This is a genomic window from Faecalibacter bovis, assembly GCF_017948305.1.
GTDB classification, from domain to species: Bacteria; Bacteroidota; Bacteroidia; order Flavobacteriales; family Weeksellaceae; genus Empedobacter; species Empedobacter bovis.
Genome location: NZ_CP072842.1, coordinates 1,625,172 through 1,682,842, shown reverse-complemented (window position 1 = coordinate 1,682,842; position 57,671 = coordinate 1,625,172). Strand labels below are relative to the sequence as shown.

Sequence of the window (57,671 nt, the reverse complement as noted above, 5' to 3'; positions counted from 1 at the left end):
AATATCAAATTGATGTTTTTGAGGATGGTGATAATATCACAGAATTTAAAAATATTATAAAAGAAGAGGTACGAAAATCTTTTATACTTATACTCATTAATTTAATATATATTATAATTACGTTGATTACATTAATAAGAAAATGGTAGGGTACTGTTCTAAACGTGTTGTTGTTTTATAAACCACTCATTACAAACACTTTATATTTAAAATAAAACTATTAATAATACAGTAAATGGAGCCATAGGAGGCACAGCTGAAGCTGTAAAAAGAAAAGTTGATAAAGCAAATGGAAAATAAATCATCTTTTGTTAATAGAATCAAAGCCAATTTTGTCTTAATATTGTTTATATGTTTTATTATTTTTCTTCTTTTAAGAAATAATAAAAATAATAATGAATTACAGGAAAACGGAAAACAAGCAAAGGCTTATCTTTATAAGGTTAAAGGAGTTGGTTCAAAAGGAACTATTAGAGGATTCTATAGATTTGAAATAAATAATAATTATTATGAAGGATTTTATGATAATGAAAATTTAAAAGAACACTATAGTATTGATATAATATATCTTCCTGATAATCCTGAACGTAATCAAGCAAAACAATTTGTAGAAGATTACTAAATTGAAACACATTAATAATGGATATACGATATAAGCAAAATAATTTTAAATTATCATTATTTTTTATAATTTTTATTATTTTATTTTCTTGTTGTGCAGTAGCGATACAAAATCCTGATAAATATATTACTGTTTTAACGCCATCGACAATAATAGTTATTTTAGTAAGCATATCTGGTTTAATTGTATCTCCCTATCTTTGTTATTTTCTATTGAAATGGATCGTTCAAAGTAAATATGGACTTAGAATTAGTGAAGAAGGAATATATAATAACTCATATTTTTTAAAAAATCAATTTATACCTTGGAAAGAGATTATTGATATATCTAACCAAAATAAACCTGATGAAAAACGAATAAAAATATTAGTAAAAAAACCACTAAATTATTTAGAAGGTAGTGATGTTTTAACAAAATTTTTTATGAAAATGCAAATAAAATCTAGTGGCACACCTATCTATATAAATCCATATTTTTTAAAAGCATCCAAAGAGGAATTATTTGAAACATTAATAAAAGAATGGGAAAAACGCAAATGAAAGGGTACTGTTCCAAATATGTTGTGTAAAAACAACATATTAATTCACAATAAAGTAAAAGGCAAACGTTAGTTTGCCTTTTGTTATTTTATCAGTTTTAATAAAGCTTTTATTTCTTTATCGGAGATAGAATCTTGCTCGCTTTTATCGTAAAGAGAAAGTAGCTAAAAATAGGAGATACAAAATATAGTTCCGGAGCCTCACTCTCCGCTAAAAGCCTTGAAGTTTTTACTTCGAGGCTTTTTTTTTGGAATCAAATAACCTCTATTACCTTTCAATCATAAATTTAAAATAAACCGTTACCGAAATTGATTTAATTATTTATATTTATTTCATCGTAAAATGTTGATAAATTAATACTAAAACCTGAGTGTTTGAAAATTGATGATTAATATTTTCAGTAGATGTTATTTAACCAAAAAAATTAATATCTTTTGTCTATAAATATTAACCATGCAAAAAAATTGTAAACGTTGCCAAAAGGATTTCGAATGTCAAACTGAAAACATATTATCATGCGATTGTAATGAAATAAATTTAAGTAACGAAACAAAAGAATACCTATCCAAAACTACCTATGATTGTTTATGTTTAGATTGTTTGAAAGAAATTGAATCTTATAACGATTTAAAAAATACCTATCCATTTCCACAACATCCATCCCAATATAAAGAAGGTGTACACTATTACATTGAAGGACAATATTGGGTTTTTACAAATTTTTACCATTATTTAAAAGGGAATTGTTGCAAAAATAATTGCAGACATTGCGCCTATGGATACAAATAATTATTTAGAATTTATAAAAATAACAACAAATTAAAAATTTCGCACGGTTATTGTGAATGGATAGAAAAATAAACTGAAAATGAAAAAATTATTATTCGCTTCTATCTTAGCTTTAGCTGTAGGACAAGTTAATGCACAAGATTATAACAATGCTTTAGGTGTTGTAGTTGACTTAGGTGATGGAGAAACATTATTTGGTCCACAATACAAGCACTCTTTCGACGGTAAAAACGCAGGTAATGTACAAGTTATGTTCGGTGACAACATCACAGTAGTTGGAGCTGATTATACTTACAATCAAGGTTTTTCTGGAACTAATGGATTAGGATGGTATGTTGGTGTAGGACCACAATTATCTTTCGTTGATTACGGTAATAATGACAAAACATATTTCGCAATTCGTCCACAAGTTGGTTTAGAATACAAAATTCCATCTGCTCCTTTAGCAATGCATTTTGATTGGAAACCTTGGTGGAATTTAACTAACGATTCTAATTTCGAAGCGGGACGTTTCTCTTTAGGATTTAAATATGTTTTTAATTAATATTAATTAAATTTCAAATAAAAAAAGCACCTCTTAGAGGTGCTTTTTGTTTTATATCGTTTTAACTTTTTTATGTTTAAAAAATCCATAAACTCCAAATCCAATTGCCGATGCTAATAAAGCGTATTGGTAATTAGAGATTGGAACTGTTGGTTCTTCATCTGTATCTGTAGGTGGTGGTGTTGGATTCTCAGATAATGGATTCTCAGTAGATTCACTCCAAATCGGATTGTTTTGAGCAAAATCTACGTTATTTAAATCGTTAGAATACAAATTTATACTTGATAAAAGGATTACTATTTGAAATAATTTCATATTAATTTACGATTATTTTTTGTGTTAATTGTTTATCATCATTTCTAACCTTGATTACATAAATCCCTTTAGGAACATTAGAAATTCTTTTGTTATAAATAAATCTATCTTTTAAAAAAAGCTTACCTTCAACTGTAAACATATCAAATTCGAAGATTTTATTTGAATTTGATGTTAATATTATATCTCTATTTTTTGTATAAATATTAACTTCTTTTTCATAAACCAATTCTTCTGAACTCAATACTGATTTAAAAACAATTTCAAATCTTGTGTCATTATAGCCTTGTTCTGAAAAGAATTCGTAATTAGCGATCTCTGTTAAATCAATTAATTGTTGAGTCAAGTTATCTTTTAAATAAATGTTTTCCTCTTGAAATATTCCTTGGACTTTAGAAAGTTTTATATTATAAAATCCATCAGTGGGAATTTCATAACTCAACTTAATACTTTTATCATTTTTATAGTTAGATAATGACTGAATCAAATAATCTTGATTATTAATTTTAGAAAATATTCCGTCTGAGGATTGACCTGAAAAGGATTTTGAATCATATCTACGATCAAAATCATCTGTTGTTAAATCAGAAAAGCCTATCAATGTATTACCTATGATCTGGTTATCTTTTGAAAGTGAAATCCAGAACTTGTCATAAACTCTAAGATCTGTACCATTTCTGTAATAAATTGGAGTTTCTGTAAAATCACTTAATTCATCCTCATCAAAACGATAAAAGTAATTCATAAAGTTTATTACAACTTTATCCATTGATTCATCCAAAGTTTTAGCAAAGAAACCTTGACCAACATCTAACAAAAATGAATTTGATTCTAAATTTGGATCCGAAGAACCTGATAAATTAAAGGTAACATATTGTGATTCTTCGTTTATATACTCTCCTAAATAATTATCAACTGGCACTTGATGTTTATATATAGATACATTATCGATATATTCTTCATTTAAATATAAAAATGCGTAAAGAGAAATTGGAGAAGGATAAGGATTACCTATTAAATGTTGATTATTACTATCTCTATATTTGTCTAAAATTACATTAATAGTTCCATTATTAGGCACCCCCTTAAACTCACCTCTAAAAACCTGAGGTGTTCCAGTTCCATTATTATAACCTGAGAAATAATGTGGAGCATAAATACCATAACCAATTCCCTCTTCGAATATTGAGCTTGAATTTAATCCTTCATTAACCCATAAGTCGGTTAAAGTTTGATATTTGAAGAAACGATTTTCTCTTGTACCTGGTGAAAAAGAAAAAAGGTTTTGATTTTTTACAGGACTACTCCAAGTATTTGTAGAATATCTATACATTGGAGTACTTTTACGTACAAATGTTACTTCTCCGACATTAGATGCATTATCATCTATTTGAATTAAGTATGAATTTTCTAGGAAAGTGATATTTGCCCCTTCCTCTACAATTATCTCATTTAATAGATTAATTTTATTTCCTGAATTTATAATAATATTAGAACCAGACTTAATCAATAATGATTTAGCTTGTAAATTTTTATTCCAAATAAATTGGCCATCGAAAACTGCATCTACAAAATAATCTGGTTCTTCTAATGACCAACTTATACCGTTGAAAGTTGTTTTATTATCTATAGGAGCATCTGTATAAATTGAGATTTCATCTATATTAAACCCATTCGTATTCCCATCAGACTCTATTGAAAATTTTGTAATATTCTTACTACCTAATTCTACTTCAACATCATAGTTTAAAAATTCTTCTGAATTAAAGACATTTAAATTTTTTGATTCTGAAATACCATCTGAATAAGTCAATACTAAGCGAGGTGAACTTTGATATCCATCTTTTCCTTTTATTTTTAATCGAAATCTCCAATAATATTTATTAGAATCGTTACCAGATCCATAAAGATTTAAAGGTTTTGAATCAAGTTTTGCACCTGTTGTTTGAGTCGGATTAAAATACAATGCTCCATCCATTTTGTAAACCCTTCTAATAGTTGGTGATTCAGCAAACAAAGTTGATTGTGACAAATCTACTTTTCGCAAAGTCACAATTGATTCTGAACCTATTATATAATTCAGATCATCAAATAAGAATGGTTCATTAGGATACCTATCATCATTTAAAATTAATTCATTAGAAGTACTATCCTGTGAATAAAGAGATGTTGTACTAAGAGTTAATAATAATGTGAAGAGAATAAAATTTCTAATCATAAGTGGCATTTAATAAATTAAGTAGCCCAAAAATAGAAAAACTATTCGGTATTTAAGCGTTTTTAAATGTTTTTTAAATGTGTATTTTTATTTATCTTACACAACAACTGTTATTTAGTAAAGCTATTTTTCTTCAATCTTTTTATGTAGTGATAATGTTGCGAAAGGAATAAATGCAAACATGATGTAGAAGATAAAGTCTTCGTCGTCCCATTTATAAAATTTTCTTGTCACAAAAAGCAAAATTAAATAGGCCGAAAACCAAAATCCATGAAAAATCCCAGCGAAAGGCATTTGTAGAACATAACCGAATTGATATTTAATTGGCATCGCAACTAAAAATAAAATTGCACAACTTATAGCTTCCCAAGTACATGAGATTCTAAACCATTTTTTTAATTGTTCTTCCGAGATATTTTTCATGATGCAAATTTACACTCTTCTAGTTCTAGAAAATCTAACATTTGTCAATATTATTAGAAGTTTTAGTATTATATATAAAAATGATAATCAATATATACTTTATCAATAATATTTATTAATTTTGTTGATAATCAAATACAATTTTAATGCACGCTAACAACTTTTTATCAAAAAAATTAAATTTAGACTTACCATTGTGGACAATATTGTGTCCAATTATAGCTATTGTTACTTTATTTACAATTTCAAGCGACAGTATATTTGTATCAATTTTATTAGGCGTATCATTAATTACTGCAGTATTATCAGCAGTTCATCATGCCGAAGTAGTTGCACATAAGGTAGGAGAACCTTTTGGTACAATAATTTTAGCATTAGCCATTACTGTAATTGAGGTTTCATTAATCGTATCTCTTATGATTTCTGAAACAGGAAGCACTCCATCCGTATTAGCAAGAGATACCGTGTTTGCAGCGATTATGATCATTCTGACCGGAATTATTGGTATTTGTTTATGGGTTGGAAGTTTTAGGTATCGTGAACAAAATTTTATAAAACAAGGTGTTTCAACTGCTTTAATTACACTGATTGCCATTTCGGTATTAACTTTAATTCTACCTAATTTTACAACTTCTGAAAGAGTTGGAGTATATTCTGAAAGTCAATTAATATTCGTTGCTATCATTTCATTAATATTATACGGAGGTTTCATATCATTACAAACTATTCGCCACCGCGATTATTTTTTACCTCAACAATGTAAAGATGGTACAGCATCAGAATTACACGTAGCGCCACCAAACACACAAACAACAATTTCATCTTTAATATTATTAGTTGTTGCTTTAATTGCTGTTGTTTTATTATCTAAAAAACTATCTCCAACAATAGAGGAATTAGTTTTTAATCTAGGAGCACCAAAATCGTTAGTCGGAATTATTATCGCAACTGTAATTTTATTACCTGAAGGTTTAGCTGCTTTTAAAGCTGCACGACAAGACCGTTTACAAACAAGTCTTAATTTAGCTTTAGGTTCTGCATTAGCATCCATAGGACTAACTATTCCGGCTGTAGCAATTGTATGTTATTTCACAGGCATGCAAGTAACTTTAGGTATCGATGCTAAATCAGTTTTATTATTAGTATTATCATTATTCACAGTGTTTTTATCACTAATTTCTGGTCGTACAAATATTCAGCAAGGTATCGTGTTATTGGTTTTATTTGCCACTTATCTTTTCACGACAATTGTTCCATAAATCGTAGCAAAATAGCATTATTATAAATTAAAAAAGCCGCTTCTTAAGAAGCGGCTTTTTTAATTTATATCGTTTTATTTTTTTGGTAAAGAGATTAGATTTGAATCTAATTTTGCGTCTTTTTCTAAAAATATTTTTCCTCTTAAAATACTTTGAATTGTATTTACTAATTCTTTCTCGAAAGAATCTCTTAACTGAGATTGGTGATAAATCAATGAAACTTCTCTTGTCGGAACTGGAGTTTCAAAACTCTTCACATTTTTCTTTAAGTTATCAGGTAAATCCTCAGCAACTAAAGATGGTAATAAAGTCATACCATATCCGTCGTTTGCTAATTTTATTAATGCCTCAAAGCTTCCACTTTCTAATTTAATTGGTCGTAATTTCATTTTAGTTGAATCACATAATGCCAATACATTGTTACGGAAACAGTGTCCTTCTTGTAAGATTAATAAATCTGATGAATCTAAATCAGATTCTAAAATTCTTTCTTGTTCATGTAAACGATGTGCCGAAGGTACATAAGCCACTAACGGTTCGTAGTATAATGGTTTTTCAACAATTTGGTCTTCATATAATGGTGATACAACTATCCCAAAATCTAAAGAACCATCTTTAATTCCTTTAACAATCTTATCCGTTTGTAACTCTTTAATAATTAAGTTAGACTTAGGATTATTTTTTTGAAAAGTTTTATAAAACAACGGCACCAATGAAGGTAAAATCGTAGGAATTACTCCAATAACAAAATCACCTTCTAATAAACCTTTTTCTTCGTTTACTAAATGCTTCATACGATTGGCTTCCATCAAGATGATTTTAGCCTGAGAAACAATCTTCTCTCCTATTTGTGTGATTTTGATAGGGTGTGATGTACGATCAAAAATCTCGATATTTAACTCTTTCTCCAACTTCTGAATTTGCATACTTAACGTTGGTTGAGTAACAAATGATTTTTCAGCTGCAATTGTAAAATTCTTGTGCTCTGCAACCGCCAATACATATTGTAATTGTACTAATGTCATAATAATAAATAAAATTACCCTATAAAATTTTGTGATAAAGATAATACATATAATATAAATTAGTTATAATTATATCATAAAAAGTTATAATAAAAAAAGCTCGGAAATAACTCCGAGCCAACAACTTATTTGATTAAGCTTTATTGTACAGATTTTTGTAATTCTGAAACAAAATCTTGTAATTTTTTAGCATCTTCTGCTGTTAATTTCTGTGTAATTCCTTGTAATTCTTTCTGAAAATCAACTGCTTTACCTGTTAATTCAGTTAATTTAGCTTGATCTCCTGTTGCAGCAACAGCTTTTAACTCTCCTACGTAATCAGAGAATTTTTGAGCATAAGCAGCAGCTTCAGGACTAGTAAAAGTTGGTAAAGCACTTGCTACTGCAGCTGTAGTTTCTTGTGCAGCTACAACAGCATCATTTGCTGTTTCTTGAATAGCTGTTTGTGTATCGTTTACATTATCAACTACTTTTTCTTTTTCAGATTTACAAGACGTTAATGCTACCACACCTAAAATAGTAGCTGTTAAAAATATTTTCTTCATCGTTGGTTTGTTTATTTTATTAAATATAATAGTTTTAATTTATTAAATATAAAATAAATACATTTTCTAATTGTTAATTTTAGAAAATTGTACTTCGTAAAGATTTGAATAATAACCTTTTTGAGCCAATAAAGACTCATGAGTACCTTTCTCAACAATCATTCCATTATCCATTACAATAATTTGATCCGCCTTCTGAATCGTAGCTAATCGATGGGCAATAATTATAGAAGTTCTTCCTTCCGTTAGTTTTTCTGTAGCTCGCTGAATCATTTCTTCAGAATTTGTATCAATCGAAGAAGTAGCTTCATCTAAAACTAAAATTTCAGGATTATAAATATACGCGCGTAAGAATGAAATTAATTGACGTTGTCCTACTGATAATGTGCTTCCACGCTCCGAAACTTCAGAATAATATCCTTTTGGTAAAGATTCGATAAAATCGTGAATTCCGATTACTTTCGCCGCAGATTTAACCTCATCAAGTGTAATTTTATCATTACCTAAAACGATATTATCAAAAATTGTGGTATTAAATAAGAACACATCTTGTAAAACAACCGCTACGTGCTTGCGAAGATTTACTAAATCCATATCATAAATATCAATTCCATCGATTTTAATCGAACCTGAATCTATATCATAAAAACGACTTAATAAATTAATAATTGTTGATTTTCCAGCACCTGTTGATCCTACTATTGCAATAGTTTCTCCTGGTTTTGTTGTTAAGTTAATTCCTTTTAAAACTGGATTATTCGGAACATAAGAAAATACAACATTTTCAAATTCTATGATTCCTTTTACTTTTTCTAACTTCTTAGTTCCTTTATCTGGCAAAGTCTCATCTGCATCTAAAATATTAAATACACGATCTGCTCCAACTAAACCACGCTGAATAGAATTAAATCGTTCGGCAATTGCACGCATTGGCGTCGTTAACATGGTAATAAATTGTGTAAAAGCAATTAAATTACCAACAGTTACGTCACCGGCAACTGCAGTTCTTAATCCTCCGAACCAAATTAAACTACCTGTTGCTAAAGCTGATACAATGTCTACAACTGGGAACAGTAATGAGAAATATAAAACAGTTTTTAAATAATTCTTTTTTAAATCGTTATTGATTGAAACAAATTTATCATACTCTGCTTGTTGACGATTAAAAACTTGTATAATGTTCATACCTGTTAAACGTTCTTGCACAAACGTATTTAACTTTGCAACTAACGTTCTTTCATCTTGATAAACATCTTTCAAAGCTTTCTGAAAATAACGTGTTATAATCATCATCAATGGAAGAATAACAATTACAATAGTGGCTAAAACCCAGTTCATATAATACATCATCGCAACGATAAATATAATTTTTAACGCATCTCCCAGAAGCACTAAAATTCCATCATTAAAAACTTCTGCAATTGTTTCGACATCTGAAACTGAACGAGTAACTAAAACACCATTTGGAGTTTTGTCAAAATAGCCTAATTTAAATTTTATTAAATGATTGTATAAACGAACACGAAGTTCTCGTATGACACGTTGTGCCACAACATTAGCTAAATAAACCGTAAAAAAAGCAAGAACTCCTTCAAAAACCAGAATAACTATAAGTTTTATAATCTCTGATTTTAGACCAAGTAAATCTTTATTTAAGATGTAGTTATCAATAACATCTCCTGTTAAATACGGACGATAAACAGAAAAACACGCACTAAAGACTGCAATAAAAATTACAGTCAAAAACAGACCTTTGCTTTGTGAAAGACCTAATGCAATTACACGTTTTAGACCTGTAAAATCAAATGATTTTTCCGTTTTATTTGAACTCATTTCTAAATAATTCTTTAGGATATTGCACATCTACAAGATACAAACCATGTGCTGGTGCAGATGCTCCGGCTGATCCCCTGTTTTGATCTTCTATTATTTTGGCTAAATCTTCTTTCGTAATTTTTCCAATTCCGACTTCTACCAATGTACCAACTATTGCACGAACCATGTTGCGTAAAAAACGATCGGCAGTGATTTGAAAAACAAATTGTCCATCTTCGTTCACGCGCCAAAAAGCTTCTTTTACATCACAAATATTCGTTTTTACATCTGTATGCAATTTAGCAAAACTTCCGAAATCTCCCTTCTTAATTAACAATTGTGCAGCATCGTTCATTTTATCTAAATCTAATTCGCGATTAAAAACCCAAGCACTATCAAACGTAAATGGATTTTTAAATGGTGATATAAAATAATTATAGGAACGTGAAGTAGCATCAAAACGCGCATGCGCTTCTGGATCCATTTCATGAATTTTATAAATCGCTATATCTTTTGGTAAGAATGAATTAAGATGTTTTACTAAATCTTTTTTCAATTCTCCATCAAAATCAAAATGAGCATACATCTTTTTTGCATGTACACCTGTATCTGTTCGACCTGCTCCTACGATTGAATTTTTTTGACCTAATATTTTTGATAAACGTGTTTCGATAGTTTCTTGTACAGAAATTTGATTGGGTTGAATTTGCCAACCATAATAGTTTTTTCCGTTATATGCTAATTCTAAAAAGTAACGCAATTGTTGTAAATTTGATAAGCAAAAATACAACCTTTTGAAGAAAATTCTTTTACTTTCAGATACACATTCTTACATCGATGATAGAATTATAGAATACGCTAAACAAGCCGACGAAATTTGGCATGCTGGTGATATTGGAGCTATAGATGTAATGGATCAGTTAGAAAAAATAAAACCCGTTCGTGCTGTTTACGGAAATATCGACGACCAAACGGTAAGAGCTGTATATCCTTTAAATAATCGTTTTACGATAGAAGGTGTAGATGTCTGGATAACGCATATTGGTGGGTATCCTGGAAAATATAATCCTAAAATTAGAAAAGAAATTACAGAAAATCCTCCGAAAGTTTTTATTTGTGGTCACTCGCATATTCTGAAAGTTATGCCTGATAAAGATTTAGGATTAATTCATTTAAATCCTGGAGCAGTTGGAAAACATGGTTTTCATCAAGTTAGAACGATGTTGCGTTTTGATGTAAATAACGGAAAATTAGAAAATTTAGAAGTAATCGAATTTAAAAAGTAAACTGAAAAATATATTTTAAATCAAAAATCAAACTAAAAATTAAAAGAAGTTCAAATTTGAACTTCTTTTTTTTATTTGGCTAATTTAAATTTTCTTAGAATTTCTTTAAACTTCGGATTTGTGATGTAATCTTTAAAATTATGTGATTTTTGACCAGTAAAATCTGTATAATCACAAAGTTGATATTGTTTTGAAATTTCTTCAAAAGTTTCAGGATTAAATCCAAAATCAGTTGAAGTAAAACTACTTGATAAAATTCCGGTTTTTCCTTTACCTAAAACAAAATCAGTATTATTAATCGTACTCGATATTGATTTTAATTGATCAGAAAACACTTTAAAGGATCCATCATCTTCTTTAAAATCTTTGACACCTATTGCTGGTGCAAGCATAATGCTATAAATTTTATTATTATTTTCTTTTAAAGGTTCAACTTTCTGAATATCCAAATAATGATGTTTTGTAGCGATACGTTTTTCAACCTCATTCAAAACTGGATTTTTAAGCGCACTCATTACAACTGCTGCTCCTCTACTATGCGAAATAATGTAAATTTCTTTGTTATTAACTGCGTTTAGAATTCTCCTTAATCCATATTCACCGGCCAATTGACTGTTGGTTGTTGCACTAACCCACACTTTTGCTGTCCCAAAAATATTATTAGATTTTAATCCATCCCAATAAAAATTAACCACTTCGTCTTTCTGATTATTAAGATCCATTAAAGTTCTTGCTTTATTATAATTCGTTAAACTTTCCATGTAATTGTTATTAATTCCATGTATAAAAATTATAATTCGCTTTTTATTTTTTACACGATCAGCAAAACCTTTTAATTGAGAATTTTCAAACTTTGTTAAATCATCTGTATTTCCATTCTCTGCTGCAATTTTCATTAATGAAAATTCTTTACGTGTTGCATTTCCTTTGGGTTGACCATATTTATCTTTCCACTGATTTGGAAAAAAATTCCCGTTTTGATCTACAAAAACACTTGTAATATTAGGGTTAATAAAATTATTTGGAACCTGTGATTGAGGCACATTGTGTGAAGCTGAACACGCTGTAAAAAATACAACTAATAAAATGTAATATATCCAGTTTTTAGAAATCATATAAAAAAGTCTTAGAATCATTTGACTTATCAAAATTCAATCCTAAAATTAATTGAAATTATAAAAATAAAAAACCGCTTGAAATATTTTTCAAACGGTTAACTATTTATGTATATAATGTATTTGTTAGTAATTGATAACGCCTGAACCTACTAATTCATCTCCGATATGCCAAGCACAAAATTGACCTTCTGTAATAGCAGATTGTGGATTTAGAAATTCAACATACATTCCTTCTTTTGCTTTGTGTAAAGTTGCAACTTGTAATGGTTGTCTGTAACGAATACGCGCCATAACTTCCATTGTTTCACCTTCTTTTAAAGCTAAATCTTCGCGTACCCAATGCACCTCATCTTCCTTGATAAATAAAGCCTTCTTTAATAAACCTGGATGATTTGCTCCTTGACCTGTGTAAATAATATTTTCATTAACATCAGTAGCAATTACAAATAACGGTTCCACTTTACCACCAACACCTAAACCTTTGCGCTGACCTCTTGTAAAATAATGAGCTCCTTGATGTGTTCCTACAATTTCGCCATCACCTTTTGTATAAGAAAAACCACGCGCTTCAAAGTCTAATGCTTCGTATTTATTATTAAAAGTTGGTATTTCTCTTTGGAAACCTTTCCAATCTTTAGCAATTTCAATTATATCACCTTTTTTAGCTTTTAATTGTTGTTGTAAGAATTCTGGTAAACTTACTTTTCCGATGAAACATAAACCTTGAGAGTCTTTTTTATCAGCTGTAACTAAACCTTGTTCTTTTGCAATGCGACGAACCTCTGGTTTTTCTAATTCACCAATTGGAAATAAAGCTTTTGATAATTGATCTTGAGATAACTGACATAAGAAATACGATTGATCTTTGTTATTATCTACCCCTTTTAGTAATTGAAATACCTCATTACCATTTGCATCAATTGTAGATGATTTACGAGCGTAATGACCTGTCGCAACATAATCAGCACCTAAATCTAAAGCAGTTTTTAAGAATAAATCGAATTTAATTTCGCGGTTACATAAAACATCTGGATTAGGTGTTCTTCCCTTCTCATACTCGTTAAACATATAATCAACAATACGTTCCTTGTACGATTCAGACATATCAATTACCTGAAAAGGAATTCCTAACTTTTCAGCAATCAATAAAGCATCTGCACTATCTTCGATCCATGGACATTCATCTTCCAATGTCACCGAAGCATCGTTCCAGTTACGCATAAATAAACCAATCACATCATAACCTTGTTCTTTTAAAAGGTATGCTGTAACGCTTGAATCTACCCCTCCAGAAAGTCCTACGACAACTCTTTTCATTCTATTAAATTTCAGAATGCAAAATTACAAAATATTATTAGATGCAGTCTTATCTTAAATCAATTAGATTAATTTTGATTGTTTATTATTGATAAAGAGAATAAATAATAAAATGCAAATTCCAGTTAGGAAAGGATAATACAAGTTGGAAATTACATCCACCGGAGAAACCATATAGGTGTTTTCTTGAGCAATTTTTGTTACTGCAACAGCAGCTAAAATCTGTGCGCCATAAGGAATAATCCCTTGTACAAAACAGGATACGGTATCTAAAATACTTGCTACACGTTTCGGTTCTAAATCATGTTTGTTAGAAATTTCTTTCGCTACACGACCTACAATTAAAATTGCAATCGTATTATTTGCTAAAGCAGCATCAGCCAAAGCTACTAATCCTGCGATACTTAATTCTGCCTGTTTTTTTGATTTAATATTCTTTGTTAATTTATCAATGATAAATTCTAATCCACCGTTAAAACGAATAATTCCTACAACACCACCAATTATTAAACATAAAATACTTAGCTCAAACATTCCTGTAAAACCACTGTTGATACTAGAAATTAAGTCTAAAAATGGAATTGATTTATAAAATATTCCAATTGCAACAAATGAAAGGATTCCGATTATTAAAGACCAAATCACATTAATTCCGCCAATTGCTAAACCGAAAACTAATAAATAAGGTAACAATAATATTAAATCATATTCTAATAAATTATTATTCACATTAGCCGTTTCAAATCTCTGAGATAGGAAATAATATAATATAATTGAAATAATAGCTGCTGGTAAAATTATTTTAAAATTCGCTTTGAACTTTGATTTCATATCAACTTCTTGCGTACGAGTTGCTGCAATTGTAGTATCAGATATAAAAGATAAATTATCTCCAAACATTGCTCCACCCACAATTGCTCCCAATAACATTGCCATAGATCCAGGAAGCATTTTTTCCATTTCAACAGCTATGGGTGCCAATGTTACGATTGTCCCGACTGATGTACCCATCGAAATTGAGATAAAACAGGCGATTAAGAAAAATCCTACTACAATAAAACTTGGAGGTAAAAAAGAAACAAATAAATTCACAGTAGATGTTACAGCACCTGTTGTTGATCCTAAACTTCCGAAAGCTCCAGCTAATAAAAATATTAAAATCATTAATATAATAGTCTCTTCTCCCGCTCCTTTGCAAAATGCTTCTATTTTACTATTAAAGCTAACTTTTGGGAATTGAATCATTGCGATGATTAAAGATACCATGAAAACGACAATAGCAGATACGGCGTAAAAATCGTTTAGAATTATAGATGAGGTGAAATAAATTAAAATAAATGCGATCAAAGGCAATAAAGCCCAAAAATTTCCTTTTTTAGTTGTCATAGTTTGTTAGTTTCCGAAAAAATTTCGACAAATATGAGATTTCTAGCCCAAAATTAAAAATCCCAATTTTTTTTAAATGTTATTAATTAAGTTTATTAAACTAAAGAACGGAATATCTTAAAAGATATTCCGTTCAACTGATTTTTTTTTCGGTTTATACTATATTATTTAGTAATTAATTTATTTGTAATTCGAATCGCTTTTTCATTTTTTTCATCAATCCAAGCTTGACCTTTTAACTTTCTCATTAAATTATCAATATTTCTCATGATAAAAATATTATACACTGCTTCAGAAAAATTTTTAGGTTTATGTGCTAAAGAACGTAAACTTACCGAAAAACCTGGTGTAATATATTTCATATAATGCCACCAACCTTCTGGCATGTATAGCATTTCGCCATGTTTTAAATCTGCCACCATTGGGTTAATATTTTTTAACGCTGGCCACTTGTCAAAATCCGGATTATCAAAATCTATATCTTCACGACATATTACTGAATATGGAATTTTATACATATATTTTGAATCCTTTGGCGGTACAATTACACATTTTTTCTCGCCTGCAAAATGAAAATGTAAAATGTTCGCCAAGTCAATGTCATAATGCATAAAAACATTAGAACCTTCTCCACCAAAAAATAACATTGGCATTGATTTGAATAAATTTAAACCCAAATCTGGCATTTTGTAATCTTTTTGCAACTCTGGGACTTGACTCATTAAATTATACAAGAAAATACGCAAATCTGTTGGTCCTTCATGCAAAAGATCAACATATTCAGACATTTTCATTTTAGCAACTGGTTCATTTACTTTTTTTGAATAATCTACTGGATCATTATTGTATAACGGTACAATTTTATCGCCAGCTACTTGTTTAATATATTCAAAATTCCATTTTTCATATGCTGGCCAATCTTCAGTAATTCGTTCAACAACTACTGGTTTTTGAGGTTTTACATAATATTTCTGAAAATCTTTTGCAGAAATTATTTCAACTCTTTCAACTTCAGTGAAATTAAATCCCATTGATAAAAAATTTACACAAAATTAATAAAGAATTTTGTTAAATTTTCTAATAATATTTATTCTTGTTGATCAAAATGAAAAAGAAAACTATAACTAACTATATGCGGTATTTTAGCCAATTTATAATTCTATTTTTAGGATTTTTACAATCAAGTCAAGCACAAACTATTTTTCCATATTTAGAAGTAAAAAATAATACTGATTTTGTTAAAATAAGTTCAGATTCTATTGATTCGAACTATCAATTCAACCACTTTTTAGGAGATATACAACATACTTTTTATTACAAAAATATATCCAATGAAACGATTGATTTACGATTTGTAGTTCCACAACATCATTCACAAAATGTATATCATTTATCTTCCAAGTATAATAATCAAGAGTCGAATTTATTATCTAAGCCGATTGTAACGGTTAGACAAGAAATTAAAAGTTTAAAATCTAAAAGTGGATACGATAATCAGACTAAAACTCAGAATTTAATTTTAAATCTAAATCAAGTTAAAGCTGGTGAAATGATTACAGTTTCTCTCAAAATTTCTAAAATAATTGAGACCAATACATTAGATTATGAATTAGAAATACCGGAAATAAAAACTATTCGTACCGAACAATTTACATCGTTAGGAATTGACGAAAAAATTGCTTCTCCAAAAAAAGCGAGTCAGACTTACAATTTCACTGGAAGTATTCCATTAAACACTGTATTGATCAACAAGAAAAATCCAACGATAAAAAAAGTTACACTTACCAATTGGGTTACAAATTCAAATTCTACTGCAAAAGAAAACATTTTATATAGTTATGATGCGAAACAAATCAATTCGGCTGTACAACATTTTACAGAAGATGGTTGTGATTATATTTTAGGAATAGTTCAACCACCGAAAGATCCAAAAATTATATATCCACGAGAGTATATTTTTGTTGTTGATGCTTCAGGATCGATGAAAGGACGACCAATAACTGAAGTTAAGAAAATGATGATTTCTACCCTTCGACAGTTAAAAACAGACGAATTATTCAACATCGTGTTATATGGTACGAATCAAGAAAATTTTGCACCAACATCAGTCGAAGCATCAAAAGAAAATGTAGAAAAAGCAATTTTGTACATTGAAAAAGAATATGGTCGCGGCGCAACAAAATTAAATGAAGCCATTGACAGGATACAAACCTTTAAAGCAAATTCAAACCATAATAGGATTATCACAATTATCTCAGATGGAGATTTAGATATTAATCAAAATTTACATCTTTCGATTAAATCACATTTAAAATCTGCACAATTTTTTATTTTAGGAATTGGTAATTCTATTGATTATCGTGCGATGAATTTTCTTTCGCTTACAACTGGTGCACAACCATTAGTTATCAACAACGAATACGAATTAGGTTTTAAGATAGCTCAATTTCAAAAGCAAATCCTTAGACCGTTATTAAGAAATGTTCAAGTTCAATCCAAAACAATTAATTTATCAGAAACTTATCCAAAAAACTTTAATGGTTTTTTATCTACAAATCCAATTCACTTTGTTTCGAAAGATTGTAAAAAAGTTTATCCAAAACAGCTAGAAATAACTGCTAAAAACGGGATTGATAATTACAATCGTAGCTTTGATATACAACGTGCGAATTCGTCAAATTTAACTGAAGCCATAAAATTTTATTGGGCAAAACAAAAGATTGATTTTTTATTAAAAGACGAAGATAGATGTGGCGAAATTTGCAAAAAAGATGGCCGTTACAGAAAAGAAATAGAAAAAATCGGAATGTCTTTTAATCTGTCAACTCCTTATACGGTTCTGATTCAAAACAATGACACCTCAAATTTTAATCAAGATTATGATTCTGATGGTGATGGAATTGCAGATTGGTACGACGAATGCATCAACGAAAAAGGTACTTTATTAACAAAAGGTTGCCCGGTTGATAAATTAGAAGGAAATTCGAAAGATGTGTATGTACAAGATTTCTCGAACGAATTAATTCGAACTGTTGAATTTGATTTTGACCAAACGATTATTCGAACTGTTGATTACCCAATTTTAGACCGAATTGTAAAAATAATGAAATCAAATCCTCATCTAAAATTCTACGTAGAAGGACATACAGATGCCATGGGTAGCAGTGAATACAACAAAAATTTATCTTTGAATAGATCTAAAGCTGTGGTGGAATATTTTACAAATAAAGGATTAGACAAAAATCGTTTTACTATTATTGGTAAAGGTGATACTGAATTAAAACATACGATGTGTAGACCAGCTGAAAATTGCGAAGCTTGGAAAAACTTACAAAATCGTAGAGTTGAATTTAAAATAAAAAAGGATTGAGTTTACACTCAATCCTTTTTTTATATTTTGATTTAATTTCTTAAGAAATACGCTCAATTAAAGCCATATAGAAACCATCGTATCCATTTTCTGATGGATAGTAAGTTTTATCGCTAATTAATTTATAATTATCATTATTTGCTAAGAATTTCTCTACTTGCTCTTGATTTTCAGAAGGTAAAATAGAACATGTTGCATATACCATTAATCCACCAACTTTAATGATTTTTGCATAATCATTTAAAATCATCGCTTGTGTTTCTCTAATACGATCTAAAAAGGCTTGATCTAATTTCCATTTCGCATCAGGATTACGACGTAAAACTCCAAAACCAGAACAAGGCGCATCAATTAATAAACGATCAGCAGTATTAGCCATCTTTTTAATTGTTTTAGCTTCAATTAATCTAGTTTGAACGTTTTGAACATCATTACGAGATGCACGACGTTTTAATTCTTTTAATTTCCACTCGTGGATATCCATTGCAATAATTTGCCCTTTATTTTTCATTAAAGAAGCAAGGTGTAATGTTTTTCCACCAGCACCAGCACACGCATCAACAACACGCATTCCTGGTTCTACACGTAAATATGGAGCAATCATTTGAGAACCGGCATCCTGAACTTCGAAAAATCCGTTTTGGAATTCATCAGTTCTAAAAATATTCGATTTCTCTTCTAATTCTAAAGCATCCTGATATTTAGATAAAACTTTCGTCTTAATTTGACGTTGCTTTAATAATCTCTGTAATTCTTTACGATCTGTTTTTAAAGTATTAACACGTAAAACAGTTGGTGCAGGATTATTCATCGCCTGAGCTTCCTCAATCCAACGATCACCTAATTCCTCTTTACCAACTTCAAACATCCAATCTGGATAAGACTCAGCTACTGCTTGATTTTTAGCAGATTGATGATGTCTTTTTAAAATTTCTTTATGATTAATACGAGCAAATTCTTCCCACATTGGTAACTTTTCCTCTGGATCTAAAGCGAACCAAGTTCCAACAAACTCCCAAATAGAATCTGGCGATAATGGTCTAGCCATTGCCCCTTCAACTAATCTTTTCCAACGTACTAAATCATAAACCGTCTCAGCAATGAATGCACGATCTCTTGCGCCCCATTGTTTATTTGATTTAAGGGTACGTTCAACTTCTTTATCTGCATATTTCCCCTCGAAGAAAATATTATTTAATGTATCGGTAATCCCGATGAACAAATTTTTGTACGGTAAAATCTTCATAATTCTGTGCAAATTTACAAAGACTAAATTGTTTTGTCTGTATCAATTTCATTTTTAAATGCTAATTTCACTTCTTCAGGTACTTCAACCACTTTATTTTGTGCATAATCAAAGGTTACGATACCTGTTTTTACTTTAGCAATTAATTTTTCCTTACAAGTTACTTTATAGAAAATATCAAAACTAACTCGCGTAAAATCTCCAATTGTAATTTCAATATCTAATTGATCATTATAATACGCTTGATTTTTGTATTCTATTGCAACATCTGCCATGATAATTCCAACCCCGGCTAATTCCAATTCACTCCAACCAAAATGATTTAAGAACTGTACTCGAGCTTCATGTATAATAGAAAGTACTTTATCATTAGCTAAATGATTTCCATAATTAAGATCAGTAATTCTTACAGGAATTGTTGTTTTGAAAGTGTATGCTGCTGGAAGATTTATTTTAATACGAGCCATTTTGTAGTGTAAATTTTAAGACTCAAATATAGTATAAAAAAGAAAGGGTTTTAGTTTTACAACTAAAACCCAATTGATTTTTAAACTTGCCTTCGCAAGCATAATTTAACATTAAAAAAAATCAATCTTACTCTCTACTACCTATTGCTAATTTATAACTGAAATTCTTAATTACAAAATATATACACAAAAAATATTAAGTTTTTTTGATTTTTTTATTGAAATACCAATTGATAGGTATAAACATCATAATGTTAAATTCTTACAAAATCCTCTATTTATAGTATATTGAATAAATTTATCTTTAAAAATTTGTAATTTGCGCTCTTAATTTTTCTTTATGGATTTGACTAGTTTTATTAAAAATTCTTTACCAACAGTATCTGAAAAATCTATTTTAAACGTAATTAAATGTTTAGAAGAGGATTTTACAATACCATTTATTGCGAGATACCGAAAAGAAATGACCGGAAACTTAGATGAAGTTCAAATTTCTACGATTAAAAAATTAAAATCTCAATACGACGAAATCATTAGTCGAAAACAATTTATCCTTGACACATTAAAGGAATTAAATGTTTTAACACCTGAACTTGAAGTAAAAATCAATAAATCTTTTGATTTAAATCAATTGGAAGATATTTACTTACCATACAAGAAAAAGAAAAAAACAAAAGCGACAATTGCTAAAGAAAAAGGATTAGAACCTTTGGCTAAAATCATAATGAAACAAAATAACATTAATGATTTAGATGAATTAATTGGTCGTTATATTTCTGATGAAGTACCTACTAACGAAGATGCTTTAGAAGGTGTAAACTACATCATTGCTGAATGGATTAACGAAAATGAATATGTTCGTTACCGTTTACGCGAAATGTTCAAGAAACAAGCTACAATCCAGTCCAAAGTTGTAAAAGCTAAAATCAACGAAGAAGATGCAAAAGTGTATTCGAATTATTTTGAACATGAAGAACCGTTAAAAAAATGTGCATCGCATCGACTATTAGCTATGTTACGTGGCGAACGTGAAGGTTACTTAAAAGTATCTGTTGATATTGATAAAAAAGATGCATATAAATTCCTAGAATACACACTTGTAAAATCTTTACAACCTGAAATTTCATGGATTATTGAAGAAGCAATTAAAGATAGTTATAAACGTTTATTAGCGCCTTCAATTTCTAATGAAGTTTTGAAAGAGGCAAAACATCAAGCTGACATTACTTCTATTGATGTATTTTCAAAGAATCTAAACCAGCTTTTATTAGCTCCTCCATTAGGTCAGAAACGTATTTTAGCTATAGATCCTGGATATAAATCTGGTTGTAAAATCGTTTGTTTAGACGAACAAGGCGATTTGTTACATAACGAAAATATTTATCCACACGCTCCTCAAAATGATAAAGTGGGTGCAATTAAAAAGCTAAAATCGTTAGTAAATGCTTATGCAATCGAAGCGATTTCCATAGGAAATGGAACAGCGTCTCGTGAAACAGAAAACTTGGTTCAGAATATTGCATTTGATCGACCATTAAAAGTTTTTGTTGTTAACGAAGCTGGAGCATCTGTTTATTCAGCATCTAAAATTGCTCGTGATGAATTTCCTGACAAAGATGTAACTGTTCGTGGAGCTGTTTCTATAGGACGTCGTTTGCAAGATCCGTTGGCTGAGTTAGTAAAAATTGATCCAAAATCAATTGGAGTTGGTCAGTATCAGCATGATGTAGATCAAACTTTACTAAAAAATGAGTTAGACGAAGTCGTAACCCTTTGTGTAAATAAAGTTGGTGTTAATGTAAACACTGCAAGTAAGCATTTACTGAATTATGTTTCTGGAATTGGCGAAAAATTAGCTGAGAATATCGTTATTTATCGTACTGAAAATGGCCCTTTTGAAAGTCGTGAAGAATTAAAAAAAGTTCCCCGTTTAGGTGGAAAAGCTTTTCAACAAGCTTCTGCTTTTTTACGAATTAAAGATGCGAAAAATCCATTAGATAATTCTGCTGTTCACCCTGAATCTTATCCAATAGTGAAAAAAATGGCGAAAGATTTAAAAGTTAATGTAGAAGATTTGATCCTAAATAATGAATTAATCGCTAAAATTGATATACATAAATATATAACTGACGAAGTTGGAATTCCGACTTTAGAAGATATTTTAAAAGAGTTAGAAAAACCAGGATTAGATCCACGATCTACAGCTAAAGTTTTTAGTTTTGATTCGAGATTAAAGAAATTTGAAGATTTAAGTCTTGGTATGAAAGTTCCTGGAATTATTAATAATATTACCAACTTTGGTTGTTTTGTTGATATCGGTTTAAAAGAAAATGGATTAGTTCATATTTCTAAAATCTGCAACGAATTTATTTCTGATGTTTCTACAAAAGTTCATTTACAACAACAAGTTGAAGTTACTGTAATTGGAATTGATGAAGAAAAACGTAAGATTCAATTATCATTGATTGATTAATGATGAATATAAAATTATTATTCACAATACTATTAACTAGTTTTTCGGTATTATCTATGGCTCAAGATTCAAATAAAAATGAATTTCAATCATTTATTAAAAAAGAAAAATTTAATTCATCAGTAAATGGTTTATCTGTACAAAGTTTAAATCAAATTGTAGAAAAAAAATTGAATCGATTAGCCAGTACGTTTGAGTTTATAAATAAAAGTAAAAATGTAGAAGATAAACATTATCTATATGCTATAAAGAAATTTGTTGATTCTATGAAGCCTTACGAAACAGATTTAAGCATTAACGATAAAACAATAATATCTAACTATATTGAAAATTTAATGGATATTGTACAACTCGAAAGCTCAAACGGATTGTTGAACCAATTTGTTTACGGTTTTGACCCAATAAAAAATAAAAAAAGCCACTTCAAAATTGAAGTGGCTTTTTTATAATAATCAATTATAATTTAGTCAAATTTTACTTTGTATTGTTTATCAAACTCTACTCTTTCCGCGTCTGATAATTTATTTCTCATGTATTTTACAGAATAACCACCAATCATACGAGCAACTGTATCATTTGGTTCTAACTTGTAAAACATCCAATCCGAAATCTTTTTATCATCAATAACAATAGTATCGTTTAATTTTACTTCTTTCGTTACTTGTGGTTGATTATCTACAATTCCTTTTAAAACGTTTCCATCTTGATGCACATCGCGAATCCACAAGTGTTCTTGTTGGCTACGATCACCATTTTTCACGACAAACTCTTCTTTAACAATAAAATTAGTCATTGTAGAATCTTTCATTTCTAATGCTAATTTAAAATCATCAAAAGTACGTCTAGCTTCTAAAGTTATACTATCTAGTTCTGCTAATTCTTTCTCCTGCTTTTCTAAACCTTTATAGGAATCTTTAGCAATATTTTTATTATCACAAGCTATCATTGCAAAACCTGCTAACAATATCAAAAATGTTTTTTTCATAGTTAAGGAATTAATATTATAAAGTTAAGTATTTTAATCAATATATGATAATTTTAGTTCTTTTGGCTTATTCTTTAGCCAGTTTTGATGTCCAAAATAACTCCATTTTTGATTAGCAATATTTACATCGGGATTTGTATATTGATAAAAACGACTTCCGTTAACAGAAACTTTACTATCAACAAATACTTTCACATTCTTGATTCCCTTTTTTTCGTAATCCGCTTTTACAAACTGCGCAAACTGCCAAATCATATCTGCTGAAATTCCAAATCTTTTCTCTTGTTTATACGTTAAATACGTTGAAAGATTAACCTTTTCTTTTGGTTGATATTTTCCTTTTTTATCAGGAATTGAAACATATACATGCACATCTGCCGCTTTTCTGCGCAACATCATTCGCCATGAAAGTCGATGACCTTCTTCAGTCCAAAAAACATTTCCTGGAATATGTAAATGACGTACAGGTAAATAAATTTGCCAAATAATAAATAGAACAACTATATACGAAAAAGCGATTCGACGAGTAGTAATTAATCCATCTTCATCATTACGATCCATCATAAAGGATTTTGTTTTAAAAAACATTTCCTGCACTTTTATAGGATCATAAAAGAAAATCATCATTGCTAAAGAAAAGAAAGGGAAAATTCCAATTCCAAACACAATGGAATTAAATAAATGGAAAAATATTGCACATTTTAATGCTATTCCTCGTGTACGAGGAGTTAACATTGCTGGAATGATTAATAAATCAAAAAAGAATCCTAACCATGCAATTACTTGAGAAAATTCTATACTTCCTATGATTTGCGCTAAGCCATTTAATTGATATTTATTACTCAACAAATATTGATATTGAACAAAATGTTGATTTAAAAAAACACCATTAAACCAATCTGGATATATTTTTTGTAATGCTGCAAAAGTGTAAACAATGAATAATTGAGCGATAAATAATACTCTTACCCAATTTTTACATGTTAATCGTTTTAATTTTGGGAATATTAAACTATCCAAGGATAAAAATTGATGAGCTGGCATCACCGTCATCATCCAAGAAACCAACATAAATAAGTAATAGTGGTTGTTATAGCTGGTTTTTTGCATAAAATAAGATAACAACCACATTATCGCAAAACTTATAATTGCAAATCTGTACAAACCTCCAATCGCAATAAAAATCCCTAACAATCCCATTATTCCGTAATAATAGACCATATTAGGACCTAAAAGATTGTTTAACCATTCAAATCCAATGAACGTGAAAGTCAATTTTGGTTCAACTAAATTTGTATTTACCCAACCTGTAAAAATTGCACCCCAACATTCAGCCACAATCAATAATCCAAATAAAATTCGGAAGATGACTAAAGGAGAATTATCAATTTTTCTAAATAAATATTCGCTAAACATGTTTATGCATTGTTTTGTGCTAATTTATAAATTTACACTAGGTGTATTGTTATACTTAACAATATATTTATTTCAAAAAAACGATGAGAAATATCCTTATTTACAGCTTTTCTAATTTGTTTGATTCTTCCGTTTAATTTATGATTGAATAAGTTACAAAAATCATTATTTTAATAAAATCGTTAACTCTGACTTTAGTTAAAATTTTTTAAAAGAAAATAATTTTCACTTTCGCTAATTACAATTCAAAAATTGCGAGTGTAGAAGATAAAATAGCATCAAGAATTTGATAGTTTTTAATCATTACTACTAAATTGAAATTTATTTAATATTTTCAACCTATTATAAATTTGATTAATTTTATGGATTTCCGAAAGAGAATTTAAGATGGAAATTATGATTAAAAAAGAGCATTTTTAATGTACAGGATTATTCTTCTTACAAATAAAATATTCAATAAGACAGTGGCTGAAACTAAGAAAAGTAATATAAAATTTCCATTTTCTATTGTGTCGATATAATCTCCTGCTTGTGGAAGGATATATGAAAAATTAATAAAGGAAAGTGCAATTCCTAAAACGTAATATTTTCTTTTAATAAAGATACTTATCAAAAAGAAAAATAAAGCAGACGTTCCTGTTAAAAATGCAAAAACATCATCATCACTTCCTGAAGAATGTATTTCTGTCACATATTTAAATCTATCGCCATCATCATATCCCAAACCTGTAGTATGATGTAGAAATAGATAACTTGTGATTAAAATAACAACGTAAAGAAATTCAATAATCGAAAAATGAATTTTCATTTTCTAAAAACCATTCTTGTATTTTTCTATAGAAGCTTCTATTTTTGCACGACGATTCGCAGGAGATGGATGCGAACTTTGATATTCCGGAACATTACTTCCGCCAGACGCTTCCTCTAAAATATGCATTACACCGATTAAAGCAGAAGGATCATAACCCGCTTGCATCATAAAACGTACACCCAAATCATCCGATTCTAATTCATCTTCTCGACCATATTTCATGTTGACCATATTAGCTACAACTTGTGCGTAATAAGCAGAGTTTACATCACCAGCCGCAACACCAGCTGCACCTGCAATTCCTTGCGTTAATTCTTGTTTAGACATTTGTTCAGCACTATGACGAGCAATTACATGTCCAATTTCATGACCTAAAACACCAGCCAATTGATCTTCACTTTCCAATCGAGATAATAAAGCTTCAGTAATAAAAATTGGTCCACCTGGTAATGCAAAGGCATTTACTGTACGATTGTCAGCCAATACATAAAACTGAAAAGGGTATTGCGTTTTACCAGCATCACTAGTTATTACAATTTTTTCCCCAACAGATTTAACCAATTGTTGATATTGTGCATTTTGAGATAAGCCGCCAAATTCTTTTGCCATTTGTGGTGCAGAATTTATTCCCATAGCTACTTCCTGATCCTTTGTTAAGGAGATATATTGCTTTTCTCCAGTAATTTCGTTTACCTCAGAACTAGCAAAATATTTTACAACAGAAAAGATAACTATAGCTGCTGCAACCAAAAATTTTATTGAAGATGAACCGCCTCTTTGCATAATATATTAGTGTTGGTTAAATTATTTTTTATGCCTTTTTTTCAAAATTTCGAGCACGTCTTTTAGCTCAAAACCTCTATCGTGTAAAGACATTAGGTAGTAAAAAAATACATCTGCCGATTCTTCTAAAAAAGCTTGATCGTCTTGCTGTGATGAGGCAATAACCATTTCAACAGCTTCTTCTCCCATTTTTTTAGCAATTTGCGATGTACCTTTTTGATGCACGCGTTTCATTTTTGATTTTTTCGCGTCCTGAAGCTTAGCTTCTTCCATCATAAGTTCTAACCTCTTCAAAAATGGATACTTTTTTTCCTTTTCGACTTCAGTAGTTTTAACGTTATTTAGATTATTTAAATCCATTGGTTTTGTTTTCCTTGAGTAAAATTAATTAATCAGAATATAAATTCAACAATTTATTTGCCAAAATGTAATTCAACTTTAAAAATTTGATATTAATATCCATATAAAAAATCTTACAATAACGGTATTACTCTTAGAAAAAAGCAATTTTTCACATCATATTTTACAAGTTCTATAACAATTTAAATTACTTAAAATACGTATTGTTATTGATGCTGTTATGCTAAAACAATAAGGTTCTACGACTTCTATATTATTTTTACGATATTCAATTTACGATTTTTCCTTTCAAATTTTAAATTGATTAGAAATAATCTTAAATTTACAATCTAATAAAACAAGCGCAAACAATGAATACAAACGACTTTTCCATTCGTCATATTGGAAATAATGCAAAGCAAGCTGCTGAAATGCTTGCTGTGATCGGGAAAGATTCTATTGATTCTTTAGTTGAGGCAACTTTACCTCAAAACATTAAATTAAAAAATCCTTTAGACTTACCTGAAGCTTTATCAGAATTTGAAGCAATTAATCATTTAGCTGAGTTAGCGTCTTTAAATAAGAAAGTAAAAAACTACTTAGGATATGGATATTACGGTACAATATTACCTGCTCCAATCCAACGTAATGTTTTAGAAAATGCTGGTTGGTATACAGCATATACACCATACCAAGCAGAAATCGCGCAAGGTCGTTTGGAAGCTTTATTAAATTTTCAAACTGCAATTTCTGATTTAACAGGTTTACCAATTGCAAACGCATCTTTATTAGATGAAGGTACTGCATGTGGTGAAGCTATGCACATGTTATTTGAATCTCGTACCAGAGATCAAAAGAAAAATAATGTAAACAAATTCTTCATCGCAGATAATTTATTTCCACAATCTGTAGCTGTTTTAGAAACTAAAGCACACGGTTTAGGAATTGAAATTGTTGTTGGTGATTTTGAAACTACAGAAATTACTGAAGAATACTTCGGAGCAATTGTACAATACATCGGAAAAGGTGGTCAAATTAACAACTACAAATCTTTCGTAGAAAAAGCGAATACTGTAGGCGTTAAAGTGGCTGTTGCTACTGATTTATTAGCTTTAACATTATTAACACCTCCGGGTGAATGGGGAGCTGAAATTGTAATTGGTACATCACAACGTTTTGGTATTCCAATGGGTTATGGTGGACCTCACGCAGCTTTCATGTCATGTACAGAAGATTACAAGCGTGTAATTCCAGGTCGTATCATTGGGGTTTCTCAAGATCGTTTAGGAAACTACGCTTTACGTATGGCTTTACAAACACGTGAACAACACATTAAACGTGAAAAAGCTACATCTAACATCTGTACTGCTCAGGTATTATTAGCTGTTATGGCTTCTTTCTATGCGGTTTACCACGGAAAAGATGGTTTAAAATTCATCGCAGAAGAAATTCATACAAAAGCTGCAATCTTACACGGAGGATTACAACATTTAGGCTACAACTTAACAAATACACATTTCTTCGATACAGTACAAATCGCTGTTGAAAATTCAGACGAAATCGTTAAGATTTTCGCTGATGAAGAAATTAATGTAAACGGATTTGAGCAAGGTAAAATCTCAATTACGATTGACGAAATGACTTCTGAAGAAGACATTTTCGAAATCTTAAGTGTTTTTGCTACAATTAAAAATACTGAAGATGGATTTGAATTTGAGGTTGATGAATCATTCTTACCTGCAGATTTAATCAGAACTTCTGATTTCTTAACTCATCCAAACTTCAACTCATACCATACAGAAACTGAGTTAATGCGTTACATCAAACGTTTAGAGCGTAAAGATTTAGCTTTAAATCAATCGATGATTGCATTAGGTTCTTGTACGATGAAGTTAAATGCAGCGACACAATTATTACACATGTCTTGGGAAAGAATGGGTAATGTTCACCCATTTACACCAAAAGAACAAGTAGAAGGATACCAAACATTAATCAAAAACTTAGAAGATTATTTATCTGAAATTACAGGATTTGATGCTACTTCTTTACAACCAAATTCTGGTGCACAAGGAGAATATGCAGGTTTAATGGTTATCCGTTCTTACTTTGAATCTAAAGGTGAAGGGCATCGTAACGTTGCTTTAATTCCACAATCTGCACACGGAACAAACCCTGCTTCTGCTGCAATGGCTGGTATGAAAGTAGTTGTTGTGAAGAATTTAGAATCTGGTGAAACTGATTTAGAAGACTTAAAAGCAAAATGTGAGTTACACAAAGATAACTTAGCTGCTTTAATGATTACATACCCTTCTACTTACGGAGCTTTCGATAGCAATATTGAAGAAGTTACTGAAATGATCCATGCATACGGTGGACAAGTTTATATGGACGGTGCTAATATGAATGCTCAGGTAGGATTAACATCTCCTGGAAATATTGGTGCAGACGTTTGTCACTTAAATTTACACAAAACATTCGCTATTCCGCACGGAGGTGGTGGACCTGGAGTTGGACCAATTTGTGTTAAATCACACTTAGCTCCATTCTTAGGATCTTCTCCAATTATCGAAACTGGAGGAAAAGAAGCTACAAATACATTCGCAGCTGCGCCTTACGGATCTGCATTTATTTTACCAATTTCTTACTCTTACATTTTAATGTTAGGAGCTGATGGTTTATTAAAAGCAACGCAAGGAGCTATTTTAAATGCAAACTATATGAAAACGCGTTTAGAAGGTCACTACGATATTCTTTACACAAACGGAAACAATGTAGTTGCTCACGAATTTATTTTAGATTGTCGTCCATTCAAAAAAGTTGGTATCGAAGTTACAGATATTGCAAAACGTTTAATTGATTACGGATTCCACGCTCCTACGGTTTCTTTCCCAGTTGCTGGAACTTTAATGGTTGAGCCAACAGAATCTGAAACTAAAGCTGAATTAGATCGTTTTTGTGATGCTTTAATTGCAATTCGTCAAGAAATTGATGAAGTTGCTAACGGAGATTTCCCAGTTGACAACAACGTTTTACACAACGCACCTCACCCTCAGCATTTATTAACAGCTGATGAGTGGGATTATCCTTACACTCGTTCAAAAGCTGCATTCCCATTAGAATGGGTTCGCGAACGTAAATTCTTCGCTACTGTATCTCGTATTGATGATGCTTACGGAGATCGTAATTTAATGTGTACTTGTGCTCCTGTAGAATCTTACATCGAACAAGATTAAACAAAATAGAAATCAAAAAAGGATGAACTATTGTTCATCCTTTTTTTTTTTGAATAAATACTTTAGATTACTAAAAAAATCCGTTCATTTTATGAACGGATTTTTTATTTAATTTATTCCTTTTTTCTTGTAATAATTTGCAAAAAGTCGCATCACAATATATATGATTGCTAAATAGAATTTCTTTTCATAAAATAATTCTAAACCTTTAATAGGAAAGAAATTTTCTGACAAAAAGCCAAAAAGTAATATCACTAAAATTGCGATACTTGCTGTATTTAATATTTTAACCATTTTATTTATTGTAAGAAGGTTTGATTCCTTTCTTCATTAATTTATTTGAAACACGACCTACACCTTCTGTAATTGCTGATAAATTATCCATGTCAATAACTTTAAATTCGTCACTTGGTTGATGATAATGTTTTGCCGTTTTCATGTTTACAGAAGATAACGAATGAGAAACAACTCCTTTTTTATAAAAGTGAACATTATCTGAACGCATGAATAAATTTTGACCTAAATAAGGATCGTGATTTACAGAAAATGTTTTACAAGTATTTTCATTCATAATCTTCATTAAATCTGAACGATCACTACCAGTTAAATACACTTTTCCTAAACCAAATTCAGAAATTGTACCTAACATTTCTAAATTATACATTACTTCCATTTTAGGTAAATATGTTGCAAAATCTGGATTTTCTACTAATTTTCCAGAACCAATTAAACCAATTTCTTCAGCATCAAATGCCATATACATAATTGTTTTCTTTGGTTTCTTCTTTTTATAATAATCAGAAATAGCCATTACAGCAGATGTTCCACTGGCATTATCATCAGCTCCATTAAAAATTTTATCTTCCCCTTTGCCATTATTTCCAACATGATCAAAGTGAGCACCGAATGCTACAATTTCATCAGATTTTCCTTCTTGAATTCCACAAACATTATAACCCGTTTTTTCTTTATGCTCGAAAGTAATTAGGAACGAATCTCCAACACAAGGTTTAAGATTGTTATTTTTAAAATGCGCCGCAACATAGTCTGCCGCTTTTTTAGCACCTTCTGTTCCAAACATACGTCCTTGCATATCGTCAGATGCTAAAGTTTTTACATATTCTGTTTGTTTCTCTTTAGAATATTGTGCATTAACGAATGATCCAAAAACTCCTGCGATTAAAAGAAATGTGAATTTATTCATGATGTTATTTTATTTGTTGAAAGATAACTAATTTATATTAAACTAGCCGATATTACTTAGATGATAAGTTATCGTTTTCACTGCTTTTTATCGAACATCAAGTCTTTTACTTTTTCTTTATCTTCTTTCTCATGATTTAAATCGAACATGGTCCCGAAAACACGATCCCAAAAAGTATTAGAAACACCAAAACCTAATTCTTCGTTTTTATAATGATGTAAATGATGATTTCTCCATAATGGTTTCATGAATTTGAAAGGTGGTGCTACAGCATGAATCAAATAATGCATCGATGCATAAAGTAAATATCCAATCATAAATCCCGGGAAAAAAACAAATACATATTTTCCTAATAGAAAATATTGAATAGAGAATATAATCGTAGCTAAAATTAAACTTGGAATTGGAGGCATGAATAGTCTTTGCTTATCTCTTGGATAATGATGGTGATTTCCATGGAAAATATAAACTAAACGTTGAAATTTTGGATGTTCGGTTGCCCAATGAAATAAAAATCGATGAGCTAAATATTCAAAGAAAGTCCAAAATAGGATTGCGCCTATAAAAAGTCCAATCATTAATCGAATTGAAAACTCATATTGAGAATAACCTGTATATAAAATATATGAAAGAATTGGAATATACATTCCCCAAATAACAGCAGGATGACCTTTTGTTAACATTTCTAAGTACTTATTCTCAAAAAGTTGTGCTTGTCCTTTATTATTAATCTTTTCAAATTTCATGATTTAGATTTTTAATTATCTTAAAATTAATCAATTACATTTAATTTTTAAATAAATAATGCACAAAAAAAAACTCCAAGAAACTAATCTTGGAGTTTTATAAAATATAATGTAAAATTTATTATCTAGCAGACATTTCAACGTAATCGCGAGTCGCAGCACCAGTATATAACTGACGTGGACGTCCAATTGGTTGATTAGTTTGACGCATTTCCATCCATTGTGCAATCCATCCTGGTAAACGTCCTACAGCAAACATTACTGTGAACATATCAGTTGGGATATCTAACGCTTTGTAAATAATTCCTGAGTAGAAATCTACATTTGGATATAATTGACGTGATTTGAAATAATCATCCTCTAAACAAGCTTGCTCTAATCCTTTAGCAATATCTAAGATAGGATCATTAATACCTAATGTTGTCAATACGTTATCAGCAGCAACTTTGATAATACGAGCACGTGGATCGAAGTTTTTGTAAACACGGTGACCGAATCCCATTAAACGGAATGGATCTTCTTTATCTTTAGCTTTATTAATGAATTTAGCAACATCTCCACCATCGTTTTGGATAGCTTCTAACATTTCTAAAACTGCTTGGTTAGCACCTCCGTGTAATGGTCCCCATAAAGCAGAGATACCAGCAGAGATCGATGCAAAAATACCTGCATGAGAAGAACCTACTAAACGTACAGTTGATGCAGAACAGTTTTGCTCATGATCAGCGTGTAAGATTAATAATTTATCAAATGCATCAACAATTACTGGATCAGCTTTGTAACCTTCAGTACCATCATTGAATAACATTTGGTAGAAGTTTTCTACGTAAGATAAAGAACTATCTGATTTAGTTAAAGGTAAACCTTTAATTTTTCGTTGAGTCCAAGCAGCGATTACAGGGAATTGTCCTAATAAAGTAACTGCAGCATCATACATTTCTTCCTCAGTAGCAACGCTAATTTTCTCAGGATTAAAAGCAGATAAAGCAGATGTTAAAGATGATAAAATTCCCATTGGGTGAGCACCTTGAGGGAATGCATTTAACATTTGAACTAACTCTTCAGCAACTTCAGTATTTTTTCTAATATCAGCTACAAATCCGTCTAATTCTTCTTGTGTTGGTAATTCTCCTTTTAATAATAAGAACATTACCTCCTCAAAATTAGATTTATCTGCAATTTGTTCGATTGGATATCCTCTATACAATAACTTTCCTTCTTCACCATCTAAGAAAGTGATTTTAGATTCACAAGATCCCGTGTTTTTGTAACCTGGGTCCATTGTAATTAATCCTGTTGCACCTCTTAACTTAGAAATATCAATAGATTTTTCGTCCATTGATCCTGTTGAAACCGGAAGCTCCAACTCCTTTCCATCGTAACTTAATACTACCTTGTCTGACATTTTTTAGTTTATATTATTTAACGCGTAATTTACAATATATTTTATTAATTCCGGACTGATAAATATCAGTGTTAGAATTACACTATCGCTTTACTTTGAAAGCTTTCAAACCTGGGTATATTGCAGTTTCACCTAAGATTTCTTCGATGCGTAATAGCTGGTTGTATTTTGCCATACGATCTGATCTTGAAGCTGAACCTGTTTTAATTTGCCCAGTATTTAACGCTACTGCTAAATCAGCAATTGTTGCATCCTCAGTTTCCCCTGAACGGTGAGACATTACTGCAGTATAACGCGAATTTTGTGCCATCTGTACTGCTTTAATTGTTTCTGTTAACGTTCCAATCTGGTTAAATTTAACTAAGATTGAATTCGCTGTTTCTTCATCAATAGCTTTTTCTAATTTTTTAACATTTGTAACTAATAAATCGTCACCTACTAATTGTACTTGGTCTCCAATTTTATCAGTTAAAATTTTCCATCCATTCCAATCGTTTTCGTCCATACCGTCTTCGATTGAAATAATTGGATATTTCGCTGATAATTCAGCTAAATACGCTGCTTGTTCTTCAGATGTACGGATCGCTCCTTTCTCACCTTCAAATTTTGTATAATCGTATTTCCCGTCTACATAGAATTCTGATGCAGCACAATCTAAAGCAATCATAATTTCTTCTCCTGGTTTGTAACCAGCTTTTTCAATCGCTTGCATTACTGTATCTAAAGCATCTTCTGTACCATCGAATGTAGGAGCAAATCCTCCTTCATCACCAACTGCAGTAGATAATCCACGATCATGTAAAATTTTCTTTAAAGCATGAAAAATTTCAGTTCCTTTACGTAATGCATCAGAAAATGATGTTGCTACAACTGGCATAATCATAAATTCTTGGAATGCAATTGGAGCATCTGAATGTGAACCTCCATTTACAATATTCATCATCGGAACTGGTAATGTATTTGCATTAACTCCTCCGATGTAACGGAATAAAGGAAATCCTAATTCTTCTGCTGCAGCTTTAGCAACTGCTAATGAAACTCCTAAAATTGCATTAGCACCTAATTTAGCTTTATTTTCAGTTCCATCTAAATCAATCATAACTTGATCGATTAAATTTTGTTCGAAAACTGAATATCCAACTAATTCTGGAGCAATTATTTCGTTTACGTTTTCAACTGCTTTTAATACTCCTTTTCCTAAATATAAATCACCACCATCGCGTAATTCTACTGCCTCGTATTCACCTGTAGACGCTCCAGACGGAACCGCAGCTCTTCCTAAAATACCAGTTTCTGTAACTACATCAACTTCTACCGTAGGATTACCACGTGAATCTAAAATTTGTCTTGCGAAAATGTGAGAAATAATGCTCATAGTTTGTTATGTTTTGTTTGATAATAAATTAATCTTTCAAAAATAACGAATATGTACTTTCTATACAACGAAAATAGAATTTTTTAAATTTTTCCGAGGCAAAAGGTAATCAATATTTTCTATTCATGCATAACATTTATTAAAATTGAAATACAATTATGTAAAATAGTTATACAATAACACTGAAGTGATTAATTTAGTTTAATGATTTAAAAACCTACTGTCTTAAACGAATAAAATTCGATTAAATTTTATATTAATTGGTAATAAAAAGTTGATCTCCACTACGTACAGCTTGGTAAGTTCTTGGAGCACGATTTGCAACTTTTGTTGGTTGGCCTGTTGTTAAAATCCATTCCGAACCATCTTCTTCACAATACATTTTAATGTCATCTATTACCTGAATTGTAGTTTTTGCAGTTGGGCAAATATGTGGTGCATTACGATCGTAAGCCTTAAAACCTACCCCTGTATTTACGACAATCAAACCTCTAGTTCCGGTATTTACACCTTCCAAATAAATCCATCCACCTGGATTATTTAGGTTTACATATAGCGGTAAGTTTAGATTAATTGTTCGACTTACAGTTGTCATAGGCACACAACTTACAGCTCCATCATCCGTATTACAGGAGAAAGTAAGTGATACAAATAATATGAATAAAACCTTATTTAGAATCGTTTTAATAAACTTCATAATTTTTAATTTCGAATAAAATAATTACTATCTTTGCTTCAATAGTCCTGCACATACTTTGTTATGCGTAGGATTATTTATTTTTTATGAAATAACGAAAAATTTTACAACTAATACATTATTATGGCAAATATACAATATGTAACAAAAGAAGGTTTAGACAAACTTCGTGCAGAATTACACGAGTTGGAAACATTTGAACGTCCAAAAATTTCGCAACAAATTGCTGAAGCTCGTGATAAAGGTGATTTATCTGAGAATGCAGAATATGATGCGGCAAAAGAAGCGCAAGGTTTATTAGAAACTCGTATCGCACGTTTAAAAGAAAACATCGGGAACTCTAGAATTATTGACGAAAGTAAATTAGATGCTTCTAAGGTTTCTATTTTATCTATTGTTAAAATTAAAAACTTAGCAAATAACCAAGAAATGGTTTATACATTAGTTCCAGAAACGGAAGCTGATTTAGCTAAAGCACGTATTTCTGTCAACACTCCTATTGCTAAAGGTTTATTAGGAAAATCTGTAAATGATGTAGCAGATATTACATTACCGAATGGTATGACTTTAAAATTCGAAATTTTAGAAATATCTTTGAGCTAAAATTTAAAATATAAATTTTATGGCTAGCATTTTTACAAAAATCATAAACGGAGAAATTCCATCTTACAAAATCGCAGAAAACGATCAATACATTGCTATTTTAGATGCTTTTCCTTTAGTAGAAGGACATGTATTAGTAATACCTAAGCAAGAAGTTGATAAAATCTTTGATTTAGATAAAACAACCTATTCTGGTTTAATGGATTTCGCATATGATATTGCACAAGCCATAGAAAAAGCAATTCCATGTCTTCGAGTGGGTATTGCTGTTGTAGGGTTAGAGGTACCACATGTACACTTGCATTTGGTACCACTAAACTCGATAGATGACATTAACTTTAAGAATCCTAAACTTCAGTTAGATTCAGATCAAATGTCAAGAGTCGCAGAAAAAATCAAATCATCTTTATAATTTATAAAATGAATAAATACATTAAATTAGTAATCGCCGCTGTATTAGTAGCTTTAGCAATATTTTTATTTGTTGAACGAGAATACGGTTGGGGATTTTGTGCTTTATTAATAGCTGTATTTCCAGTTATTTTTTACTTTAGAAACGAAAATATTTTAATTGCATTTTGGTTTTTACGCAAAGAAGATATGCCTAAAACGAAAAGCTGGTTAAATAAAATTACTAATCCAGACACGCAATTAATCCCTAAACAATTAGGTTACTTTAACTATATGAAAGGAATCGTTGCTGCGCAAGATAACGATTTAGCTGGTTCTGAAAAATACATGAAAGACGCTTTGAATTACGGTTTATCTTTTGATCACGACCGTGCAATGGCTAATTTATCTTTAGCGGGCGCTGCAATGTCTAGAGGTAAAAAACGTGATGCTGAAACTTATATTAAAGAAGCAAAGAAAAACGATACGAAAGGAATGTTTAGTGATCAGATAAAAATGATGAACGACCAAATGAAACGTTTTTCAAATGTAAATGTAAATCAATTACAGAATCCAAACATGCGTCAAAGAGGACGTAAATTTTAATTATAATGGATTTAAACGAAATTAATTTTCAACAACCATCTAATCAAGAGAAGTGGAAACAAATCGAAGGATTTTTTGAAACTAACTTCACAGACGGTGAAACTCCTGATTTAGATACAATTTTGTTTTTAATCGGTGTTCAAGAATTAGGGCAAGGAAAAAAGAAATTCAAAAAAGACGATAAATTAAACCTATTGCATATCGCAGTTTGCCGCGTATTAGAGCCTTTTGGTTTTTATCGTTTTGATGGATTAGATCCTGATGGATGGCCACACTTCGAACTACTTGAAGAATTGCCTCCGCTTAAAACAAATGAGCAAACATTATTAATGAAACATGCGGTTATTCAATATTTTGAAGACCAAAAAATAATAAACTTCGAATCTTAAGATTCGAAGTTTTTCTTTTTATATAATTCAACTACAACTTTATCGGTTTCCAAAGTCATTTCGTTTGGATCTAATTCTTCAATTGGTTTCCAAATTAATTCTTCAATATCTTCATCCATAACTTTCAGTTCTTTTAAAGCCTCTTCTGTAATTGTTGCTTTATAATAAATCAAAAGAATCTGTTCAGCTGGATTAAAAGCATTTTGCTGAAAAAAATCTTGTGTATAAAAATGTTCTCCAATTTCTACTTCAAGATTTAGTTCTTCTTTAAATTCACGCAATAAACAATCTCGTGTGCCTTCACCAAACTCTAATCCTCCTCCTGGAAACTTGTAAATTAATTGATTTTGAAAAGGCTCATGTATGATTAAAACTTTGTTTTGATGTTCCAATAAAGCATAAACACGAACATTAAATGGCTTACTCATAACTAAAATTTTTAAAGGCAACCATCATCTCTCGTTTACCTGGTGGACCTGGTCGTTTTTCAATCCTAAAACCATTCGCTTTCATTCCTCTTTTAAAAGTTCCTTTTGCTGCATAAGTTGTTATTACACTACTATCTTTTGTCAAATTAGCAACAATAGTAAGTAATTCTTCTTCCCATAAATCTGGCTGAACTTGAGATCCAAATGCGTCAAAATAAACTAAATCAAATTCATTAACAGTATAATCTCTTAACTCGAAGAAATCTTTTTCTAATTTTTTTAAAGTAAAATATGGTGATATTTCTTCTTCATTTTCCCATTCGGAAGTAAACATTTTTTGATAATATTCATAAAATTCACTTCTTCTATTTTCAAACTCTGGATAAAATTTAAAAACGTCATCAAAGTAATTTATATTTTCAAATTCTTGCGCAGAAATTGGATATTTTTCAACTCCAACATAGTTAATTTTCAACTGTTTTTTTTCCGATTCTAATAAAGATATAAAAGAATTTAATCCTGTTCCGAGTCCAATTTCCAGAATTTTTATTGGTTTTTTTATGTTATAAAAGAAATATAATCCGTTATTTATAAAAACATGGAAAGCCTCTTGTACAGCCCCATGAATAGAGTGATACGTTTCATTTAGATCTTCAATATGAATGGTTTTTGACCCATCTTCTGTTTCTACGATTATTCGTTTCATAGGGTCAAGTTATGAATTTTATTATGTTTTAGAGCAAATAAAACGTATATTTGGTATCGCAACAAACAAAATTTACACTTCAATGATTATAGAGAAAATTGCTGAATCTAGATTTAACGATTCAGTATTTGAGTCTAAAGTTTTTGGTAAAAACTTTACTGACCACATGCTTGTGGCAACATATAAAGATGGAAAATGGAGCGAACCTAAAATTATGCCTTACGGGCCTTTAGAATTTTCTCCTGCAGCAATGGCATTCCATTATGGGCAAGCTATTTTCGAGGGAATGAAAGCTTACAAAAATGAAAATGAAGAAGTTTTCATTTTCCGTCCAGACAAAAACTTTGAACGTTTTAATTTATCTGCAAAACGTTTAAGTATGCCTGAAGTTCCAGCTGAAATTTTTATGGATGGTATTAAAACAATTGTAGACTTAGACCGTCAATGGGTTCCTAAAAATTACGGGACTTCTTTATATTTAAGACCTACAATGTTTGCTACTGAAGAGGCTGTTTCTGCAAGATCTTCTCATGAATATATGTTCGTAATTTTAATGGCTTACGCACCATCATATTACGAAAAACCATTATCAGTAAAAATCGCTGATTTCTATAGCCGTTCTGCTCAAGGAGGTGTAGGTTTCGCAAAATGTGCTGGTAACTATGCCGCTTCATTCTTCCCAACGGAAGAAGCTCAAAAAGAAGGATACGATCAAGTGATTTGGACAGATTCTATCGAACATAAATACATCGAAGAAGCTGGTACAATGAATGTTTGGGTTCGTATTGGTGATAAATTATTAACAGCTCCAACTTCTGAGCGAATTTTAAATGGTGTTACTCGTGACTCTTTATTAAATTTAGCTAAAGATATGGGATTAGATGTAGAAGTACGTCCAATCGAAGTTGCTGAAATGTACGAAGCTTACAAAAATGGTCAATTAAAAGAAGTTTTTGGATGTGGAACTGCAGTTGTAGTAAACTCTTATAATGCTATTGGATTTGGTGAAGAACGCGCTGAAATCGGTATTTTACCAGATGAGGAATCTTACGCAGTACGCCTTAAAACAGCCTTACGTAATATTCAGTACGGTTTAATCGAAGATCCTTACGGATGGAGAATTAAAATTGAAGAAAGTGTAACTGCTTAATTTTAAGTTTTACAATATAATAAAGCTGACATTTTATATGTCAGCTTTTTTTTGGCACAATTTTTATTATTAGGTAATACAAAGTACTATCTTTATAATATGAATATAATTCAAAAATTTTTAGTGATTTGCTCTGGCAGCAGCACAGAAATATTAAAGAAAACTCCAACAGATGTTAACAAGCATGTTGGTATTGGCGGTGTAATTCTTTTTACAGGTATTTTAGCCGCACTTTCATCTGGATATGCGCTCTATACTATTTTTGATAATATGTATGCAGCTATTGGCTTTGGTTTCCTTTGGGGTTTAATGATATTTAATTTAGACCGATATATTGTTACTTCTATGAAAAAACAAGGCAATTGGTTCAGACAATTTTTCATTGCCTTACCAAGAATTTTAGTTGCAGTGTTATTAGGAATTGTTATTTCAAAACCATTAGAATTAAAAATTTTTGAAAAAGAAATTAATAAACAATTAAATGTTATTGTAAATAGAAACAAAGCTGAATTACAAAAAAGTATTGATGCGAGATATACTGATTTAGCTAAACCAGTAGACGAAGAACGCAAAAAGATTTTTGCTCAAATTGATTTACTTCGAAATGAATATAATTTAGCTTCATCCGAGTTAGAAAAAGAAGTTGTTGGAACACAAACTGAAACGACGACAGGTCGAGAAGGTTACGGTCCAAATGCTAAACGTAAGGCTGAATTAAAAGAGCAAAAATTTGCAGAAATGCAACAATACGCTAATCAAATGAAACCTCGTTTGGAAGAATTAAATAAAGAAATTGATGGTTTAATTAAACAAAAAGAGAAAGAATTAGCAGATGCGAAACCAACAGAAGAAAATTACAATGGTTTTGCTGCTCGTATGCAAGCCTTGAATGAATTAGGCGCAAATAATCCTATTCTTGGCACTGCAGCTATATTTATCGCTTTAGTATTTATTTCTTTAGAAACAGCTCCAGTTCTCGTAAAATTAATTGCTCCAAAAGGGCCTTACGATTTCTTGTTAGAAAAACATGAACATAGTTTTAAAATTTTTGCGAAAGAAAGTATAGAAATTATGGACATTAAATCGGAACGACGAATTCAGAAAGAAATAAGCCAAATATAATTTTTATAATCAACGTTCAAATTGTTTATCTTTAAACAACTTGAACGTTTTTTTTTATGAATAGAAGAGAATTACTTAAATCCATTGGCCTTTCAACTGTTGCTTTGCCTTTATTAAGCGCAGCTTCTAATTTTACTTCAAAAGCCATTCAACCATCTGGGTTAAATTTTAAATTTGGAGATCTTGATTTATTTTTATTTTCGGATGGTACAAATATTTTAAAAGAACCATTTCCTTTAATTGCTCCTAATAAAACTGAAAAAGATTTTCTTAACGCAACAAAAGAATGTTACTTAGATCAGCAACCTATTGCATTTTCTCTGAATATTTTATTGATTAAAAAAGGAGAAAAATACATCTTATTTGACACTGGTAATGGTTTAGGAAAAAATGAAAATGTCGGAAAATTATTGGAGCAAATGCAAGCAACTAATATTCCAGCTCATTTAATTACAGATGTCATTCTTACACATGCGCATGGTGATCATATTGGTGGAATTTTATTACCTGACGGAAGTTATGCTTTCAAAAATGCAAATTATTACATCGCCCAGAAAGAATTTGATTTTTGGATGCAAGAAAATAATCAATCAACTAAGAATATTCTTGAAAAAATTCAGACCAAACTTACTTTAATAAATCAGGATGATATTTTATTTGATTGTATAAAAACAGTCGAAATTCCGGGACATACTCCAGGACATTTGGCTTTCGAGATTGCACAAAACGGAAAAGTTTTAAAACATATTGCTGATGCTGTTCATTCGCCTATTTTGATTCGTTATCCTGAATATGGAATTAAATATGATAGAGATTTTGACCTTGCTGTATCAACTCGCATAAAAGTTTTAGAAGAGGCTTATCAAAAAAGACAGATTATTGTAGCAATGCATTTGCCTTGGCCAGGAATTGGTTATATTGGTAAAAGAGATGGTAAGTATGATTGGATTCCGCTTTCGTTTGGTTCAAATTTGAAACAAATTCAATTATAAGAAAAATCCTTTTCGTAATTTTGCGACAAGAAAAGAGATTATGTACAAAATTGAGATATACGGTCAAGATAAAGAAGAACTTTCTATTGATTTAGAACAAGTAGTTCAACCAATTCAAACAATTGAAGGTTATTCTTGGAAAATCCTTTGGATTGACGGAGAAAGTGAAACGGACGAATATTCTGTTTTCGAATTACAAGAAGTTATTGATCAACAAGATGGGATTATTGTAGATTATGAAGCGTTAGTTAACTTAAGCCATAAAATGGAAACGGTTACTGAAGCTTTAATCATCGGAGATCGTAACGAAAAAAATCTTTACATAAATATTGAAGATGAAAATTTATACGATAACGAAGTTGTGTTAGAATTGGTAAAAGATTCGCATTGGCAAGTGATCGCAAAAGAGCAAATCATCATCGATACATTTAAAGTTGAATTTCCTTTTAGTGAAATAATCGATTAAAAATAAAAACCTCGAAGTCATCTTCGAGGTTTTCTTATTTTAATACTTCCCTTTTAAAGCATTATAAATTTGTAATGTTTCTTTAGCTTCTTTTACATCATGCACACGCAAAATTTTTGCACCTTTTTGCAAAGCAACCATATTTAAAGCAGTTGTACCATTTAAAGCATCTTGTGGTGTTGATCCAAACATTTTATAAATCATCGATTTTCTTGAAATTCCGACCAACAAAGGATAATCTCCAAATCCTAAAACTTCCAAATTATTAAACAATTCATAATTATGTTCTAACGTTTTAGCAAAACCAAAACCAGGATCTAAAATAATATCATTCACTCCTACCGAACGTAGTTTTGCAATTTTTTCAGAAAAATATTGATTTACCTCTAACGTAACATCATCATACGTCGGATTATTTTGCATCGTTTGCGGCGTTCCTTTCATGTGCATCAAAATGTACGGAACTTTTAAATCTCCAACTGTTGCTAACATATTTTCGTCTAACTCGAATCCAGAAACATCATTAATTATAGATGCTCCTGCAAGAATGGCTTCTTTAGCGACATTCCCACGAAATGTATCAATCGAAATAATTAAATCCGGATATTTCTCAGCAATTTTTCTAATCACTGGCGCTGTTCGGTCAATTTCTTCTTGTTCAGAAACAACTTCAGCACCTGGCTTGGTAGAATAACCACCAATATCCAGAAAATCAGCTCCGTCTTTTAGATGTTTTTCAACCTTTTGGAAAATTAAATCCATTGAATGATTGCTACCTCCATCATAAAAAGAATTTGGAGTTGTATTCAGAATTCCCATAATTTTAGGTTCTGATAAATCGATTAATCGACCATTACAATTAATTGTCATATCTTAGAAGTTGTATACTTTAATGAATTCTAATATTTTTGAATTCGATAACGAAATTATGAAAAATACGTCAAAACAATTCAATGAAATAATTGCCCAATGTAGGGATTTATATACAAAAAAATTACAAGATTACGGAGCTGCTTGGCGTGTATTGCGTTTACCGTCTTTAACAGATCAAATTTTTATCAAGGCGAGTCGTATTAGAACACTGCAAGAATCTACTGAGCGAATGGTGGATGAAGGGGAAGAAAGCGAATTTATCGGTATAATTAATTATGCGATTATGGCTTTAGTTCAATTAGAATTAGGTTATGCAGATCAACCTGATTTATCACCCGAACAAGCAACAGAATTTTATGATAAATATGCGACGATGGCGCACGATCTTATGATGAAGAAAAATCATGATTATGGTGAAGCTTGGCGTGATATGCGCGTAAGTTCTATCACTGATTTAATTTATCAAAAAGTATTACGAACAAAGAGTATTGAAGATAATAAAGGACAAACAATCGTTTCTGAAGGTTTAGATGCCAATTATTTAGACATGATTAACTATTCAATCTTCGCTTTAATTTTAATCAACGAACAAAAATAAAATATGAGATATTTGGTTCATCTTTCAAGAATCATTGTTGGTGTATTATTCATCATTTCAGGATTTGTAAAAGCAGTTGATCCGATTGGATTAAGTTTTAAATTAGAAGAATATTTTTCTCCTGGAGTTTTAAATATTCCATTTTTAATGGATTTAAGTCTTCCTTTAGCAACATTCTTTTCTATTTTCGAAATTGTACTTGGTGTTTTGCTATTATTGGGATTATTCAGAAAATTTACGACTTTTGCCTTATTAGCTACTATTGTATTTTTTACTTTCCTAACATTCTATTCAGCATATTTTAATAAAGTTACAGATTGTGGATGTTTCGGTGATGCCTTAAAGTTAGAACCTTGGACGTCTTTCTACAAAGACGTTGTTTTAACAGTTTTAATTTTAATTTTAGTTGTTGGCAATCGCTACATTCAACCATTGTTTATTAAACCATTAAATATCGCATTAGTTTCTTTAGTAACGATTGGATCGATCATCATTTCATATATCGGAATTAATCATTTACCAATGATTGATTTTAGAGCTTATGCTGTCGGTAAAGATTTGGTTCATGGTATGAAATCGGCTGAAGAATTAGGTTTAAAACCAACGAAATACAAAACATTATTTACATTAAAAAATAAATTAGACGGTTCTACAATTGTTGTTGATGACAAAAAATACATCAGCCAAAAATTATATCAAGATATTTCTATTTGGGAAATGGACGTCGATAAGACAAAAAACGTAATTGATCAAAAAGGTTACGAAGCTCCAATCCACGATTTTTATTTTGATTGTAATGGTGTTGATAAAACGTCTTATTATTTATCACATCCTAAGGTAATTTTAATTGTCGTTCCATTTGCTGAAAAAATTTCAACAGAACAAACAAATAAAATCAATAATTTAGCTAAAGAAACAAAGTCTAAAGGTTATGAATTTGTAACTGTTTCTAACAATCCGATAGATAAATTAGAGTCTGAATTATGCTTTATGGACCAAACTACAATGAAAACGATTATTCGTTCAAATCCAGGAATTGTTTTAATTTCTAATGGTGTAGTAAAAGCTAAATACCACGACAACGATTTCCCTACTGTTCAACAATTAGACAAAAAATTATAAAGATGATTAACTATATCATCAATAAATTATTCTACGGTTTTCTTACACTTTTTGGAGTAGTAACCGTAGTTTTTCTTTTGTTTACCGTACTTCCTGGAGATCCGGCACGTATGATGTTAGACCAAAAAGAAGATCCTGAACAATTGGCTCAAATCAGAAAAAATCTTGGTTTAGATCAACCTGTTTGGAAGCAATATTTATATTATTTGAATGATTTATCTCCAATTTCGATTCATGATAATCATCCAAAAAATGAAACATATACTTCGTTATCTTCAGGAAAATACGAATATTCAAAAATTGCAGATTTAGGCGGTCAAACTTTAGTAATTAAGAAACCATTTTTAAGAAATTCATTTCAAAAACAAGGTAAATCTGTTGCGACAATTATTGGCGAAACATTACCTAACACAATTGTTTTAGCAGTTTCTGCAATTATAATTGCGACATTTATTGGCGTTTCCTTAGGTATAGTTTCCGCTTTAGTAAAAGATAGTTGGATTGACCGTACATTATTAGTTATTACAAGTTTCGGAATGAGTATTCCATCGTTCTTTTCAGCTATCATCATCGCGTATTTATTTGCTTTTCTGTTGCACGATTTCACTAATTTGAACATGATTGGCAGTTTATATGAAGTGGATGATTTAGGCGAAGGCAAACATTTAACTCTTAAAAATTTAATTCTTCCAGCAATCACCTTAGGATCTCGTCCGTTGGCTGTTTTTACACAATTAACTCGTAATTCTTTACTAGAAGTTTTAAGTCAAGATTACATCAGAACTGCCTATGCAAAAGGTTTATCTAAAAAAACTGTCATCTTAAAACACGCTTTACGTAATGCCTTAAATCCTGTAGTTACAGCAATTTCTGGATGGTTTGCATCTATGCTTGCCGGAGCGGTTTTTGTAGAATTTGTTTTTGGATGGAACGGATTAGGAAAAGAAATCGTAAATGCATTAAATACTTTAGATCTACCTATCGTAATGGGAGCTGTTTTAGTTATCGCTGTAATGTTTATCATTATTAACATTATTATCGATATACTTTACGGTGTTTTAGATCCTAGAGTAAGAATAAAATAACTAATTATAAACAAATAAAAACAAAATATATGAGAAATAATATTGTAGCTGGAAACTGGAAGATGAACTTGACTTTTGAACAAGCCTTACAATTAGCAAATGATCTTAACGCATGGGCAACTGAAAATAAACCTACTGCAAAAGTTATCATTGCTCCAACTTCTATTTATTTACAAGCAATTCAAGAAATTGTTGACGGTGATTTTGTACAAGTTGCTTCACAAGACGTTTCTAACTCAGAAAAAGGTGCATATACCGGAGATATTTCTGCTGAACAGTTGGATAGCATAGGAATTAATTGTGCAATTGTTGGTCATTCTGAAAGAAGAGAATATCAACAAGAAACTGATGCAATTATAGCGCAAAAATTAGAACAACTTTTTAATAAAGATATCACGCCAATTTTATGTGTTGGTGAAAAATTAGAAGAACGCCAAGCTGAAAAGCATTTTGACGTTGTAAAATCTCAAATTTTAAATGCTTTAAATCCTCAAAAAGCTGAAAACTTAACAAAATTAGTCATCGCTTACGAACCTGTTTGGGCTATTGGAACTGGTGTTACAGCCTCTCCAGAGCAAGCACAAGAAATACACGCATTTATCCGTTCAGTATTAAATGAAACTTATGGTTCTGAAGTTGCTGAAAATACAAGTATTTTATACGGAGGAAGCGTTAATCCTTCAAATGCTGAAGAATTATTCTCACAAAAAGATATTGATGGTGGATTAGTTGGAGGAGCATCTTTAAAAGTAGAAGATTTTTCTCAAATTATTGCTGCTTTCAAATAACACTATCATTTTTTAAATACAAATTAAGCTTGTTTTAAATTCCAAATCGTAAATTTGCACTTGGCTTTTAAAACAAGCTTTTTAATAAAATTGTATGACAAACTATATCGAATATAAATTTCAAGTTACAGAAACTGAACCATGGAACGAAATCATTATCGCAAACATCTCGGATTTACCTTTCGAGAGTTTTTTAGAAAATGAAAATGGTTTTGACGCATATATTCCAGCAACTGACGAAAACGAAGCTGAAATTAAAGAAGTTTTAGACACGTTAGATTACATCGAATTTTCTTACACTCGTACAGAAATCGAACAACAAAACTGGAACGCAACTTGGGAAGAAAGTTTTTCACCGATTTTAGTTAACGATCAATGTTTAATTCGTGCAGAATTTCACGAAACTATTGAGAATATTCCTTACGAAATTATCATTCAACCAAAAATGTCTTTCGGTACTGGTCACCACTCGACTACACATTTAATGGTGGAATATATTTTAGAAACTGAATTCTCTGGGAAAGATATTTTAGATATGGGTTGTGGAACTTCTATCCTAGCAATTTTAGGAATGAAGAAAAACGCAAATTATGCAGAATGTATCGACATCGATGAGTGGGCTGTAGAAAATTCTATCGAAAATGGTAAACGTAATGGTGTTAGCCTTGATGCTAAAATGGGTGATAATTCGTTATTAGGTACTAAAACGTTTGACATTATTTTAGCTAATATCAATAAGAATATTTTAATGGCTCAAATTCCTTCTTACATCGAAGTATTAAACGATGGCGGAGATTTATTCTTAAGCGGGTTAATGGAACAAGATTACAACGACATTCACGCATTTTGTATCGAACGTGGTTTAACTTTTGTATCTGTTAAACAACGTAACGAGTGGATTGCTTTACACTTCAAAAAATAAGATTATGATCAAATTTTCAACTAAACCTCAATGGGAAACTGAATATGATTCGGATGTTGAAGTTTTAGAACAAGAATCTAAAAAATACCAAATCATTGTGTATAATGATGATGTTAATACTTTTGATTGGGTAATCGAATCATTAATGGATGTTTGTGAACACACACCGGAACAAGCTGAACAATGTACGATCCTTATCCATTACAAAGGAAAATGTGATGTATTATCAGGATCTTATGAAGATTTAAAACCTCGATGCACAGAATTATTAAATCGAGGAATTAGTGCAGAAATTGTTTAATAATTGCTAGACAACTGTTGATCTAAATAAAACTCATCTAAATCGTCTAATGAAATATCGTTAGACGATTTTTTTATTTCCTCTTCTACAAAATAAGATTTATATAAAGATTCGTAAACATCATTTTCTAACTTTTGATCCACTTTAGGCGAAACCTTCTTATCAACAATCAAAGTAGTTTTCTCTTTAGAATTGTTGAATTGAATATAACCAACAACAAATAATAGTAAACAAGCAGCAACAGAAGATACGGCAATCCATAATTGTCTTGCTTTACCTTTCTTCACTTGTACCGTAGAATTTAAAATACTAGCTTCTAAATCCGAAAAGTAATCTGTCGGAACTTCAAAAATAGAACGATCCTCAAATCGCTTTGTTTCGTTTAAAATAGACTCTTCTAAACTTGCAAAGTAATCTGTCGGAATTTTAAATTCTTTATTATTATTTAAATTAGTTTTCTTCATTCTATTTATTAGACAATAGTAATATACAAAGGTTTAATCGGAATCTTTAATAAATTGTTCAATTTTTTTCACTGCATGATGATAACTTGCTTTCAATCCACCAACGGAAGTATCTAAAATTGAAGAAATCTCTTCATATTTCATCTCATCATAATACTTCATCATAAAAATCACACGTTGCTTTTCTGGCAATTGTGCTATTGCTTTTTGCAATATTAAATCAATTTCCTCACCCGTGTAATATTGATCATCTTCCAACTGATCTACAACGCCTAAAGTATAATCTTCGGCTGATTGATGAATTTCTTTAGCTCTCTTCTGTATAAAGTTTATTGATTCATTATACGCAATACGATATATCCATGAAGATAATTTAGCTTCACTCCTAAAATCTTTTAAGTGCTGAAAAATCTTTATAAAAATATTCTGTGTAACATCATCAGCATCTTCATGAATCAAAACCATGCGTCGAACCTGCCAATACACCTTCTGATGATAGCTTCCAACAAGCAGCTTAAACCCTTTGTCAATCTGTTTACCTACTATTAAATCAATAATTTCTTGATCCTTATCCAACCAAAGTATTTTAAACATCAAACATAGTTAAACGTCTATTGAAAAACCAAATTTTAACAAATTTTATGACACATTATTTTAGGGCGTTGCTCGCTGTTCATTTTTTACTATTTAATAAAATCCAAACTTAAAGAACTGTTTTAAACCAACAACTTTAATATCTTTTCGCTCGGTCGGGCTATCCGTTCCAATCTTTGCTCGTAATATAAATAATAAAAATTCTCGCAAAGGATTTCCACTACTATCCCTAACGCGGTTAAAAAAAATAACACCCTTAATTCTACAACAACATGTAAAACTATAATATGAAGAAAAAATACAATTAAAAAACTTAATAAAATAGTAAACGATAGTGAAGCCTCTAATTATATCAGAAATAGATTTATTTTTTATCGGTTGACTTAACACGTTTCAGCTACGCATACAACTCTATTACACCATACAGTTAAAAACGTATCACATTAAACTCAAAACATATACGTAAAGTATAAACACAAAAAATCCCCAACCAATTAAATGATTGAGGATTCTTTTTAAAAACTGGCGGCGACCTACTCTCCCGCAATAGCAGTACCATCGGCGCTGAAAGGCTTAACTTCTCTGTTCGGAATGGGAAGAGGTGAGCCCTTTCGCTATAACCACCCTAATTTCTTAGATATTTTTAATTAGGTTTAATTCCTAATATATTATTAACATTATTAGATACTTGAATACAAGTGTTTGTTTTATTTATTTTGATACAATCCAGTACACAATTCAAATAAGATTAACTAACCTTCTCTATGACGGTTAAATTAATATTTGAAAAAGTTTATGGGTAATTAGTACTACTCGACTATGACATCACTGCCTTTACATCTATAGCCTATCAACGTGGTAGTCTGCCACGACCCTTTAAAGAAGTCTAATCTTGCGGCGAGTTTCGCACTTATATGCTTTCAGTGCTTATCTCATCCAAACGTAGCTACTCAGCGGTGCACCTGGCGGCACAACTGATACACCAGAGGTTTGTTCAACACGGTCCTCTCGTACTAGAGTCAAGTCCGCTCAAACTTCTAACGATCACAACAGATAGAGACCGAACTGTCTCACGACGTTCTGAACCCAGCTCGCGTGCCACTTTAATGGGCGAACAGCCCAACCCTTGGGACCTTCTCCAGCCCCAGGATGTGACGAGCCGACATCGAGGTGCCGAACCTCCCCGTCGATGTGAGCTCTTGGGGGAGACTAGCCTGTTATCCCCGGAGTACCTTTTATCCTTTGAGCGATGGCCCTTCCATACGGAACCACCGGATCACTATGTCCTGCTTTCGCACCTGCTCGGCTTGTTGGCCTCACAGTCAAGCACCCTTATGCCATTACACTCTACGCACGGTTACCAAGCGTGCTGAGGGTACCTTTGAAAGCCTCCGTTACTCTTTTGGAGGCGACCACCCCAGTCAAACTACCCACCATGCACTGTCCTCCCTAAGGGAGTTAGGCTCCAAGTAAATAAAGGGTGGTATTTCAACAATGACTCCACAACACCTAGCGATGCTGCTTCATAGTCTCCCACCTATCCTACACATTATTTACCCGAAGTCAATACAAAGCTATAGTAAAGGTTCACAGGGTCTTTTCGTCCCGTTGCGATTAACCGGCATCTTCACCGATACTACAATTTCACCGAGCTCATGGTTGAGACAGTGCCCAGATCGTTACACCATTCGTGCAGGTCGGAACTTACCCGACAAGGAATTTCGCTACCTTAGGACCGTTATAGTTACGGCCGCCGTTTACTGGGGCTTCAGTTAAGAGCTTCGCAGAAGCTAACCCCCTTCCTTAACCTTCCAGCACCGGGCAGGTGTCAGACCCTATACGTCATCTTTCGATTTTGCAGAGTCCTGTGTTTTTGATAAACAGTCGCCTGGGCCTTTTTACTGCGGCTGACATTACTGCCAGCGTCTCTTCTCCCGAAGTTACGAGACTATTTTGCCTAATTCCTTAACCATGACTCACTCGAGCGCCTTAGGATACTCTCCTCGACCACCTGTGTCGGTTTACGGTACGGGCTGCTTCTCTCGCTATTTCTAGGGACAATGTTCAGTGGATTATCACGCCACCCGAAGGCTTTGTGTACTATCCTTAGTTTACCTAAGTTCAACGTACTATTCCGTCAGTACGCACCACCTACGATCATCCGTCACTTTTGTTGAGAGCAGGTACGGGAATATTAACCCGTTTGCCATCCACTACCCCTTCGGGTTCGTGTTAGGTCCCGACTAACCCTAAGCTGATTAGCATAGCTTAGGAAACCTTAGTCTTACGGCGAATAAGTTTCTCACTTATTTTATCGTTACTCATGCCTACATTTTCTTTTCTATAAACTCCACCACCCATTACCAGGTGACTTCGACGTCGATAGAATGCTCCCCTACCAGTAGTACTAATGTACTAATCCATAGCTTCGGTAATATGCTTATGCCCGATTATTATCCATGCCGGATCGCTCGACTAGTGAGCTGTTACGCACTCGTTAAATGAATAGCTGCTTCCAAGCTAACATCCTAGCTGTCTATGCAATCCAACCGCGTTTTTTCAACTTAGCATATATTTGGGGACCTTAGCTGATGGTCTGGGTTCTTTCCCTCTCGGACATGGACCTTAGCACCCATGCCCTCACTGCCTAGAAACATATATTAGCATTCGGAGTTTGTCAGGAATTGGTAGGCGGTGAAGCCCCGCATCCAATCAGTAGCTCTACCTCTAATATACTTCACTAAACGCTGCACCTAAATGCATTTCGGGGAGTACGAGCTATTTCCCAGTTTGATTGGCCTTTCACCCCTACCCACAGGTCATCCGAAGACTTTTCAACGTCAACCGGTTCGGTCCTCCACTTTGTGTTACCAAAGCTTCAACCTGCCCATGGGTAGATCACAAGGTTTCGCGTCTAATACCACTGACTGCATCGCCCTATTCAGACTCGCTTTCGCTTCGGCTCCGTACCTGAAGTACTTAACCTTGCCAGTGACATTAACTCGTAGGCTCATTATGCAAAAGGCACGCCGTCACACTTTCGTGCTCCGACCGCTTGTAGGCGTACGGTTTCAGGTTCTATTTCAACTATCTATTCGATATGCTTTTCACCTTTCCTTCACAGTACTAGTTCACTATCGGTCTTTGAGGAGTATTTAGCCTTGGAAGATGGTCCTCCCATATTCGGACAGAATTTCTCGTGTTCCGCCTTACTCGTTATCAACTATATAACCTTTTCGCTTACAGGACTATCACCCTCTTCGGTTAACCTTTCCAGGTTATTCTGCTAAAATTATAAAGTCTTTAGGGCTAATCCGCGTTCGCTCGCCACTACTTACGGAATCTCAATTGATTTCTTTTCCTATTGGTACTTAGATGTTTCAGTTCCCAACGTTCGCTCTCACTTACGTGAGTGACATGTCTTCAACATGCCGGGTTGTCCCATTCGGAAATCTACGGATTAATGCGTATGTGCCGCTCCCCGTAGCTTATCGCAGCTTATCACGTCCTTCATCGCCTCTCAAAGCCTAGGCATCCGCCGTACGCCCTTAGTAACTTTTTTCATAATTTAACCGTCATATTAATGAGCGGTTATGTTAATCTTACTCGTTTTTTGTTTAATTGTATACCTTCAATGCCGAATTAAATCGTTTATTTATTTAATTCTATATTGCTTTGATTAATTTCTTAATCTCTGTTTGATTGTATGTCGTTAACAATTTTCTTGTTATCTTTTTCTAATAATGTCAATGAACTCTTCTGCTTTTCACGAAGTTCGAATTTCGAGTTTCGTTTATAGCTTGGTGGAGAATATCGGAGTCGAACCGATGACCTCTTGCGTGCAAGGCAAGCGCTCTAGCCAGCTGAGCTAATCCCCCTCTTTATTTCTATTAGTAGTCTCAGGCAGACTCGAACTGCCGACCTCTACATTATCAGTGTAGCGCTCTAACCAGCTGAGCTATGAGACTCTTTAATACTCTTAAAGAGTGGTCTTTGTAATATATATCTTTGAAATCAAATCCGACAGTAAATAAAACCGAATAAAACAGTCAATCTTCTAATTTAATAGAAGAAAATTCGTCGTTCTCTAAAAATGAGATGTTCCAGCCGCACCTTCCGGTACGGCTACCTTGTTACGACTTAGCCCTAGTTACCAGTTTTACCCTAGGCAGCTCCTGTTACGGTCACCGACTTCAGGTACCCCCAGCTTCCATGGCTTGACGGGCGGTGTGTACAAGGCCGGGAACGTATTCACCGCATCATGGCTGATATGCGATTACTAGCGATTCCAGCTTCATAGAGTCGAGTTGCAGACTCCAATCCGAACTGAGATAAGTTTTCGAGATTCGCATCTTGTTGCCAAGTAGCTGCCCTCTGTACTTACCATTGTAGCACGTGTGTAGCCCAAGACGTAAGGGCCGTGATGACTTGACGTCGTCCCCACCTTCCTCTCAACTTGCGTTGGCAGTCTCATTAGAGTCCCCGTCTTTAAACGCTGGCAACTAATGATAGGGGTTGCGCTCGTTGCAGGACTTAACCTAACACCTCACGGCACGAGCTGACGACAGCCATGCAGCACCTTGCATTCTGTCCGAAGAAATATCTGTTTCCAAATACGTCATTATGCATTTAAGCCTTGGTAAGGTTCCTCGCGTATCATCGAATTAAACCACATGCTCCACCGCTTGTGCGGGCCCCCGTCAATTCCTTTGAGTTTCATTCTTGCGAACGTACTCCCCAGGTGGGATACTTATAACTTTCGCTTAGCCACTGAATCCGAAAATCCAACAGCAAGTATCCATCGTTTACGGCGTGGACTACCAGGGTATCTAATCCTGTTCGCTCCCCACGCTTTCGTCCATCAGCGTCAGTTGAGGCTTAGTGACCTGCCTTCGCAATTGGTGTTCTGCGTAATATCTAAGCATTTCACCGCTACACTACACATTCCAGCCACTGCAACCTCACTCAAGACCAACAGTATCAATGGCAGTTCCATCGTTAAGCGATGGGCTTTCACCACTGACTTATTGGTCCGCCTACGGACCCTTTAAACCCAATAAATCCGGATAACGCTTGCACCCTCCGTATTACCGCGGCTGCTGGCACGGAGTTAGCCGGTGCTTATTCATATGGTACCTTCAGCTACTCACACGTAAGTAGGTTTATCCCCATATAAAAGAAGTTTACAACCCATAAGGCCGTCATCCTTCACGCGGGATGGCTGGATCAGGCTTCCACCCATTGTCCAATATTCCTCACTGCTGCCTCCCGTAGGAGTCTGGTCCGTGTCTCAGTACCAGTGTGGGGGTTCACCCTCTCAGGCCCCCTAAAGATCGTTGACTTGGTGAGCCGTTACCTCACCAACTATCTAATCTTACGCATGCCTATCCTACTGCGATAAATCTTTCAAGTGTCTCTGATGCCAGAATCACTGTTATAAGGTATTAATCTTCTTTTCAAAAGGCTATCCCTTTCAGTAGGGCAAGTTGCATACGCGTTACGCACCCGTGCGCCGGTCTCTCAGTAGCAAGCTACTAATACCCCTCGGCTTGCATGTGTTAAGCCTCCCGCTAGCGTTCATCCTGAGCCAGGATCAAACTCTCCATTGTAAATAAATATTGTTTGAAGCTTAACGCTTCTATGTTTTACAACTTCGAATTTCCTTTAGCTCTATTATTCAAGGATTGACCGTTAATTTATATTCGGCTTTTATTTCTTCTGTCTATATTGTAATTTCAAATGAACTTCTCGTTTCATGCAAACTTCTTTCGTTGTTTGCGGTTGCAAAGGTAAGACTTATTTTTAAACTGCAAAATCTTTTTTAAATAAATTTTGAAATTTTTATTTTTGTTTACTTCTTCGCGATTTCAAGTTTCAATACTACTCGTCTTTCGTATTGAGAGTGCAAATATAGGGCAACATAATTCAGCTTTCCAAATGCTTTTGTGAATTATTTTCAGTTTTATTCTTAACTAACTGAACAGAAGCGAAATATTTTTTGAATTAAATTTAGATATGTGTTTTGGTGTAGCTTTTCCTGTAGAATTAGGTAGTTTTCTAAATTATATATAGCTTACTTTCATTTTTGTCTTGACACAAAACATTTGAAATTAAAAGGAGAAGTCACAGTGTGGCTTAGGTAAAATAATTACAAACAGTATAGACTTATTTATATATCAATACTTTTTTCTTGATAAAAAAGTATTCAAAAAATCAAGACTGTAAATCATTTTCGCTGAAAAACCTCTTGATTACGGGAATGAATTAAATCATTCGCTATCGCTCACTAAATCATTCTTATCCTTCAGCAAGTGTTTTTTCTTTACGCGAATGATTTAAAGGTCGGTTTTTAATACTGAAAAATTTATCGACACATCTGAATGAAAAACTAGAGATTATATAATTACGATGCGATTCTGAAACGAGTTCAGAATGACGAAATGGAAATGGATATATATAAAGTTGTAATACGATTTAAGAAGTTTTTTGCATGAATATAGCTTCAAGTATTATTATTAATTAAAGAAACATATGTTCATTTTTTTCGTCAAAAAAACGAACCAAAAAAGACATTGCTAAAATCTTCGACTAAAACTAAATTGATTTCGAAGAATGAATTAAATCATTCGCTATCGCTCAGTAATTCATTCTTATCCTTCATCAAGTGATTTTTCTTTACGCGAATGATTTATATGTCGGTTTTTATTAATAAAAGATTAGTTGATTATTACTATGCGATTCTGAAACGAGTTCAGAATGACGAAATGGAGATAAATATGTAAAGTAAAAATGGAAGTGATAGCTGGAATTGATTATTTTGTAATGGATGCTTCTTTAAAAAGCAGACGTTACGAAATACTTTGGTGAACGGACTCGGGAAACTGAGTTGCTTCGCAACTCATAATTAAAATTCTATATTTGTAATACATTCTATAAGTAACTAATCAAATCTTTCACGCCTTCTGTTGCTGATTTTTTGATATGGACAATCTTTGAACTGATCGAAAGTTCATTCGGATCAATACAAATAATTTGAGCATCGAATTTTACATAATCTAAAAGAGATGCGGCAGGATAAACTTGAAGTGAAGTTCCGATAACCACAAAGATGTCTGCTTGTAAAGTAAGATCTATTGCATGATCCATTTTAGGAACGGATTCGCCAAACCAAACTATATGCGGGCGAAGCTGACCACCGTCTTTTGCTAAATCACCAAGGTAAATATTTTCTGTACAATCGTAAGTTACCTCATCGTTGCGCACACTTCTAACTTTATTTAGCTCGCCATGTAAATGAATAATTTTTGACGAACCAGCACGTTCGTGTAAATTATCGACATTTTGGGTGATGATTGTAACATCAAATTGATTTTCTAATTCTGCTAAGAAATAATGCGCTGCGTTGGGCTCTACATTTTTTAATTGAGAACGGCGAATATTATAAAAATCTAAAACTAATTGAGGATTTGAATGCCAACCTTCGATTGAGGCTACTTTCATAATATCGTGATTTTCCCATAAACCATTTGAATCTCTAAAAGTAGAAATACCACTTTCAGCACTAATACCAGCACCTGTAAGTACTACAATTTTCTTCATAAGAATATTTATAGATTAAATATATTTTAAATAAAATAAAAAACCTCAGCTAATTTCTTAACTGAGGCTTTTTTCTCTACTAAAACTTAAGTACCATGAAAACTCAACTAACTTATATTAAAGACTAGTACTTGATTATACATAAACAAAAGCTGTACCAAATTCTATATCATCTCGATAAATTAAAAAAAAAGCAGTCACAATGACTGCTTACAATAATTATCACAAATAATATTTCTTAATATTATTAAAAAGTATATTTGTTTTCAGCGATTAATAAATCAGCTATTTCAGTTTTTAAATTCACAATGTTTGGATATTCGTTGTAACGTGTAAATCTTCTTAAACCTGATAACATCATACGTTGTTCATCTCCTTCAGTGAATGAAATAATTCCACGAGTTGCTTCAGTCTTAACAATCTCTACCGATTTGAATAATTGTAATTTTACTAATTTTTCTGCATTTACAACTGAGTCAGCACCTTTAGTATTTGCTAATTTCTCTGCACGTAACATTGCTGATTCAACCATGTAAACCTCTTGCATGATACGAGAAGCAGCCAAAATTAGTTGTTGATGTTCCTCTAAATTAGCTCCGAATTTTTGTAAAGCCGCACCTGCAACCATAAAGAACACTTTCTTTAAGTTTGCGATGATTTCTTTTTCTTGAGCAAATAATTCTGAATAATCAGGAATATCGAAAGATGGAATTGACATTAAT

At 31.8% G+C, this 57,671-nt stretch carries 55 protein-coding genes, 2 tRNA genes and 3 rRNA genes (1 of these 60 only partly in view); 24 read left to right on the top strand and 36 right to left on the bottom strand.

From position 1 onward, the window contains the following. The first annotated feature begins 289 nt into the window (after nt 1–289). From J9309_RS08105 to J9309_RS08090, 4 genes are all read left to right on the top strand, one after another. Nucleotides 290–622, top strand: a complete 333-nt coding sequence (locus J9309_RS08105; RefSeq protein WP_230475394.1) for a hypothetical protein — start codon at nt 290–292, stop codon at nt 620–622. Between the two features lie 17 nt (nt 623–639). Beyond that, the gene (locus J9309_RS08100; protein WP_230475393.1) at nt 640–1,161 is read left to right on the top strand and encodes an STM3941 family protein; all 522 of its coding nucleotides are present in this window, start codon (nt 640–642) and stop codon (nt 1,159–1,161) included. A gap of 453 nt (nt 1,162–1,614) precedes the next feature. Continuing rightward, a complete protein-coding gene (locus J9309_RS08095; RefSeq protein ID WP_230475392.1) occupies nt 1,615–1,950 on the top strand; it encodes a cysteine-rich CWC family protein in 336 nt (111 codons plus the stop codon). A gap of 79 nt (nt 1,951–2,029) precedes the next feature. Beyond that, nucleotides 2,030–2,494, top strand: coding sequence for a hypothetical protein (locus J9309_RS08090; RefSeq protein WP_230475391.1), 465 nt, complete (start codon nt 2,030–2,032; stop codon nt 2,492–2,494). Nucleotides 2,495–2,545: 51 nt separating this feature from the next. Here the strand turns inward: J9309_RS08090 and J9309_RS08085 are convergent, their stop codons facing one another. From J9309_RS08085 to J9309_RS08075, 3 genes are all read right to left on the bottom strand, one after another. Then, nucleotides 2,546–2,809: a hypothetical protein gene (locus tag J9309_RS08085; RefSeq protein ID WP_230475390.1), complete on the bottom strand. Its 264-nt coding sequence runs from the start codon at nt 2,807–2,809 to the stop codon at nt 2,546–2,548. Nucleotide 2,810: 1 nt separating this feature from the next. Next, complete coding sequence (locus J9309_RS08080; RefSeq protein ID WP_230475389.1) at nt 2,811–5,027, bottom strand: T9SS type A sorting domain-containing protein; 2,217 nt, start codon at nt 5,025–5,027, stop codon at nt 2,811–2,813. Between the two features lie 123 nt (nt 5,028–5,150). Beyond that, on the bottom strand, nt 5,151–5,450 hold the full coding sequence (locus J9309_RS08075; protein WP_230475388.1) for a DUF3817 domain-containing protein: 300 nt from the start codon (nt 5,448–5,450) through the stop codon (nt 5,151–5,153). Nucleotides 5,451–5,596: 146 nt separating this feature from the next. Here J9309_RS08075 and J9309_RS08070 point away from each other — a divergent pair, with 146 nt between their 5' ends. Then, nucleotides 5,597–6,709, top strand: coding sequence for a calcium:proton antiporter (locus J9309_RS08070; protein ID WP_230475387.1), 1,113 nt, complete (start codon nt 5,597–5,599; stop codon nt 6,707–6,709). A 74-nt stretch (nt 6,710–6,783) separates the two neighbouring features. Here the strand turns inward: J9309_RS08070 and J9309_RS08065 are convergent, their stop codons facing one another. The 4 genes from J9309_RS08065 to truA all read right to left on the bottom strand — a co-directional run bounded on the left by J9309_RS08065 (nt 6,784) and on the right by truA (nt 10,854). Next, a complete protein-coding gene (locus tag J9309_RS08065) occupies nt 6,784–7,734 on the bottom strand; it encodes a LysR substrate-binding domain-containing protein (protein WP_230475386.1) in 951 nt (316 codons plus the stop codon). Nucleotides 7,735–7,874: 140 nt separating this feature from the next. Further along, on the bottom strand, nt 7,875–8,279 hold the full coding sequence (locus J9309_RS08060) for a hypothetical protein (RefSeq protein WP_230475385.1): 405 nt from the start codon (nt 8,277–8,279) through the stop codon (nt 7,875–7,877). Nucleotides 8,280–8,345: 66 nt separating this feature from the next. Further along, nucleotides 8,346–10,112 carry an ABC transporter ATP-binding protein gene (locus J9309_RS08055; protein ID WP_230475384.1) on the bottom strand — a complete coding sequence of 589 codons (1,767 nt, stop codon included), beginning with the start codon at nt 10,110–10,112 and terminating at the stop codon, nt 8,346–8,348. Then, a complete protein-coding gene (gene truA, locus J9309_RS08050) occupies nt 10,099–10,854 on the bottom strand; it encodes a tRNA pseudouridine(38-40) synthase TruA (RefSeq protein WP_230475383.1) in 756 nt (251 codons plus the stop codon). The genes J9309_RS08055 and truA overlap by 14 nt, the downstream gene beginning before the upstream one ends. A gap of 34 nt (nt 10,855–10,888) precedes the next feature. Between truA and J9309_RS08045 the strand changes: the two genes are divergently transcribed. Further along, nucleotides 10,889–11,380 (top strand): metallophosphoesterase family protein, encoded by a 492-nt coding sequence (locus J9309_RS08045; protein ID WP_230475382.1) that lies wholly within the window; start codon nt 10,889–10,891, stop codon nt 11,378–11,380. Nucleotides 11,381–11,451: 71 nt separating this feature from the next. On the opposite strand, the gene J9309_RS08040 is transcribed toward J9309_RS08045, so the two are convergent. The 4 genes from J9309_RS08040 to J9309_RS08025 form a co-directional block, all read right to left on the bottom strand. Next, nucleotides 11,452–12,495, bottom strand: coding sequence for an alpha/beta hydrolase (locus J9309_RS08040; RefSeq protein WP_230475381.1), 1,044 nt, complete (start codon nt 12,493–12,495; stop codon nt 11,452–11,454). 126 nt (nt 12,496–12,621) lie between these two features. Beyond that, nucleotides 12,622–13,815 (bottom strand): tRNA 2-thiouridine(34) synthase MnmA, encoded by a 1,194-nt coding sequence (gene mnmA, locus J9309_RS08035; RefSeq protein WP_230475380.1) that lies wholly within the window; start codon nt 13,813–13,815, stop codon nt 12,622–12,624. Nucleotides 13,816–13,878: 63 nt separating this feature from the next. After that, nucleotides 13,879–15,201, bottom strand: a complete 1,323-nt coding sequence (locus tag J9309_RS08030; protein WP_230475379.1) for a Na+/H+ antiporter NhaC family protein — start codon at nt 15,199–15,201, stop codon at nt 13,879–13,881. A gap of 164 nt (nt 15,202–15,365) precedes the next feature. Next, nucleotides 15,366–16,232, bottom strand: a complete 867-nt coding sequence (locus J9309_RS08025; RefSeq protein WP_230475378.1) for a cupin-like domain-containing protein — start codon at nt 16,230–16,232, stop codon at nt 15,366–15,368. Nucleotides 16,233–16,306: 74 nt separating this feature from the next. Between J9309_RS08025 and J9309_RS08020 the strand changes: the two genes are divergently transcribed. Further along, the gene (locus tag J9309_RS08020) at nt 16,307–18,571 is read left to right on the top strand and encodes an OmpA family protein (protein ID WP_230475377.1); all 2,265 of its coding nucleotides are present in this window, start codon (nt 16,307–16,309) and stop codon (nt 18,569–18,571) included. A 40-nt stretch (nt 18,572–18,611) separates the two neighbouring features. Here J9309_RS08020 and J9309_RS08015 read toward each other — a convergent pair whose 3' ends face one another. Both J9309_RS08015 and J9309_RS08010 read right to left on the bottom strand, forming a co-directional pair. Beyond that, on the bottom strand, nt 18,612–19,817 hold the full coding sequence (locus J9309_RS08015; RefSeq protein ID WP_230475376.1) for an RsmB/NOP family class I SAM-dependent RNA methyltransferase: 1,206 nt from the start codon (nt 19,815–19,817) through the stop codon (nt 18,612–18,614). 23 nt (nt 19,818–19,840) lie between these two features. After that, nucleotides 19,841–20,284: an acyl-CoA thioesterase gene (locus J9309_RS08010; protein ID WP_230475375.1), complete on the bottom strand. Its 444-nt coding sequence runs from the start codon at nt 20,282–20,284 to the stop codon at nt 19,841–19,843. 340 nt (nt 20,285–20,624) lie between these two features. Between J9309_RS08010 and J9309_RS08005 the strand changes: the two genes are divergently transcribed. Then, nucleotides 20,625–22,757, top strand: coding sequence for a Tex family protein (locus J9309_RS08005; protein ID WP_230475374.1), 2,133 nt, complete (start codon nt 20,625–20,627; stop codon nt 22,755–22,757). After that, a complete protein-coding gene (locus J9309_RS08000) occupies nt 22,757–23,206 on the top strand; it encodes a DUF4844 domain-containing protein (protein ID WP_230475373.1) in 450 nt (149 codons plus the stop codon). The genes J9309_RS08005 and J9309_RS08000 overlap by 1 nt, the downstream gene beginning before the upstream one ends. Nucleotides 23,207–23,220: 14 nt before the next feature. Here J9309_RS08000 and J9309_RS07995 read toward each other — a convergent pair whose 3' ends face one another. The 5 genes from J9309_RS07995 to hisE form a co-directional block, all read right to left on the bottom strand. After that, nucleotides 23,221–23,742, bottom strand: coding sequence for a DUF2314 domain-containing protein (locus tag J9309_RS07995; RefSeq protein ID WP_230475372.1), 522 nt, complete (start codon nt 23,740–23,742; stop codon nt 23,221–23,223). Between the two features lie 33 nt (nt 23,743–23,775). Continuing rightward, a complete protein-coding gene (locus J9309_RS07990; protein WP_230475371.1) occupies nt 23,776–25,158 on the bottom strand; it encodes an HTTM domain-containing protein in 1,383 nt (460 codons plus the stop codon). 400 nt (nt 25,159–25,558) lie between these two features. After that, a complete protein-coding gene (locus tag J9309_RS07985) occupies nt 25,559–25,966 on the bottom strand; it encodes a hypothetical protein (RefSeq protein WP_230475370.1) in 408 nt (135 codons plus the stop codon). Between the two features lie 3 nt (nt 25,967–25,969). Continuing rightward, a complete protein-coding gene (locus J9309_RS07980; protein ID WP_230475369.1) occupies nt 25,970–26,752 on the bottom strand; it encodes a M48 family metalloprotease in 783 nt (260 codons plus the stop codon). 21 nt (nt 26,753–26,773) lie between these two features. Continuing rightward, nucleotides 26,774–27,112 carry a phosphoribosyl-ATP diphosphatase gene (gene hisE / locus J9309_RS07975; RefSeq protein ID WP_230475368.1) on the bottom strand — a complete coding sequence of 113 codons (339 nt, stop codon included), beginning with the start codon at nt 27,110–27,112 and terminating at the stop codon, nt 26,774–26,776. Between the two features lie 350 nt (nt 27,113–27,462). Between hisE and gcvP the strand changes: the two genes are divergently transcribed. Further along, nucleotides 27,463–30,324, top strand: coding sequence for an aminomethyl-transferring glycine dehydrogenase (gene gcvP, locus J9309_RS07970; RefSeq protein ID WP_230475367.1), 2,862 nt, complete (start codon nt 27,463–27,465; stop codon nt 30,322–30,324). Between the two features lie 108 nt (nt 30,325–30,432). On the opposite strand, the gene J9309_RS07965 is transcribed toward gcvP, so the two are convergent. The 6 genes from J9309_RS07965 to J9309_RS07940 form a co-directional block, all read right to left on the bottom strand. After that, a complete protein-coding gene (locus tag J9309_RS07965; protein ID WP_230475366.1) occupies nt 30,433–30,618 on the bottom strand; it encodes a hypothetical protein in 186 nt (61 codons plus the stop codon). A gap of 1 nt (nt 30,619) precedes the next feature. Continuing rightward, the gene (locus J9309_RS07960; protein WP_230475365.1) at nt 30,620–31,528 is read right to left on the bottom strand and encodes a M28 family peptidase; all 909 of its coding nucleotides are present in this window, start codon (nt 31,526–31,528) and stop codon (nt 30,620–30,622) included. A 77-nt stretch (nt 31,529–31,605) separates the two neighbouring features. Beyond that, nucleotides 31,606–32,274, bottom strand: a complete 669-nt coding sequence (locus tag J9309_RS07955; protein ID WP_230475364.1) for a sterol desaturase family protein — start codon at nt 32,272–32,274, stop codon at nt 31,606–31,608. A 121-nt stretch (nt 32,275–32,395) separates the two neighbouring features. After that, a complete protein-coding gene (locus tag J9309_RS07950; RefSeq protein ID WP_230475363.1) occupies nt 32,396–33,679 on the bottom strand; it encodes a citrate synthase in 1,284 nt (427 codons plus the stop codon). 82 nt (nt 33,680–33,761) lie between these two features. After that, nucleotides 33,762–35,054, bottom strand: coding sequence for a phosphopyruvate hydratase (gene eno / locus J9309_RS07945; protein ID WP_230475362.1), 1,293 nt, complete (start codon nt 35,052–35,054; stop codon nt 33,762–33,764). Between the two features lie 256 nt (nt 35,055–35,310). Further along, a complete protein-coding gene (locus tag J9309_RS07940) occupies nt 35,311–35,751 on the bottom strand; it encodes a hypothetical protein (protein ID WP_230475361.1) in 441 nt (146 codons plus the stop codon). Nucleotides 35,752–35,874: 123 nt separating this feature from the next. Here J9309_RS07940 and greA point away from each other — a divergent pair, with 123 nt between their 5' ends. The 4 genes from greA to J9309_RS07920 are packed head-to-tail and all read left to right on the top strand — an operon-like array spanning nt 35,875 to nt 37,739. Then, complete coding sequence (gene greA / locus J9309_RS07935) at nt 35,875–36,354, top strand: transcription elongation factor GreA (RefSeq protein WP_230475360.1); 480 nt, start codon at nt 35,875–35,877, stop codon at nt 36,352–36,354. 19 nt (nt 36,355–36,373) lie between these two features. Next, nucleotides 36,374–36,766, top strand: a complete 393-nt coding sequence (locus J9309_RS07930) for an HIT family protein (protein ID WP_230475359.1) — start codon at nt 36,374–36,376, stop codon at nt 36,764–36,766. Nucleotides 36,767–36,774: 8 nt separating this feature from the next. Next, nucleotides 36,775–37,350 carry a DUF2892 domain-containing protein gene (locus tag J9309_RS07925; protein WP_230475358.1) on the top strand — a complete coding sequence of 192 codons (576 nt, stop codon included), beginning with the start codon at nt 36,775–36,777 and terminating at the stop codon, nt 37,348–37,350. 5 nt (nt 37,351–37,355) lie between these two features. After that, nucleotides 37,356–37,739 carry a hypothetical protein gene (locus J9309_RS07920; protein ID WP_230475357.1) on the top strand — a complete coding sequence of 128 codons (384 nt, stop codon included), beginning with the start codon at nt 37,356–37,358 and terminating at the stop codon, nt 37,737–37,739. Here J9309_RS07920 and J9309_RS07915 read toward each other — a convergent pair. Further along, nucleotides 37,736–38,167 (bottom strand): NUDIX hydrolase, encoded by a 432-nt coding sequence (locus J9309_RS07915; protein WP_230475356.1) that lies wholly within the window; start codon nt 38,165–38,167, stop codon nt 37,736–37,738. The two genes, J9309_RS07920 and J9309_RS07915, sit on opposite strands and share 4 nt — an antisense overlap. After that, a complete protein-coding gene (gene mnmD, locus J9309_RS07910; RefSeq protein WP_230475355.1) occupies nt 38,160–38,873 on the bottom strand; it encodes a tRNA (5-methylaminomethyl-2-thiouridine)(34)-methyltransferase MnmD in 714 nt (237 codons plus the stop codon). Before mnmD ends, J9309_RS07915 begins: the two co-directional genes overlap by 8 nt. Nucleotides 38,874–38,955: 82 nt before the next feature. Here mnmD and J9309_RS07905 point away from each other — a divergent pair, with 82 nt between their 5' ends. The 4 genes from J9309_RS07905 to J9309_RS07890 all read left to right on the top strand — a co-directional run bounded on the left by J9309_RS07905 (nt 38,956) and on the right by J9309_RS07890 (nt 42,603). Then, the gene (locus J9309_RS07905) at nt 38,956–40,023 is read left to right on the top strand and encodes a branched-chain amino acid aminotransferase (protein ID WP_230475354.1); all 1,068 of its coding nucleotides are present in this window, start codon (nt 38,956–38,958) and stop codon (nt 40,021–40,023) included. A gap of 99 nt (nt 40,024–40,122) precedes the next feature. After that, nucleotides 40,123–41,145, top strand: coding sequence for a DUF4407 domain-containing protein (locus J9309_RS07900; RefSeq protein ID WP_230475353.1), 1,023 nt, complete (start codon nt 40,123–40,125; stop codon nt 41,143–41,145). A gap of 56 nt (nt 41,146–41,201) precedes the next feature. Then, nucleotides 41,202–42,137, top strand: a complete 936-nt coding sequence (locus J9309_RS07895) for an MBL fold metallo-hydrolase (protein WP_230475352.1) — start codon at nt 41,202–41,204, stop codon at nt 42,135–42,137. Between the two features lie 40 nt (nt 42,138–42,177). After that, nucleotides 42,178–42,603 (top strand): hypothetical protein, encoded by a 426-nt coding sequence (locus tag J9309_RS07890; protein ID WP_230475351.1) that lies wholly within the window; start codon nt 42,178–42,180, stop codon nt 42,601–42,603. 39 nt (nt 42,604–42,642) lie between these two features. Here J9309_RS07890 and folP read toward each other — a convergent pair whose 3' ends face one another. Next, nucleotides 42,643–43,473, bottom strand: coding sequence for a dihydropteroate synthase (folP, locus tag J9309_RS07885; RefSeq protein WP_230475350.1), 831 nt, complete (start codon nt 43,471–43,473; stop codon nt 42,643–42,645). Between the two features lie 58 nt (nt 43,474–43,531). On the opposite strand from folP, the gene J9309_RS07880 reads away from it, so the two are divergent. From J9309_RS07880 to J9309_RS07855, 6 genes are all read left to right on the top strand, one after another. Beyond that, on the top strand, nt 43,532–44,074 hold the full coding sequence (locus J9309_RS07880) for a DUF1599 domain-containing protein (RefSeq protein ID WP_230477855.1): 543 nt from the start codon (nt 43,532–43,534) through the stop codon (nt 44,072–44,074). 3 nt (nt 44,075–44,077) lie between these two features. Continuing rightward, complete coding sequence (locus J9309_RS07875) at nt 44,078–45,196, top strand: BT_3928 family protein (RefSeq protein ID WP_230475349.1); 1,119 nt, start codon at nt 44,078–44,080, stop codon at nt 45,194–45,196. Nucleotides 45,197–45,198: 2 nt separating this feature from the next. Further along, nucleotides 45,199–46,281 (top strand): ABC transporter permease, encoded by a 1,083-nt coding sequence (locus J9309_RS07870; protein WP_230475348.1) that lies wholly within the window; start codon nt 45,199–45,201, stop codon nt 46,279–46,281. A gap of 29 nt (nt 46,282–46,310) precedes the next feature. Then, nucleotides 46,311–47,069 (top strand): triose-phosphate isomerase, encoded by a 759-nt coding sequence (gene tpiA / locus J9309_RS07865; RefSeq protein ID WP_230475347.1) that lies wholly within the window; start codon nt 46,311–46,313, stop codon nt 47,067–47,069. Nucleotides 47,070–47,163: 94 nt separating this feature from the next. Then, a complete protein-coding gene (gene prmA, locus J9309_RS07860) occupies nt 47,164–47,991 on the top strand; it encodes a 50S ribosomal protein L11 methyltransferase (protein ID WP_230475346.1) in 828 nt (275 codons plus the stop codon). A gap of 4 nt (nt 47,992–47,995) precedes the next feature. Next, nucleotides 47,996–48,292: an ATP-dependent Clp protease adaptor ClpS gene (locus J9309_RS07855; protein WP_230475345.1), complete on the top strand. Its 297-nt coding sequence runs from the start codon at nt 47,996–47,998 to the stop codon at nt 48,290–48,292. Here J9309_RS07855 and J9309_RS07850 read toward each other — a convergent pair. The 9 genes from J9309_RS07850 to J9309_RS07810 form a co-directional block, all read right to left on the bottom strand. Further along, nucleotides 48,289–48,756 (bottom strand): hypothetical protein, encoded by a 468-nt coding sequence (locus J9309_RS07850; protein WP_230475344.1) that lies wholly within the window; start codon nt 48,754–48,756, stop codon nt 48,289–48,291. The genes J9309_RS07855 and J9309_RS07850 overlap by 4 nt on opposite strands. Nucleotides 48,757–48,789: 33 nt before the next feature. Beyond that, the gene (locus J9309_RS07845) at nt 48,790–49,350 is read right to left on the bottom strand and encodes an RNA polymerase sigma factor (RefSeq protein ID WP_230475343.1); all 561 of its coding nucleotides are present in this window, start codon (nt 49,348–49,350) and stop codon (nt 48,790–48,792) included. A 520-nt stretch (nt 49,351–49,870) separates the two neighbouring features. After that, nucleotides 49,871–49,978 (bottom strand): 5S ribosomal RNA (gene rrf / locus J9309_RS07840). A 155-nt stretch (nt 49,979–50,133) separates the two neighbouring features. Beyond that, nucleotides 50,134–52,912: ribosomal RNA gene (locus J9309_RS07835) — 23S ribosomal RNA — on the bottom strand. A gap of 239 nt (nt 52,913–53,151) precedes the next feature. Beyond that, nucleotides 53,152–53,228: transfer RNA gene (locus J9309_RS07830), tRNA-Ala, on the bottom strand. 16 nt (nt 53,229–53,244) lie between these two features. Continuing rightward, a tRNA-Ile gene (locus J9309_RS07825) sits at nt 53,245–53,318 on the bottom strand. Between the two features lie 123 nt (nt 53,319–53,441). Next, nucleotides 53,442–54,959: ribosomal RNA gene (locus J9309_RS07820) — 16S ribosomal RNA — on the bottom strand. The 16S, 23S and 5S rRNA genes sit together here with 2 tRNA genes alongside, the layout of an rRNA operon. 1,321 nt (nt 54,960–56,280) lie before the next feature. Beyond that, nucleotides 56,281–56,949: an SIR2 family NAD-dependent protein deacylase gene (locus tag J9309_RS07815; protein WP_230475342.1), complete on the bottom strand. Its 669-nt coding sequence runs from the start codon at nt 56,947–56,949 to the stop codon at nt 56,281–56,283. A gap of 247 nt (nt 56,950–57,196) precedes the next feature. Continuing rightward, on the bottom strand, nt 57,197–57,671 hold the 3' end of the coding sequence (locus J9309_RS07810) for an acyl-CoA dehydrogenase family protein (RefSeq protein ID WP_230475341.1). The gene runs 1,328 nt beyond the window's last position; only the last 475 of its 1,803 coding nucleotides appear in the window; the start codon falls outside the window, past its right edge; the stop codon is at nt 57,197–57,199.

Bases quoted from the DNA above. Each gene is read 5' to 3' on its own strand.
- J9309_RS08065 (WP_230475386.1), bottom strand. From the start codon at position 7,734: ATGACATTAGTACAATTACAATATGTATTGGCGGTTGCAGAGCACAAG.
- J9309_RS08105 (WP_230475394.1), top strand. From the start codon at position 290: ATGGAAAATAAATCATCTTTTGTTAATAGAATCAAAGCCAATTTTGTC.
- J9309_RS07875 (WP_230475349.1), top strand. From the start codon at position 44,078: ATGAGATATTTGGTTCATCTTTCAAGAATCATTGTTGGTGTATTATTC.
- J9309_RS07930 (WP_230475359.1), top strand. From the start codon at position 36,374: ATGGCTAGCATTTTTACAAAAATCATAAACGGAGAAATTCCATCTTAC.
- J9309_RS07985 (WP_230475370.1), bottom strand. From the start codon at position 25,966: ATGAAAATTCATTTTTCGATTATTGAATTTCTTTACGTTGTTATTTTA.
- J9309_RS07890 (WP_230475351.1), top strand. From the start codon at position 42,178: ATGTACAAAATTGAGATATACGGTCAAGATAAAGAAGAACTTTCTATT.
- J9309_RS07995 (WP_230475372.1), bottom strand. From the start codon at position 23,742: ATGAAAAAAACATTTTTGATATTGTTAGCAGGTTTTGCAATGATAGCT.
- J9309_RS08100 (WP_230475393.1), top strand. From the start codon at position 640: ATGGATATACGATATAAGCAAAATAATTTTAAATTATCATTATTTTTT.
- J9309_RS08090 (WP_230475391.1), top strand. From the start codon at position 2,030: ATGAAAAAATTATTATTCGCTTCTATCTTAGCTTTAGCTGTAGGACAA.
- J9309_RS07915 (WP_230475356.1), bottom strand. From the start codon at position 38,167: ATGAGTAAGCCATTTAATGTTCGTGTTTATGCTTTATTGGAACATCAA.
- J9309_RS08030 (WP_230475379.1), bottom strand. From the start codon at position 15,201: ATGACAACTAAAAAAGGAAATTTTTGGGCTTTATTGCCTTTGATCGCA.
- J9309_RS08070 (WP_230475387.1), top strand. From the start codon at position 5,597: ATGCACGCTAACAACTTTTTATCAAAAAAATTAAATTTAGACTTACCA.
- J9309_RS08040 (WP_230475381.1), bottom strand. From the start codon at position 12,495: ATGATTTCTAAAAACTGGATATATTACATTTTATTAGTTGTATTTTTT.
- J9309_RS07845 (WP_230475343.1), bottom strand. From the start codon at position 49,350: ATGTTTAAAATACTTTGGTTGGATAAGGATCAAGAAATTATTGATTTA.
- J9309_RS08095 (WP_230475392.1), top strand. From the start codon at position 1,615: ATGCAAAAAAATTGTAAACGTTGCCAAAAGGATTTCGAATGTCAAACT.
- gcvP (WP_230475367.1), top strand. From the start codon at position 27,463: ATGAATACAAACGACTTTTCCATTCGTCATATTGGAAATAATGCAAAG.
- J9309_RS07880 (WP_230477855.1), top strand. From the start codon at position 43,532: ATGAAAAATACGTCAAAACAATTCAATGAAATAATTGCCCAATGTAGG.
- J9309_RS08015 (WP_230475376.1), bottom strand. From the start codon at position 19,817: ATGAAGATTTTACCGTACAAAAATTTGTTCATCGGGATTACCGATACA.
- J9309_RS07925 (WP_230475358.1), top strand. From the start codon at position 36,775: ATGAATAAATACATTAAATTAGTAATCGCCGCTGTATTAGTAGCTTTA.
- J9309_RS08060 (WP_230475385.1), bottom strand. From the start codon at position 8,279: ATGAAGAAAATATTTTTAACAGCTACTATTTTAGGTGTGGTAGCATTA.
- eno (WP_230475362.1), bottom strand. From the start codon at position 35,054: ATGAGCATTATTTCTCACATTTTCGCAAGACAAATTTTAGATTCACGT.
- J9309_RS07850 (WP_230475344.1), bottom strand. From the start codon at position 48,756: ATGAAGAAAACTAATTTAAATAATAATAAAGAATTTAAAATTCCGACA.
- hisE (WP_230475368.1), bottom strand. From the start codon at position 27,112: ATGGATTTAAATAATCTAAATAACGTTAAAACTACTGAAGTCGAAAAG.
- J9309_RS08000 (WP_230475373.1), top strand. From the start codon at position 22,757: ATGATGAATATAAAATTATTATTCACAATACTATTAACTAGTTTTTCG.
- J9309_RS07940 (WP_230475361.1), bottom strand. From the start codon at position 35,751: ATGAAGTTTATTAAAACGATTCTAAATAAGGTTTTATTCATATTATTT.
- mnmD (WP_230475355.1), bottom strand. From the start codon at position 38,873: ATGAAACGAATAATCGTAGAAACAGAAGATGGGTCAAAAACCATTCAT.
- J9309_RS08010 (WP_230475375.1), bottom strand. From the start codon at position 20,284: ATGGCTCGTATTAAAATAAATCTTCCAGCAGCATACACTTTCAAAACA.
- J9309_RS08055 (WP_230475384.1), bottom strand. From the start codon at position 10,112: ATGAGTTCAAATAAAACGGAAAAATCATTTGATTTTACAGGTCTAAAA.
- greA (WP_230475360.1), top strand. From the start codon at position 35,875: ATGGCAAATATACAATATGTAACAAAAGAAGGTTTAGACAAACTTCGT.
- J9309_RS07960 (WP_230475365.1), bottom strand. From the start codon at position 31,528: ATGAATAAATTCACATTTCTTTTAATCGCAGGAGTTTTTGGATCATTC.
- J9309_RS08075 (WP_230475388.1), bottom strand. From the start codon at position 5,450: ATGAAAAATATCTCGGAAGAACAATTAAAAAAATGGTTTAGAATCTCA.
- J9309_RS07815 (WP_230475342.1), bottom strand. From the start codon at position 56,949: ATGAAGAAAATTGTAGTACTTACAGGTGCTGGTATTAGTGCTGAAAGT.
- J9309_RS07895 (WP_230475352.1), top strand. From the start codon at position 41,202: ATGAATAGAAGAGAATTACTTAAATCCATTGGCCTTTCAACTGTTGCT.
- J9309_RS08005 (WP_230475374.1), top strand. From the start codon at position 20,625: ATGGATTTGACTAGTTTTATTAAAAATTCTTTACCAACAGTATCTGAA.
- J9309_RS07870 (WP_230475348.1), top strand. From the start codon at position 45,199: ATGATTAACTATATCATCAATAAATTATTCTACGGTTTTCTTACACTT.
- J9309_RS07855 (WP_230475345.1), top strand. From the start codon at position 47,996: ATGATCAAATTTTCAACTAAACCTCAATGGGAAACTGAATATGATTCG.
- J9309_RS07950 (WP_230475363.1), bottom strand. From the start codon at position 33,679: ATGTCAGACAAGGTAGTATTAAGTTACGATGGAAAGGAGTTGGAGCTT.
- prmA (WP_230475346.1), top strand. From the start codon at position 47,164: ATGACAAACTATATCGAATATAAATTTCAAGTTACAGAAACTGAACCA.
- J9309_RS08080 (WP_230475389.1), bottom strand. From the start codon at position 5,027: ATGATTAGAAATTTTATTCTCTTCACATTATTATTAACTCTTAGTACA.
- J9309_RS08020 (WP_230475377.1), top strand. From the start codon at position 16,307: ATGAAAAAGAAAACTATAACTAACTATATGCGGTATTTTAGCCAATTT.
- J9309_RS07905 (WP_230475354.1), top strand. From the start codon at position 38,956: ATGATTATAGAGAAAATTGCTGAATCTAGATTTAACGATTCAGTATTT.
- J9309_RS08025 (WP_230475378.1), bottom strand. From the start codon at position 16,232: ATGGGATTTAATTTCACTGAAGTTGAAAGAGTTGAAATAATTTCTGCA.
- tpiA (WP_230475347.1), top strand. From the start codon at position 46,311: ATGAGAAATAATATTGTAGCTGGAAACTGGAAGATGAACTTGACTTTT.
- mnmA (WP_230475380.1), bottom strand. From the start codon at position 13,815: ATGAAAAGAGTTGTCGTAGGACTTTCTGGAGGGGTAGATTCAAGCGTT.
- J9309_RS07990 (WP_230475371.1), bottom strand. From the start codon at position 25,158: ATGTTTAGCGAATATTTATTTAGAAAAATTGATAATTCTCCTTTAGTC.
- J9309_RS07900 (WP_230475353.1), top strand. From the start codon at position 40,123: ATGAATATAATTCAAAAATTTTTAGTGATTTGCTCTGGCAGCAGCACA.
- J9309_RS08085 (WP_230475390.1), bottom strand. From the start codon at position 2,809: ATGAAATTATTTCAAATAGTAATCCTTTTATCAAGTATAAATTTGTAT.
- J9309_RS07955 (WP_230475364.1), bottom strand. From the start codon at position 32,274: ATGAAATTTGAAAAGATTAATAATAAAGGACAAGCACAACTTTTTGAG.
- J9309_RS07980 (WP_230475369.1), bottom strand. From the start codon at position 26,752: ATGCAAAGAGGCGGTTCATCTTCAATAAAATTTTTGGTTGCAGCAGCT.
- folP (WP_230475350.1), bottom strand. From the start codon at position 43,473: ATGACAATTAATTGTAATGGTCGATTAATCGATTTATCAGAACCTAAA.
- J9309_RS07965 (WP_230475366.1), bottom strand. From the start codon at position 30,618: ATGGTTAAAATATTAAATACAGCAAGTATCGCAATTTTAGTGATATTA.
- J9309_RS07920 (WP_230475357.1), top strand. From the start codon at position 37,356: ATGGATTTAAACGAAATTAATTTTCAACAACCATCTAATCAAGAGAAG.